Below are 54,421 nucleotides of genomic sequence, written 5' to 3' on the forward strand. Positions count from 1 at the left end.
GGCTTCCAGATGATGGGCGACTGGGCCAAGGGCGAGTTCATCGCCGCCAAGAAGGTGCCGGGCAAAGACTTCATCTGCATGCGCTTCCCGGGCACGCAGGGCATGGTCAGCTTCAACTCCGACCAGTTCGCCATGTTCAAGGTGGGTGCCGACAAGTCAGCGGCCCAATCGAAGATGGCTGCGGCGGTGATGAATGCTTCGTTCCAGTCGGCCTTCAACGTCGTCAAGGGCTCGGTGCCGGCACGCACCGACGTGTCTGACGCAGCCTTCGATGATTGCGGCAAGAAGGGCATCAAAGACCTGGCTGAAGCCAACACCAAGGGCACGCTGGTGGGTTCGATGGCTCACGGCCACTCGGTTCCAGCCAACATCAAGAACGCCTTCTACGACGTGATCACACGCCAGTTCAACGGCCAGATCGACAGCAAGACGGCTGTGAAGGAAATGGTGGCTGCCGTCGGCAACTGAGCCTCGCGCGTCCACACAACGGTTCCCCCAGACCGTTGTGTGGCGCTTTTTTTTCAACCTCATTTGATCTCTCGCGTCCCGACTGAATGAAAGCTCCCTTCATCGCCAAGGCCGTGCTCTCGCCCAGCATGCTGCTGATGGGCGTATGCGTGTACGGCTACATCGCCTTCACGGCCTACCTCTCGTTCACCGCCTCCACCATGATGCCGGTGATGACCTACTCGGGCGGCGAGGCCTATGTGCGCCTGATGGGCCTGAACAACTGGGCGCTGTCGGTCAAGAACCTCGGCATCTTTGCCACCCTCTACATCGTGCTGTGCGCGGTGCTGGGCCTGGGCCTGGCGGTGTTGATCGACCAGAAGATCCGCGCCGAAGGCGTCTTCCGCTCGATCTTTCTCTACCCCATGGCCTTGTCGTTCATCGTCACCGGCACCGCCTGGAAGTGGTTGATGGATCCGAGCATCGGCCTGGAGCGAACCATGCACGCCATCGGCTGGGAGAGCTTTGCCTTCGGCTGGGTGAAAGACAGCGACCTCGCCATCTACTGCGTGGTGATCGCCGCGGTGTGGCAAACCACCGGCTTCGTGATGGTGCTGTTTCTCGCGGGCTTGCGCGGCGTGGACAGCGAGGTGGTGAACGCCGCCCGGCTCGACGGCGCGCGCCCCTGGCGCATCTACCAACGGGTGATCTTTCCGCAGCTGGGTGCGAGCTTCGTCTCGGCCTTCGTGATCCTGGCGCACATGGCAATCAAGTCCTATGACCTGGTGATCGCGCTCACCAATGGGGGGCCGGGTCGCGCCAGTTGGCTGCCTTCTCTCTTCATGTACCAGTACACCTTCACCCGCAACGAGATGGCAGTGGGTGCCGCAAGCGCGGTGCTGATGCTGATCGCCATCGCCATCGTGGTGGTGCCCTACGTGCTGCGCGAGACGCGCAACGGAGGCGTGCATGGCTGAGCGCACTGTCGCGCGTACTGCGTCTCGCGTGCTGCTGTACACGGCGCTCGTGTTCTTCGCGCTCGTATTTGCGATGCCGCTGTACGTGATGCTCGTTAACTCGGTCAAGCCGCTCGACGAGATCCGCGGCGGCGACCTGATGGCCTGGCCGCAAGCCTTCACGCTGCAACCCTGGCATGACGCCTGGAGCCTCGCGCAAATCGGCGTGCAGGCCACCGGCCTCAAGCCCTATTTCATCAACAGCTTCCAGATGGCGCTGCCGGGGGTGTTCATCTCCACCGTGATGGGCGCTTTCAACGGCTACGTGCTCACGCAGTTTCGCTTTCGAGGCGCGCACCTCGTGTTTGCGCTGCTGATGTTCTCGGTGTTCATCCCGTTCCAGATTGTGCTGATCCCGATGGCGCGAACCTTGGGCCTGTTGCACCTGGCCGGCACCGTGCCGGGCCTGGTGCTGGTGCACGTGGTCTACGGCATCGGTTTCACCACGCTCTTCTTTCGCAACTACTACGCGGCGTTTCCTGTCGAGCTGGTGCGCTCGGCGCGCATGGATGGTGCGGGCTTCTTCCGCCTCTTCTGGCGGCTACTGCTGCCCAACAGCGGGCCGATCATCGTCGTCTCCATCATTTGGCAGTTCACCAACATCTGGAACGACTTTCTGTTCGGCGTCTCGTTCAGTGACTACAGCAGCTTCCCGGTCACGGTGGCGCTCAACAACCTGGTGAATTCGAGCACCGGGGTGAAGGAATACAACGTGCACTTCGCCGCAGCGTTCATTGCCGGCGCGCCCACGCTGGCCGTGTACTTGCTCTCGGGAAAATATTTCGTGCGCGGCCTGATGGCTGGCTCTGTCAAAGGCTAAGGAACCTCATTTGGCCCCCACGTCGCTTCGCTCCTGCCCCCAAGGGGGTCGCTCGGCCGCCTTGAGGCGGCTCGGCGCCGGCCGAACTTCTGCAATGACCTATCGGTAACTTCAAAAATGGCAGACCTGGCCCTGCGCGGCATTCACAAACTCTTCGGCACCGTGCGCGTGCTGCACGAGATCGACATCCACCTGCCTGACGGCGAATTCCTGGTGCTGGTGGGCCCCTCGGGCTGCGGCAAGAGCACGCTGATGAACCTCATCGCAGGGCTGGATGAGCCCAGCGGCGGGCAGATCGTGCTCGGCGGCAAAGACATCACCTCCACCGCATCGGCCGACCGAAACATCTCGATGGTGTTCCAGTCGTACGCGCTCTACCCCAACATGACGGTGGGTGCCAACATTGCCTTCCCGCTCGAGATGCGCGGCGTGCCCAAGGCCGAGCGCGACAAGACCGTGCAGAGCGTGGCGGCAATGCTGCAGATCGGCCACCTGCTCGACCGCAAACCGCGCCAGCTTTCAGGCGGCCAACGCCAGCGCGTGGCGATCGGGCGCGCACTGGCACGCCAGCCGAAGCTCTTCCTCTTCGACGAGCCGCTGTCCAACCTCGACGCCAAGTTGCGGGTGGACATGCGCGCCGAGATCAAGCGTCTGCATCTGCGCACGGGCGTGACCACCATCTACGTGACGCACGACCAGGTTGAGGCCATGACGCTGGGCACCCGCATCGCGGTGCTCAGCGAAGGCCGCATCCAGCAGCTCGCCACGCCGCTCGAGATCTACACGCGGCCGGCCAACCGCTTCGTGGCCGAGTTCATCGGCTCACCCTCGATCAACATGTTTGAGGCCACGCGCGAGGCGTCGGGTGCGCTGCGTCTGCCCGACGGCGTGGTGGTGGGCCACATGGCGCAAGGGCCGCTAGGCGCCGTGCACGTGGGCGTGCGGCCCGAAGATCTGGAGATCCGTGACGACGGCCAACTGTCAGGCCGCATATCGCTGGTCGAGCCCACCGGGCCCGAGACCTACGCGCTGGTCGACCTGGGCCACACCGAAATCACAGTGCGCATGAGCGGGCTGCCCAATGTGGAGCGTGGCGCCGCGGTGCGGGTGCATGTGCCGCCGGGTTCTCTGCACGTGTTCGCAGCGGTTGGCGGCCAGCGGCTCAACTGAAAGGAGCACCGCATGGGTTGGGGTTTCATCAGGGCCAACAACATTGCCACGCGCGTGATCCCGGCGCTGCGCATGCTGCCAGGGCAAGAGCTGGTGGGAGTGGTCTCGCGCGACGAGCAGCGCGCGCGCCAGTTCGCCGCCGAGCAGGGCCTGACGCAGTCACACACGGCCCTCGCCCACTTTCTGGCCGAGGGCCGGCTCTATGCCGTCTACATCAGCTCGACCAACGAACAACATTCCCTGGGTGCCGGTGATGTGCGCCCGAGTGGTCGCGTGCCGCGCCACGAAAGACAGGTGGGCCTGTGCCAGCACGGCGCGATCGAACTCGATCACAGCCATGGCCAGGCCATCGCCTGACGACCCTTTCATGCGCCCACCTCTGCCCAACGTTCGCAGCCCGGCGTTTCTGCTGGGCCACATCCGCCACACGCTGTCCTTTTACGAGGGTCGCTGCCTCGATGCGAGCGGCGGCTTCTTCCATTTCTTCAAAGACGATGGCACGGTCTACGACCGGCAGACGCGCCATCTTGTCAGCAGCACGCGCTTCGTCTTCAACCACGCCATGGCCTTCCGGCGCTTCGGTGATGCCAAGTACCTTGAAGGCGCGCGCCACGGGCTGCGCTTCTTGCAGCAAGCGCATGCGCAGCCGCAAGGGGGCTACGCGTGGCAACTGGCCTGGGACGGCCAGCACGCCACGGTGCAAGACGGCACCCACCACTGCTATGGCCTGGCCTTCGTGCTGCTGGCCCATGCCCACGCGCTGATGGCCGGCGTCGAAGAAGCACGTGCCGGCGTGGCCGCCACCTTCGACCTGATGGAACACCATTTCTGGCAGCCCACACACGGCCTTTATGCCGACGAAGCGACCGCCGATTGGCAGCTCGGCGGCTACCGCGGCCAGAACGCCAACATGCACAGCTGCGAAGCCATGATCGCGGCCTACGATGCAACGAAAGAGCAGCGCTACCTGCAACGTGCGCTGTTGCTCGCCGAGGCCATCACGCAGCGCCAGGCCGCACGCGCACACACGACCCTGGGCGACCTGGTGTGGGAGCACTACCGTGCCGACTGGTCGGTCGACTGGGACTACAACCGCCACGACCAAACCAACATCTTTCGCCCTTGGGGCTTCCAGACCGGCCACCTCACCGAGTGGGCCAAGCTGCTGCTGCAACTCGAAGCGCACCTGCCACCTGATCAGCGCCCGGCTTGGTTGCTGCCCACGGCCCAGCGCTTCTTCGACACTGCCATGCGCCTGGGCTGGGATGCGACGCACGGCGGACTCGTCTACGGCTTCGCGCCCGACGGCCAGGTGTGCGATGACCACAAGTACTTCTGGGTGCAAGCCGAAAGCCTGGCCGCCGCCGCGTTGCTGGCGCTGCGCACCGGTGATGAGGCGTACTGGGCCTGGTACGAGCGCCTGTGGGCCTACAGCTGGGCTCACATGATCGACCATGAGCACGGTGCCTGGTACCGCATACGCACACCCGACAACCGCCCCTGCTCCGACGAGAAAAGCCCGGCCGGCAAGACCGACTACCACACCATGGGCGCCTGCTACGACGTGCTGCGCGGCCTGGGCGCCTGAAAGCTCGTGAGAAAATCGGCCGCCCCTCGCCGTAGTTCAATGGACAGAACGGCCGCCTCCTAAGCGGCAAATACAGGTTCGATTCCTGTCGGCGGGACCAAGCAGAAAGCCAGAACAAGCCAATAAAGAACGAAGGCCCCAGGAGAATCAAAGCTCAGGGGCCTTTTTTGTTCCCACTCGTTCCGGGGACTACCTCTTGAAGCCGGGGGTAACTGGGGGCAACATCCGGGGTAGGCGAGTTACCCCCGACTGGAGTTACCCCATGGCCCTCACAGACACTGCGATTCGCAAGGCCAAGCCGGGCGAAAGGCCCGTGCGCATGTTCGACGAGCGAGGCCTCTACCTCGAAGTCGCGCCCAACGGCGGCAAGTGGTGGCGCTTTAAGTTCAGGTTCGACGGCAAAGAGAAGTTGCTTTCGATGGGCACCTTCCCCGACACCAGCCTCAAGAAGGCCCGCGAACGGCGCGACGCGGCCCGAGAACAACTGGCCGAGGGCATCGACCCGAGCGAGGCGCGAAAGGCGTCTAAAGCGGCCAAACGTGCCGAAGCACTCAGCACCCTTGAAGCTGTCGCGCGGGCGTGGCTGGCCCACCGTGCCGACGCCTGGGCGGAGCAGACGCAGAAGGTGATCCTCGCTTCGTTGGAAAACGATGTATTTCCGGCGTTAGGCGCGCGCCCCATCGCCGAAGTTCAGCCAGCCGAGATTCGCGAGTTGGTGAAAAGCATTGAGGCGCGCGGCGCTAGCGAGACGGCAGGCAGGGTATTTCAGCGGCTGCGCTCGATCTTTCGCTATGCCATCGCGCACGATCTGAGCGGCACCGACCCGACCTACCCGCTGAAACCCGCCGAAATCTTCAAGCCTCGCAAAGTGGCACACCGTGCGGCGCTCTCTGAACGCGATGTGCGAGCCTTCCTGCAACGGCTCAAGGGCTATGAAGGCGACCCTACAACAGCGGCAGCGCTATCGCTATTGATGCTCACTGCCGTGCGCCCTGGTGAGCTGCGCGGTGCACGCTGGGATGAGATCGACATGGAGCGGGCTTTGTGGCGCGTGCCAGCGGAGCGCATGAAGATGAAGACCGAACACACGGTGCCGCTGGCAGCCCAAGCCTTAGGCGTGTTGCACGGCATGAAGGCCTTGAGCGGAGAAGACGCTTTGGTGTTCCCTTCGCCTTTCTACCCTGGCAAGCCACTGAGCGACGGCACGTTGAACAGCGCCTTGGCCCGCATGGGCTACAAGGGAATCGCTACTGCGCACGGGTTCCGCACGCTGTTCTCTACCTGCGCCAATGAAGCCGGCTGGAATCGTGACCACATCGAAAAGCAACTGGCTCACGAAGACCGCGACGATGTACGCGGCGCCTACAACCGGGCGCAATGGCTCAGCGAGCGGGCAAAGATGATGCAGTGGTGGGCTGACCGCATCGACGGGCTGCGCAAAGGGGCGGAATTGATTCCGTTTAAGACGGCATAGCGGCGCGCCGAGCCTTCAGAATCAAGATCGCTGCGCCTAGCCCGAGGCTGATCCCCGAGGGCGAAAACCGGGTTCCCTTGCCCGGCTGGCGTGGCACCCTGACAAGGACCGCGCATAAAGGGGTATGGCGTGCTCGAAGTCCAGGAAGTGGGGCTAAAGGCCCACGTAACAGGTGAACTTAAACGTCTGCTTGATGGAAATCCATTCGCCTCAAGAATGGCATTGCACTTGGGTTCAGCCCTCCATCTTCGAATGACGGATTGGGGGGACGAAAGCGAAGGCAGCAGATACGACCCCGTCTACCACCTGTACCTATTGCTAGCTGGCGGGTGGACGCTTGACCCTGAATGGGTCTCAAAACCCGACGGTACATGGCAGGACGACAGTGGCGAAATTCTGCCTGCTGACGTGCCGCACCAGCTAACGCCGGCCGAGCACTTGGCGGCACATGGCCTATGGCTTGTTAGAGGTGAGTTCTCATCCGTTGGCTCAATTCCATCGGAACCAATGGGAGAGCAGGGATGGACTCGCGAGGAAGTTCTTCAGCACCGATCTACGTGCATCGCCCTTGCCTATCAAGCACTCGCCTTTGCGCAAAAAATGCTCCTGGGTGACGAGCTTAGTAGAGATGAGATTGCCAAAGCAGTCCGCGCGGCAACTGCACGCAAAGCTGCCGATGCACTGCACGACCAACCGGGCGGTTCTCGCGAGAAGCGCGAAACAATTCGCACGGCCTGGCTGTCGGGAAAATATCGCAGTCGAGACATATGCGCAGAGCAAGAGTGCGCCGCGTTAGACATGTCGTTCTCGACGGCTCGGAAAGCGCTAATTGGGACGCCAGAGCCACTTAGCCGCAGCAAGTAGCGGCTAGCCGCTGCTCGCATAGAGGGTTCTGTCAACAGGGCTGCAGTTGTCGAATCGCCTTCAGTTCCTGGATCGGCCGGGGACGCCCACGAAAGGCGAGTATGGCGACAGACACGATTCGACAGACCCAATCCGACAGGGCCCTCGCAAGGCGGCGACAGGTTGAACAACTCGTTCAACTTTCGCGCTCCAGCATCTACGCAGCAGTGAAAGCGGGCACCTTCCCGGCCCCCGTGCGGATAGGCGCGCGTGCGGTAGCTTGGCGCGTGTCGGAAGTCGAGCAGTGGCTAGAAGCGCGGCCCCTGGCTAGCGCGTCGGCTTGAGCAAGGGGAACAGCCATGGAAGAAAAAAAGGCCACCCCGAACAACGAAGCGGCCCCCAATGAATTGCAGCCGAAGTCTAAGCCCGCCGACAACAGCGAGAGCGCGTCGGCGCAGCGGCGGCGCGTGCTCGATGCCTTGCGCAGCGGCCCCAAAAGCACGATTCAACTGCGGCGCGACTGGGACATTCTTTCGCCAGCGGCCCGCGTATTGGAATTGAAGCGGCGCGGCTCCGACATCCTCACTCAGTGGGTGCATCACGCCACCGACTGCGGCAAGCTGCACCGTGTGGCGCTCTACGTGCTGCTGGGCGAGACAGGCGGGCAAGCATGACGGCGGCCGCATGGCTAGACCGGCTTCAGTGCCTTGCAGCGCGCTTTCCCGAGCACGGCATCGGCGCCGACTTGGTGGGGCTCGCCATGGTCGATCTGTGGGGCCTGTATCTGTTCCTGAGTCGCCTGGCTGATGGGGCCTGAACGTGACGCGCGGCAAGTTCAAGCGCAACAGCGACAAGCGCGACGGCAAGGGGTTCGTGGCCCTGCCCCTCGTTGTTCTCAATAGCCCCGGCTATCGGCTCGCCAGCCACCCCGCGCGGGCGCTATTGATCGATATAGCCATGCAGTACACCGGGCACAACAACGGCAAGCTGACCGCGTGCGCCAAGTACCTCAACGCGAAAGGCTGGCGCAGCAATGACACCATCGTTCGGGCACGGCGCGAGTTGCTCGAATGTGGCCTGTTGATCGAGACGCGCAAGGGCGCGCGGCCCAACAAGGCAGCATGGTTCGCACTCGCCTGGTTCGACCTCGACCCGGTGCAAGGGCTAGACATCGACGCCAAGCTGTACCGGCGCGGCGACTACATGACGCCAACCAAGGGCACCGATCAAAACGCAACCCTTGCACCGTGTGGCGGTGTAGCGAAGGGCCGCATTGCACCGGCTGGCGGTGCAAGGGCTTCAATCGCTGCACCGTCTCGCGGTGCTATCCACGCCACATTGACCCCCTCGCCTATACCGTCTCGCGGTGCGTATCTAGAAATACCATCTGCCCAGGCAATGGCGACGGCCGGCGACTGACCAAGGTGTCGATCCGTCCACTATCTCTTCGGGGAGGCCCCTGCGCTGCTTCGCATCGCTTGAATGACCCCTTCTTGAAGCGGGACGAGGGGATCGCAGTCCCGCTCGTGTTCAGTCTTCATTTCCTTCAGCACGTCGAGGCTCCCCATTTCGAACTTCGCCTTCAACGCGGTCAAGCGTGCGCTCTTTATAGATTCAGCCGTCTGCTTGCTATCGAAACTCGGACTCTCTGCGCCACTGGACAGCAGCAGCATTCCGGCGAGCGTCCATCCGCGAGAAATGTTCTCGAAATTCTCCGCCGCATTGGGCCTTCCTTGCTGAGCGCTAATGCCTGACACGAAGTCAAAAAAGGCAGCACACGTCACTAGCCTTTGCCCGGTTACGAAGTCGCCCGGCTTGCTATCCGTGAATGTGTCAGCGGCCATGCCCGGCAATACCACGCACAAGGCCAGCGCCCCAAATAGCATCGTTTTCATTGGCGGACCCGAATTGATGAGCTTGAATTGTGCTGATGATTTCGTTTTCTGTGGGAGCTAAAGAGTGGCTAAAGGTGGCATGAGAATCGGCGCGGGCAGACCCGCCCAACGCGCCAAGGCGGAACACTTCACGCGGCTGGACGTTCGGCATTGGCAACGCCAAGGTGTTCTGCGGCCCGGCGCATCTGGCGCTTGGGTCTGGCGCAATTCAGAAACCGGCGAACGCACCGCCAGCATCGGCTATCGGGTAGAGGCTGAAGCTGTGTGGATCAACTACTCGATTGACGACAAGCCTTCGAGCCAGCGAGTGAGCATTGACCGAACGGCTTGCACCTACGGCGGCAAGCGCTCATGGTTCGTCTGCCCCATACGCGGCGAGCGCGTTGCGGTGCTGTACCTAAGGGCTGGGCGCTTCGCGTGCAGGCACTGCCAACGTCTGGCCTATGCGAGCCAGTCAGACGACTTCATCAATCGCACCTGGCGGCGTCAGCGACAGATTGAGGCGAAGCTGGGTGACCAATTGCAACGACCCAAGGGCATGCACAGGGCCACGCACGAGAGCTTGCTGTCAATCATTTGGGACTGCGAATCTCAACGGGAAGAGGCTTTGGCTTGCTATTTGGAGGTGCTCACACGCCGGCACCCATTGCTCTTCCAAGGTCTGAAGTATTGACCTTCGGGGAGGGCCGGAACGGCCAGGACGGCGCGCCCGTTTCGGTAGAGTCACTGCATGTGCTCCAACTACCGCCCTGTTACCAGCATTGATCGCCTGCTAACGTTCTTTGGCGCGGAGCGTGACAAAGACACCCCGCCAGCGGACGTGTACCCCACCGGGCTGGCGCCCTTCATTCGGCTGGCCACCGAGGGGCAGGAAGGCGGCACGCCAAACGTAATCGTGGACGATGGTCATTTCGGCTTGTTGCCCGGCTTTGCTGCCGAGTTGGCGTATGGGCGGCGCACCTACAACGCTCGCACCGAGACGGTGGCTAAGCTGCCCAGCTTCCGGCACGCCTGGGCCAAGGGCCAGAGGTGCGTCATCCCGGCCGAGTACATATTCGAGCCTTGCTGGGAAACAGGGCGGGCCGTGCGATGGCGCATCAGCCAGCCAGGCGACGTGCCCATGGGTATTGCGGGCATTTACACCGAATGGGTTGCGCCCGACGGACGCAAGGCTTTCAGCTTTGCCATGCTCACCGTCAATGCCGATGGGCACCCGGTGATGCAGCGCTTTCACAAGCCCGACGACGAAAGGCGCATGGTGGTGGTTCTTGCCCCGGCTGACTACGGCCCGTGGCTCTCGTGCCCTGTGCCCGAGGCGTCCAGGTTCTTCAGGCAATGGACCGGCCCGCTCGATGCCGTGCCCGATGCGCGCGCCAGTGCGCCACGCGCCGTCAGTGGCAAGGTGATGAAACCGCCGCCACCGCCCGAAGGGGGCCAGTTGTTTTGATCGGAGTCACCTTCACTGCAACAAGATCGCACACGGGGTAGGTTTGGGGGTATCTGCTGAAACCAACTCACCAATTCCTCAGTAAGCGTGCGGGTTAGCGCGGCTTCTTCGATTCCTGTCGGCGGGACCAACCTTTTCAGCAACAGTCAGGCCCGTCGGTCAGAACTTCTCCCATTCATCGCCGGCTTCAGCCGTCGCTGCTGTGGCCTCGGCGGGCGCCGCCTTCACCGAGCTTGTCGAGGCGGGTCGCTGGGCTTGCTTGACAGCCGGCTTGAGCGCCGGCTTGCTTACCGGCGGCTTTGGCTGCGGCTTGCTGGCCATGCGGGCTGGAGCGATTGCGCTCCTGGTCTCGCCGTGGCTGAGTGTGAACACGCTCACCGCTGCGACGAGCTTGGCGGCCTGCTGGCTCAGGCTGTCTGCGGCGGCTGAGCTCTCTTCGACCAAAGCCGCATTCTGCTGCGTCACCTGGTCAAGCTGGTTCACCGCATCACCCACTTGGCTGATGCCCTGCGTCTGCTCCTGTGTGGCCGAACTGATCTCGCCAATCAGGTCGTTTACACGTTTGACCTGAGCCACGATGTCGCTCATCGTGCGCCCGGCCTCGCCAACTTGTTGGCTGCCGGCTTCGACCTTTTCCACACTCTCGATGATCAGTCCCTTGATCTCCTTGGCGGCAGCCGCCGAGCGCTGGGCCAGGCTTCTGACTTCGCTGGCCACCACGGCAAACCCGCGGCCCTGCTCGCCAGCGCGTGCCGCTTCCACCGCGGCGTTGAGCGCCAGGATGTTGGTCTGGAACGCGATGCCGTCGATCACGCCGATGATGTCAACAATCTTCTTGCTGGAAGCCGTGATGGCTTCCATCGTGCCAACGACCTGCCCCACCACAGCGCCGCCTTGTGCCGCTGCAGCGCTGGCCGAGCTGGCCAGCTGGGTCGCATGGCGCGCGGTGTCGGCGTTGTTCTTCACGGTCGACGTGAGCTGCTCCATCGACGATGCGGTCTCTTCGAGGTTGGCGGCTTGTTCCTCGGTGCGCTGGCTCAAGTCGGCGTTGCCGGTTGCGATCTGGCTCGATCCGGTGGCGATGCTTTCGCTGCTTTGACGCACCTGGCCGACGATCTGGGCGAGGCTGTCGCGCATGGCTTTCATCCCGGCCAGCATGCTCGACTCATCGCCTACGCGAAGCTGCACATCGACGGCAAGGTTGCCTGCGGCAATCTCGCGGGCCACGCTGGAAGCGTAGTCGGGCTCACCGCCGAGCTGGCGGGTGATCGTGCGCGTCAGCCACCAGGCGACTCCTGCACCCACGAACAGCCCGGCCAGACCGAGGGCGAGCATCAGCGTGCGCGCGGTTTCGATGTCTTGCTTGATTTCAGCGCCACTGACATCGACGCGCTTCTTCTGCAACGCAGTCAATTCTGTGATGCGCACCTGCAGCACATCAAGCGCAGGCAGCGTTTCAGCAAACATCAGCTTTGTCGCATCGTCGCGTTTGGCATCTTCCACCAGCTTGTCGACTTTGCCGAATGACGTGACGTAGCCGGCTCGCATGTCTTTGATAGTCGCAAGCAGCGCTTTGCCCTCGGCCGAAGTCACCATTTTCTCCAACAGCGCCATCGACTCGTTGATCTTTTTCTTGTTTTCAGCGATGCGCTGACGGATCTTGTCGACTTCAGCCTTGTCGGTGACGAGAAGCAGTTCCAGCGTGCGGCGCGCGTTGGCCCGCATGCTGACGTTGATGGTGGCGGCAGCATCTGCCTTGACCCAATCCTGGGTGATGATCTTGTGGCTGGATTCGCCCACGCTGTTGAAACGCATGATCGCCATGGCGATCACGACCCCCATCAGCATCAGCACGGCGGCGAATCCGAGGCCGAGTCGGGTGCCGAGCTTCATGTTCTTAAGGGTATTCATTGACGTGTGTTCCAGGTGGGTTTGGCTGGCAGGATGCCGCGCCCCAGGTCAGTGACGACGCAGGCATGCACCGTTATCGGCCGACAACTGTGAATCTGGAGGTACACCGATCCTCTCGATTGACGTGCGCCTGCTGAGAATTGCTTCAACGCTTCGCGACAACCCCAAGCGCGTTGCCGAGACCCCCTCAACCCAGTAGTCCCAGTAGTTCCAAGCCCCTCAGCCAGAGGATAGAAACAAACTGATACAAGCCAGAAAATGCGGGCATGAGCCGTCATCAACCCGCATTCAAAGCCACCCAAGTGTTCGACTGGGCGAACGAGCCCTCAGACGAGCGCCCCACCGACTTCGGCAGCTCCACCGGGTTCTCGGCCTTGTCGGGTTTCGCCTCCTTGCAGGCAGCCCCCAACCAGGCGCGCCGCCGCCGGCAGCGCAGGGCAGGCTGGGCCAAGCTGATCGTCACCACGCTCTTGATCCTGGTGTCGAGCACCGTGGCCTTGATGACCCTGGCAGACCACCTGCGCGGCTGAGGGCGCCATACCCCGGCCACGTCTTGACATGGGGTCGGGCATGACCATCCACGGGGCTCCGGTACTCCGGGAATAGGCTGTACCTCGCGGGCAACAGCGACTAGATTGGGCTTTGCGCATTCGCGCAATTCCTTGCTGTCTCGGAGGACTGTGTATGGCCTGGCACACAACCACGGCGAAGTCGAAGCGCCTCATCTGGCGCATCTCCGACCGTGCGCCCTTGGGTGAATGGGTAGACCCCAATATTCCCGTGGAGCCCCCCAAAAAGAACCTGCCGGAAGTGAGCCACGGCAGCTGGACGCGCTCGTCCTTTGACCTGCTGAATGGCATCGACGTGAACGACGACCCGACCACCGTGCCAGACGATCTGTTCGACGAGTTCTTTCGGCCCGTCACCGACAAGCCGCCGCCGCTGCGCGAGTAGCGCTACACGACAGCGTTCAGCATCGCACGGCAGGTGGCCATTTGAGCTCCCCGAGCAAGGTGGCACTTGGGCCACTCGCGTGCCACCCACTTCATGGCATCAACTGCTTTGCCACCAGCGGCAGGCCAGCACGTTGCCATGCGTCTATGCCACCGCTGAGGTAGCGCGCGTTCACGCCCAAGGCACGCAGGCGAAGCGCCGTGGCGCGCCCCACTTCATGCCCGTAGACGCAGTAGACGAGCACGGCTTGATCAGGCGAGAGCTCGTGCGCCCACTCGCTGACGCGCGCGGGGTCGCGCCAGCTTGCGGCAGGCAGCATGGTGGGCGCAGCGTTGAACACGGCATCACGGCGCACATCGACCCGCTGCACCTCACCGGCTTCGGCCGGTGCCGTGCCCCACGGTCCACTGGCTGCGTGCACGACGTCTTGGTAACGCTGATAGACGGGTGCCCAGTCGAGGCTCGCGAGAAACGCACTCGCCTCTGCGGGCATCTGCAGCGCCAGAACCTGCGAGTTGGGGTCGCTCATGGCGACACCGCTGACCCAACGGTTCACCAGCTGGCCCTGGCTGGGCGCGAAGACCAGCTCAACCTGGCCGGCCGCGCCTCGTGAACTGTCGGCCAGCTGCAAGAACTGGCGTCGCCACGACTCAACGCTGCCGAAGCTGGCCGACAAAGCCAGCGCCATCGGCAAAGGAGGTTCTGTGTGGGAAGGGGATGTGCTCATGGTGGCTCCTCTCAAGGAAACAATCGTCAACGAAACATCTTCACAAAAGCGGTCGACCCAAGGTGACCGCCAAGCCGATCAGTGCGCATGCGCCGAGCAGTGGCAATACCCCCAGCTTGAAACGAAAAAGCGCGACGGCAGCAGCCACCGCAACCGCGGCCGACACCCCATCGAAGCGACCACCAAAGCCCTGCGGCCACAGCACGTGGTACGCAAAGAACAAGGACAGGTTCAAGATGACGCCCACCACCGCGGCGGTGATGCCGGTCAGCGGTGCGGTGAACTTGAGGTTGCCGTGCGTTGACTCAACCACGGGCCCGCCTGCCAGAATGAAAATGAACGAAGGCAAAAAGGTGAACCAGGTGACCACAGTCGCCGCCACCGCGCCCGCCACAAACAAGGCTTCGGGCCCGAACACCTGCTTCACCCAGCCCCCCACAAACCCGACGAAGGCCACCACCATGATGAGTGGCCCCGGCGTGGTTTCGCCCAGCGCCAGGCCGTCGATCATCTGTGCGCCGCTCAGCCAATGGTGCTGCTCCACCGCACCCTGGTAAACGTAAGGCAGCACGGCGTAAGCACCGCCAAAAGTGAGCATGGCGGCCTTGGTGAAGAACCAGCCCATCTGGGTGAGCGTGCCTGCTAGCCCGTAGCAGGCCGCGAGTGCCGCCATGCTGCCGCCCCACAGCAACAAGCCTGTGCCCACGACCTTCGCGAGCCGCATGCGCCGGAACAACGCGTGCGGTGGTGTGGGCGTGTCGTCGTCGATGAGCGCGAGGCCATAGCCTTGCTTCGCCGTGCCGTGCCCGCCGCCTACCTGGAAGACTTGAGGCGCGTATTGGCCGCCGAAGTGCCCTATCAGCGCCGCGGCGAGCACGATGGCGGGGAACGGCGCGTCGAACGCAAAAATGGCAATGAACGACAAAGCCGCAATGCCCCACAGCCAGCGGTTCTTCAAGGCGCGAGTGCCAATGCGGTGGGCCGCATGCAGCACCAACGCGGTCACGGCAGGCTTGATGCCGTAGAACAGGCCCGCCACCACTGGCACCTGACCATAGGCCACATAGACCCATGACAACGCCACCAGAATGAACAGCGATGGCAGCACGAAGAGCGCGCCCGCCACGATGCCACCCACGCTTCGGTGCATCAGCCAGCCGATGTAAGTGGCGAGTTGCTGCGCCTCGGGGCCGGGCAGCACCATGCAGTAGTTGAGCGCGTGCAGGAAGCGCTTCTCGCTGATCCAGCGTCGGCGCTCCACCAGCTCGGTGTGCATGATGGCAATCTGCCCAGCCGGCCCGCCGAAGCTGATGAAACCAAGCTTCAGCCAGAACCAGAACGCCTGGGCCAGCGAGATGGGGTCGGGTCGCTGCGGCGGCGGTGTCGTCATTTGGCAAGGCCTTTCTGGGCCACGTAAAACGCGTCGAATACACCGCTGGCAGCCGCAAGCAGTTGGTCGTCGTCGGTGTGCAGGTCACGCAGACCACTGAGGATGGTTTCGAGCCCGGCCGCTTCGGGTACCGGTATGCCGCCCACGTCGAGGTAGTGCACCGCTTGCGCCACGCGGCGCAGGCGCTCGTCGCCGTCGAAGCCGAAGCTGAGGGCCATCACCTCGAAGGTGACGAGTGCGCCGACGTGCGAGAACGCGGCGCCGTCGAAATCAAAACCCAACACGCCACGCGGCGGCTTGAGCGGCTCTTGCAACCACACGATCTGCGCGTCGGCGTCGATGAAGCGGCGCACGAACCAGGCGCAGGCCAAACGATCGACCCAAGGGCGTGCCCTTGTGGCCCAGCGCTTGCCGACATAACGCGCGCGATCGAGCCGCCGCACGTCGCCTGCCGCTTGCTGCGGCTCGCCCGCAGAGAAGCGCACATCCAGATCGCGCCGCACGCTGGCCAGAAACAGCTGCGCCTGATCGAGCGATAGGCCGGGAAAGTAATCGGTGCGCTGAACCGCGGCGAGCGCGTCGACCAACGATCGCAAGCGGCGGCGCGCCTCGGTTTCGGTCAGGGTGGACAACTCGGTGCGCAGTGCCTCGCCCGTCTGGCGCCAGGCCGTGTAGGCGTCGTCGCGAGAGAACTGCGTCATCAGCTCCTCGTGCTGAGCTGCATCGCGCGTGGCCAGCTCGAACACCGATGCCGTGCCGCCATGCTCCAGCACCTCTTGCGCGATTTGCTCGAAAGCTGTTGCGTGCTCCGCCGGCAGCACATAGGCCCCGTCTCGCAATGAGGCACACCCCAAAGCCTTCAGGGCACGCCAGATGCGCAGGCGCACGGCGCCGGGTTGGGTGGGTAAGGTGACAAGAAGCAGCGACCACATGTATGAAGTATATGCATCTTTCTGTGAAACATATACTTCTTTTATCTGAAACGACAGAGTGCGTGATCAGGCCGCGCGGTGCAGCTTCACGGCCGGGAAATCAACCGGCACTTGCAGGGCCACATTCACATAGTTGGTGAAGATGTTCAAGGCCACGTGGGCCACGATCTCCACCACCTGCTCGTCGCTGAAGCCCACCTCGTGCAGCGCCGGCACGTCGGCATCATCGATGTGCCCGCGGTTGTTGACGAGCTTGAGCGCGAAGCGCAATGCCGCCGCTGCCTGCGGGTCACTCGCCTCGCCCATTTGCGCGGCCGCCATGTCTTCGGCCGAGGCACCCGCCTTGCGGCCCAGCACCATGTGCACAGCCAGGCAGTACTCGCAGGCGTTGCGCTCGGCCACCGCCACCGCGATCTTCTCGCCCAGCGTGCGGCCCAGCGAGCCCTTGCCGAGGGCAGCGAACGAGCCCGACATGCTCTGCAGTGCTGCCGGCGAATGCGCCATGGCCTTGAACATGTTGGGCGTGGCGCCAAAGGCCTGTTGGATCTGGAGCAGCAGCACCTGGCTGTCTGCAGAAGCAGTGGTGGCATCGAGAAGTGGAACGCGGGGCATGGTGATCTCCTGGAGACGTGATTGAAGAAAATCTGATGGGACGAAAGCTGATTGACGAGAAGGTGGCGGCGCAGGCCTAGTACTGCCCGTCGCGCACGTACGGGTAGCTCCACAGAATGGTTTGCAGCAGCACCGCCTTGACCCACGCGGCGTGCATCTTTTCCACCTCGGCAGCCGTTGCTCCCTTCTTCGCGAGAAAGGGCTTGAGCGTGGTGGTGACGGGCACGGTCAGCGCCGAGAGGTAGCGAAAGTTGACGCGCGGCACGCTGTCGGCATGGTCGGTGCTGTTCTTCTTGGGTGAGGTGTGGCGCAGGCCGATCTCGTATTGGTAGTCGAGCCAGGCTTGATCGTGCTTGGCGTCGGCAGTGTCCAGAATCCACTGGCCGAAGCGCTTGCGCACGGCACCAAGATAGGCCCCATCGGGGGCGCCGGTCTTGTTGTTCTTGAACGAGACCACGAGCTCTGGCGTCGATGCCACGAAGCCGTACCAGACATCAAGAATCGCGTCGGTCTGGTCGGCCAGAATGGCCTTGCTCTGGCGCAGGTAGCGTGCGTCTTCTTCAGTGAACAGCAGCACCTTCTTCAGCGACTCCACCTCTTTCAAGGTGTAGGGCGCCGTGGCCAGCGACTTCTGGCCGTAGGTGTAGCCGGGAATTGGCGCAGCGGTCTGGCCCGCAGCCACCAGCGGCAGCAGCGCCACGAGCGTGGTCGCGAGCATCGGTTTGAATGTCATGAGGTCTCCTTCTGGGGTTGACTGCCGCCGCGGCTGGGCAGCAGCACACCGCCAGTGTTGAGGAGAAGCTCGTACCTTTGGTCAATTTTCATCCACAATAGATGTCAATTCGTCCAATGGTGAGCCCGTACATGACCGCAAGCGTCGATCGCCTCTCATCCCTGCTGGAGCGCTTTCGGGTGCGCGCGCATCTCTTTCATGCTGGCCCGCTGTGCGGTGTCACGCACTACGCGGCCCTGCCCGGCCGTGGCTTTCTGCATGTGCTGCGGCAAGGCGAAATGGCGCTCACCCACAAGCCCCGCAGTGGGGTGCCTAAGCGCATTCACGTGAGAGAACCGAGCCTGCTTTTCTACCCGCGCCCGCTGGAGCATGACTTCCATTGCGCACCCGAGGAAGGCAGTGACTTCACCTGCGCGGCAGTCGAGTTCGAAGGCGGCGCCAACCACCCTTTGGCGCGCGCGCTGCCGCCGGTGGTGGTGCTGCCGCTGGCCGAGGTGGCGAGCCTGGAGCACACGCTGGCGCTCCTGTTTGCCGAGACCGAGCAGGTGCGCTGCGGCCACCGCTTGCTGGCCAACCGCTTGTTCGAGGTGCTGCTGCTGCAGCTGCTGCGCTGGCTGCTAGATCACCCGGAGCGCAGCGGCATGCCCGCCGGCTTGTTGACCGGCTTGTCGCACCCTCAGCTGGCCAAGGCGCTGGTGGCCCTGCACGAGCGGCCGGGCGACGACTGGACCTTGCCCATGATGGCTGAGCAAGCCGGCATGTCGCGCAGCGCCTTTGCGGCGGCCTTCAAGGCCCACGTGGGCGAGGGGCCGGCCGAGTACCTGGCGCACTGGCGGCTGGCCATCGCGCAAACACAGCTGCGCGGGGGGGCGTCGCTCAAGTCGGTGGCGCAGTCGCTGGGCTACAGCAGCGCATCGGCCTTGTCGCGCGTGTTCGCGCAGAAGGTGGGTGCGTCGCCGCGCGAGTGGCTGAAGTCATCGGGCTGAGCATGGCAGGGCGCCGCCTGAGTGGTGTTCATGCGGGAGGAAGTTCTTGGTCGAGCAGTTGGGTGCGGCGCACGATGGTTCCCGGCAGCAAGAGGCCACCCGGTGCGACCACCGCATTGGCGCCGATGCGAGAGCCGTCGCCGACCAGCGCGCCGAACTTGTCGCAGCCTGTGGTGTGCAGCGCCGAGCCCACGCGCACTTGCACCTGCTTGTCAGCGCGCTCATTGCGGTAGTTGCAGACGATGCTGCCGGCTTCGAGGTTCACGCCCTCGCCCAGCACCGAGTCGCCCACGAAGTTGAAGTGCGCGAGCTTGCTGCCTGCAAACACGAACGACGATTTCAGCTCGGCGCCCGGGCCGAAGATGCAGCGCTCGGCCACCCAGCAGCCACCGCGCAGGTAGGCGCCCGCGGCCACGAAACCCTCGGCACCCACGATCAGCGGGCCCTTGAGCACCGCACCACTCTCGACGGTGGCGCTGCGGTGCACCGCCACGTCGCCTGTGATGCCGTACGCCTGTGGGTCTAGCGCGGCGAGCAGCGCTTGCACGATCTGCGTCGACTGCTGGCACAGCTGCCAAGGCTCGAGCGCAGCCCATCGTGCGAGCGGCGAGCCAGCGAAGGCTGCCACGTAAAGGGACTTGTCAACGATCACGGGTAGGGCGCCCCGTTTTTATGGGTGAACACCCACCCGCCGTCGGCCATCGTGGCCATCAGGTCGTCATCGGGGTAGCTGCCTTCGTCGCCCGGCGTTCTGTCGCCCACTTCGAGGTACACCACGTCGTCTGCGGTCTCGTTGACCAGCTGGTGCGCGTTGCCGGTGCCTGCCTTGAAGCCAGCGCACATGCCTGGTGACAGGGGCGTGGCCCCTTCATCAGTGTGCAGCGTTGGGTGGCCTTGCAGGATGTAGATGAATTCGTCTTGCTTGGTGTGCGCATGCCGCAGTGCCGATATCGCCTGCGGCGCCAGCCGGGTGAGGTTGACGCCGAAGTTCTTCAACCCGAAGGGGTCGCCGAGCGTGCGCTTCACACGGCCCGACATGCGCGATGCAAAGGGCTCGGGGTAGTTCGACGGCTTGGTGCGTGGCGGAGTTTCAACCGCGATGAGCGCAACGGGGTTGCGATGTGACATGGGCAGCTCCTGGGGTGCTGCCAGCATCGTACGACCAGCGAACGTGGAAGGCAGCCTTCAGGGCCTCCGGTCGGCAACGCACTTTCCGTTCGCACTGAGCCTGTCGAAGTGCCTGCACCGAGGTGCAGGCTGGCTACTTCTTGCGCTTCAGCGTGGCCAGGTAGGCAATCACGTCGGCGCGCGCTGCGGCGTCGGCCAGGCGGTAGCCCATGGCTTGGCCCGGCACCAAGGCCTCGGGGTTGGCGAGCCAGCGCTCCAGCGTCTTCTCATTCCAGGTGATGCGGCTGCCCTTGAGAGCGGATGAGTAGGTGAACTCCACCACGCTGCCGGCGCGACGACCCACCACGCCAGCGTGGCGCGGGCCCACTTCGTCGGTGTCGACGGCGTGACAACCTCCGCAGGTGTCTGCGTAGGTTTGCGCACCGCGCACGGGGTCACCGGCGGCTTGCGACGGGGCTGCCGCCAGCAACGCCACAGCGCACAGCAGCGCATGGATCAAGCCTAGCTGGCTCATGAAAGTCTCCTGTGGTTCTGGCGTCACTGGAGACTTTTACGCAGCGGCGCTGCGTTCGGATGCGCCTTCAGAAGCGGTACAGCACCCCGAACGAGACCAAAAATGGCAACTGCGTCACGATCTTGCGCGATGAGTAGTCAGCGCTGTAGCTGTAGCCCGAGACGTTCTTGCGCGCATAGGCGTTGATCACTTCACCGTAGACACGAAAGCGCGGCGAAAGGATGAAATCGCCCCGCAGGTCTAGCCGGTGGTAGGCCGGCAGGCGCTCAGAGTTGAGCCCGCCGTAAAGCGGCTGCACGCGGCCATCGGGGTAGGTGCTGGTGCCGATGATGGGCGTGTTGGGCGCGCCCGTGTGGTAGCTCCAGCGGCCACCGAACTGCCAGCGGTCAGACAGCTTGTATTGGCTCACCAGGCTCAAGATCAACGGTTGGTCGAAGCTGAACGGGAAGTCTTGGCCGGTCTGGTCGTTGTGCCGGCGCGCACGCGAGAGGCTCAGCGACAGCCAGCCTGAAAGGCGGCCTGACAAGCGGGAAGTGGAAGCGCCTTCTTTCGCCGCATCTTTCTTCAGCAGCAGCTCTAGCCCATGGGCCTGGCCGCTCGCGCCGTTGACGTAGTTGAGCGCCGGGTCGGCGACTACGAAGTCGGTGAACTTCTTTTCATAGGCTTCAACGCGCCACGACCAGCCACCGCCCCACTGCTGCGACACGCCGAGCACGCTGTGCGTGGCGCGCAGGTGCCACAGGCCGGTGTTGCCCAGGCCGTCGAGCACTTGCTCGCCATCAGGGAACTGGTTGTGGCGGCCCCAGGCGGCGGTGAACAAGAGGCTGGGCGACCATTGCCACTCCACGCCGAGGCGCGGCTCGGTGTAGCGGCGGTGCAGGTAGTTGTCGTGCGTGAAGTGCACACCCCCGGTGAAGGCCCACTCGGGCGCCATCTGCCAGCGGTCTTTGGCATAGAGGTTGGTCACACTGGCATCGATGCGGCCAGTGACACGCTTGCGGTCAGCGCTGGTGTAGTCGCAGGCGGGGTCAAACTCGGTGCAGCGAGCGTCTTGCACGTCAATGTCGTAGCGGGCGCGCACCGCTTCGAGCGAGCCACCGAGTGCTGCTTGGTGGTCAGCACCGGGCTTGAACTTGAACTGCTCGCGCAGGAAGCCGGTGTGCGAGCGGGCGGTGGCCTTGAGTGCCGTGCCGACGAGGCTGGTGTTGACATCAAGGGTGTGGCCGAGCGCGAGCTTGTTGCTGGTGCTGGGGCCAAAGTCGGCGTCCCACACCACGGCCTGCGTGCCGTACGAGGTGTCGATGGCGCTGTCGCCGGCCAGCACCGGCTGCTGGGTGCCCAGGCCTGAGCTGGCCGGGATCTTGAAGTCAAGGTGGTCCGACGCGCCGGTGGCATGAAAGCTCAGGCTGTGGCCGGGCGTGAGGTTCCAGATGTACTTGCCCTGGTAGTCGGAATAGCGCGGCACGGTCACGATCACGCCCGAGTCTTCGTCTTCAACGGTGTCGATCAGCAGGTCGAGGTAGCTGCGCTTCACTGCGAAGTAGAACGACTGCTTGTCATTGACCGGTCCTTCGACCAAAAAGTCAGCGCCTAACAGGCTGACGTTGAGTGTGCCGCCCAGCTTGTCGGTGCGGGGCGGGCGCAGCGTCACGTCGAGCACGGCGCCAATCGCATCGGCGTACTCGGGGCCGAAGGCGGCGCTATAGAGCTCGAACTTGTCGACCAGGTCGCTGTGCACCACGCTCACCAGGCCGCCCACGTGAAAGAGGTAGCCCACGGGCAGGAAGTCGATGTAGTAGGCGTTGTCGTCGGGGCGCGAGCCGCGCACTGCGGGGGCGCTGCTGCTGTCGTCGGCCACCGCCACGCCGGGCAGGGCTTGCAGCGCCTTCATGGGGTCACCGCCGGTGCCGGGCACGCTGCGCAGCTCGTCGCCGGTGAGCACGCTGCGGCTGGCGGGCGTGGGCGCTTCGCGTCGCCCGGTGACGATCACCGGCGGCAGCGTGCCGCCAGTGGGCTGGCTGGCGGCAGCTGCCGGGGTCGCGGCGGCGTCAGCGGTGGCGGGCTGTGCGTGGGCCGCCGCGCACAGCAGCAGCGCACATGGCCATGCTGCGCTTTTCCATCGCCGCGTCATTCAGGCTTCGCAGCCGCTTGCAGGGCGCGACGGCGGCGCCGCACGGCGAGAAACGGCTCGGTCAGCATGAAGGCGGCGGCCACGGCGTAAGAGCCCCACACATAAAGGCCGTAGCCGCCCATGGCGAAGAAGTCGGCGGCACTGTTCCAGATCATGCTTTTGCTCCTGTTCGTGCGAGCTGGGCCACCCAGTCGGCCTGCCGCTCGCGCTCGAGGATGATGGCGCGCGTACGTGTAAACACGACGGCGAAGGCATAGCTCCAAAAGGCCAGGGTCATGAGCAGCATGGCGGTGAGCATGGTGCTCGCCATCTTGGGTGCGGCCGTGGCGCTGATGGTGGCGCCCTGGTGCAGCGTGTTCCACCAGTAGACCGAGAAATAGATGATGGGCACGTTGACGGCCCCGATGAGGGCTACCAGGGCGCCGGCGTTGTCTGCGCGGCGTGTGTCGTCGATGGCTTCCACCAGCGCGATGTAGCCGAGGTAGAGAAACAGCAGGATCAGCTCAGAGGTGAGCCGCGCGTCCCACACCCACCAGGTGCCCCAGGTGGGCTTGCCCCAGAACGAGCCCGTCCAGAGCGCGACGAAGGTGAACATGGCGCCGGTGGGCGCAATGGCGCGCGCCACCATTGAGGCAAGCCGCGCCTTGAAGGCCCAGCCCACGCCGGCCCACATGGCCATCACCACGTACAGCACCATCGACATCCAGGCGGCAGGCACGTGAATGAAGATGATGCGATAGGCGTCGCCCTGCGTGGCATCGGTGGGCGCAACGAAGAAGCCCATGTACAGGCCGATGGCCGCGAGCCCGATGGCCACAGCCCAGAACAGCGGCGTGAGCGTGCCGGCCAGGCCGTAGAAGCGCGACGGTGCCGCAAAGGTGAAGAAGCTCATGCGTGCAGAAGACGCGGGGGAAGCGGGTGAATTCATGGTCGTCTTGTATCCCTCATTCAGTCGAGATGCGCAGTGCCGCGGCCGTGGCCCAGGGCGCAAGTAGGGTCGTCACGATGAGCAGTGCGCCCAGCAAAGAATAGTGGCCCTGCGCCGAGATGCCCGACTCGACCGCGCCCACCGCGCCGGTGCCGAAAATCAGCGCCGGTATGCACAGCGGCAAGATCAGCAAGATGAGCAGCACGCCCGCGCTGCGCAGGCCCAGCGTGAGCGCGGCGCCCACGCCACCGAGCAGGCTCAGGATAGGCGTGCCCAGCAGCAGGCCGAAGGTGAGCGCCGCGATGGCCTCGCCGTGCATGCCGAACATCAGGCCGAACAACGGTGCAGCGACGATCAGCGGCAGGCCGGTGAGCAGCCAGTGCGCGAGCGCCTTGGCCGCGGCGATGGTGACGGCCGATTCACCGCAGAGCAGCATCTGCTCCAGCGAGCCGTCGGCGTGGTCGGCGGCGTAGAGCTGGGTCACCGACAACATCGCCGCGAGCAGCGCGCACACCCAGACCACGCCGGGGGCGATCTGCCGCAGCATGGCGGGCTCGGGGCTCACGCCGAGCGGGAAGAGGCTCACGGCGACGGTAAAGAAAGCAATGGGCAGCAGGGCCTCGATGCGGCGGCGCGCGGCCAGGCGCAAGTCGCGAGACAGCACGGCGGTGAATGCACTCATGCCGCCACCTCGTCCAGCTGCACAACCACCGGCTCGGGCTGATCGAGCGTCAAGGCTTGATGGCTGGTGAGCACCACGCTGCCGCCGCGCCGCGCGTGCTCGGTGAGCAGCGCGTTGAGCCTGGCGATGCCTTCTGTGTCGAGCGCATCGAAGGGCTCGTCGAGGATCCACACCGAAGGCTGTGTGTCGAGCGCGAGCCGCGACAAAGCCACGCGGCGGCGCTGGCCCTGCGACAAGGTGCGCACCGGCTCGGCGCGGCGGCTGGCCATGCCGAACAGTTGCAGCGCGTCGACCAGCGCTGCGACGCTGTCGCTGCGGCCATGCAGCCGCGCCAGGAAGCGCAGCGACTCCAGCACCGTGAGGTCTTCTTTCAGCGCGTTGGCGTGGGCGATGTACACGAGCTGCTGCGGCGCGCCACCCCAGGCCACGTGGCCCGCTTCGGGCGTTGACAGCCCAGCCAGCAAACGCAGCAGGCTCGTCTTGCCGCGGCCGTTGGCCCCACGCAGCCACACCACTTGGCCTGCCTTCACCTCGAATTGCAAGCCCTTGAACAAGATGCGGTCGCCACGGCGGCAGGCCAGATCGACGGCAGCGAGTGAAGGCAACGTGGTGTTCAACACAGTACGCGAGGGGCTACGAAGCCCCGCATTGTCTGTCAGCGCAGTACCATGACCCACACTCCCCGAGACCCCCATGAACAAAGACCTGCTTTCGGCTGCCGGTGCCATCACAGCCGCCCTCATCACCAACCCCTCGCCCGGCGTTTCGCGCTCCAAGCTGAGCGACGTGGGCACCTTGTTCGCTTCCGTCTACCTTGAGCTTGAGAAGTCGCAAAGCGTGGTCGACAAGCTGCGTGCGCAGACTGCGGCAAACCCAGCGGATTGACGAGCGAACGAGCATCCGTTCAGCCTGAGGGTTCGAAGGCCCGCGCAAGGCTTCGATACCTCAGCCCGAGCGGTGGATTCTGAGCATGCAATACACCGTCGCAGTCCGCGCGCTGTGCGAGTTCACAGCGAAGGTGGGTGACCTCGACCTGCGCTTCACGCCCTCGCCCTCGGCGCAAGACGGCCAAATAGGCCACGCCGTGGTGGCCGCGCGCCGCAAAGGCGCTCACTACGAGTCGGAGCTGAGCCTCGAAGGCGAGCACAAACACCTGCGAGTGCGCGGCCGGGCCGACGGCTATGACGCCACGCAAAACCGGCTGGAAGAGGTCAAGACCTTTCGCGGCGACCTGGCCCGCCAGCCCGCCAACCACCGCGCGCTGCACTGGGCGCAAGCCAAGGTCTACGGCTGGCTGTTGTGCCAGAAGCTCGCACTCGCCGAGATGCAGATTGCACTCGTCTACTTCGACATCGGCAACCAGCACGAAACGGTGCTGTGCGAGACGCACACCGCCACCGAGCTGCAAGCCCACTTCGAGCTGCAGTGCGAGCGCTTTCTGCAATGGGCCGAGCAAGAGCTGGCGCACCGAGCGCAGCGCGACACGGCCTTGGCGGCGCTGCGCTTTCCGCATGAATCGTTTCGCACCGGTCAGCGCGAGCTGGCCGAAGCCGTCTACAAATCGGCCCAGCACGGCCGCTGCCTGATGGCCCAAGCACCCACCGGCATCGGCAAGACAGTGGGCACGCTGTTCCCGCTGCTGAAGGCCGCGCCGGCGCAGGCGCTCGACAAGGTGTTTTTCCTCACCGCCAAGGGCTCGGGCCGCCAGCTGGCACTCGACGCCGCCGAGCGCATACAGGCCGGGCAAGGCACGCTGCGCGAGGCCGGTCAACGCACGCTGCGCGTGCTGGAGCTGGTGGCGCGCGACAAGGCCTGCGAGCACCCCGACAAGGCCTGCCACGGCGACTCGTGCCCGCTGGCCCAAGGCTTTTACGACCGGCTGCCCGCCGCACGCGAGGCTGCGCTGCACGTGCCCCTGCTAGCCAAGGCCACGCTGCGCGAGGTGGCGCTGGCGCACCAGGTTTGCCCCTACTACCTGAGCCAAGAGCTGGCGCGCTGGTGCGACGTGATCGTGGGCGACTACAACTACTACTTCGACATCAGCGCGATGCTGCACAGCCTCACGCAAGCCCATCAGTGGCGCGTGAGTGTGCTGGTCGACGAAGCGCACAACCTGGTGGAGCGCGCCCGCAAGATGTATTCGGCCGAGCTCGACTCGCTGAGTTTCAAGGCCCTGCGCAAGACGGCGCCGGCGGCGCTCAAGTCGCCACTGGCCAGGCTCAACCGCGCCTGGAACGCCTTGCACAAATCGCAGACCGAGCTCTACCAGGTGCATGCGGCGGTGCCCGAAGCCTTCAGCAGTGCCCTGCAGACGGCCACCAGCGCGATCACCGACTACCTGGCCGAGCACCCCACGGCCGTCGACGGCGCGCTGCAAGCCTTCTACTTCGATGCATTGCATTTCTCTCGCGTGCTGGAGCTGTTCGATGGCCATTCGCTGTTCGACGTGACCCTCAACGGGCACAGCACCACGCTGTGCCTGCGCAACGTGGTGCCGGCGCCGCACCTGAAGCCGCGCCTGGAAGCCGCCCGCTCGGTGGCGCTGTTCTCGGCCACGCTGAGCCCGCAGCGCTTCTACGCCGACACCCTGGGCCTGCCCGACGACACGCTCTGGATCGACGTGCCCACGCCCTTCACGCCAGAGCAGCTGAAGGTGCGGCTGGTCGATCACATCTCCACTCGCTACCAGCACCGCGACGCTTCGCTCGCGCCCATTGCCGAGCTGATGGCGCGCCAGTACGGTGAACAACCCGGCAACTACCTCGCCTTCTTCAGCAGCTACGACTACCTGCAGAAGGCGGTCGCGCTGTTTCGCGAGCATGCACCGCGTGTGCCAGTGTGGGAGCAGTCGCGCCGCATGGGCGAAGCCGAGCGCGAGCAGTTTCTGGCGCGCTTCACGGCCAGCAGCGAGGGCATAGGCTTCGCCGTGCTGGGCGGCTCGTTTGCCGAAGGCATAGACCTGCCGGGGCGGCGACTCATAGGCGCCTTCATCGCCACGCTGGGCCTGCCCCAACTCAACCCGGTGAACGAGCAGATGAAGCAGCGCCTGGGCGAGCGCTTCGGCGAGGGCTGCGCCTACGACTACGCCTACCTCTACCCCGGCATCCAAAAGGTAGTGCAAGCCGCGGGCCGGGTGATACGCACCCCAGACGACCGCGGCGTGGTGTGCCTCATCGACGACCGTTTTGCCCAGGCCAAGGTGCGCCGGCTGCTGCCGCTCTGGTGGCGCATGTCGACAACAAGCACCGAAGCACCCCTCAACTCCACCATGTAACTGTTTGCACATCCGTTATGGTGGGGCGTACATCGTGCAGCCCACTCCCCCTGGAAGGATCTCTGTGGTCTCGCTTTTCGCTTTCGTGGTCACCGCCTACGGCATGAACCCCTATCTGGTGGCCAGCTTCAACTCGGGGCTGGCGTGTGAAACGGCCAAGTCGGCCATCATTTCGGCAGCACTGGAGCAGAGTGTCGCGGGCACCAGCACCTACGCCCTGGCACCCAAGACCATGAAGTGCATTGCCACGCCGGGCCTGCTGGCCGGCGGCACCCACCCACCCGAGGCTGTCACTCCGCACAAGGCGCCTGCGCCGCCGGCCAAACGCCCGCAGAAGAAGTGAGCTTTCTCTCGCCTGCCCCGGAAGGCTGGCTGCGCCAGCGCCTGCAGGCGTTCGGGCCTTTCATCGTGGTGCTGGGTTTGGTGGCCCTGATGTGGGCGCTGGTGCTGGTGTCGTCGGCTGTCCAGCAAGAGCGCATTGCCAACGACGCCCAACAGCAGCTGCGGCTCATCAACAACGCGGTGGTGCAGCAAACGCGCGGGCTGCTTCAGCGTGTGGAGGGCGAGCTGCAGGTGCTGGACCACTGGGTGCAGTCGCACCCACAGAACGACCCGCGGCAAGACATGGCGCTGGCCGAGCTGATCTCGCAGCTGGATGCTGGAACGAACGGTCTCGTCAGCCTGGGCTTTGCATCTCACACCGGGCATGCCATCGCCACACCCCAGGCGCAAGACTGGCACGCCGACATGCCGGCCGTCATCTGGCCACTGCTGGGCAGCACGCACATTGGCGCGCCCCTGCGCAACGCCGTAGGGCAGCCGTGGCGCTGGCCGGTCTCGCGCCGGCTCACCCGGCCCACCGGCGACGTGGCGGGCGTGGTCGCGTGGATCGACCTGGCCCGCCTGAGCACCCTGCACGAGAGCCTGCGCGACAAGCCCGCCGGGGCCATCACCCTCACCCGCTCAGATGCCACGCTGATCGTGCGCACGCCCGTCATCGACAAGCTGATCGGCCGCAACCTGCGGCAAAGCGGGCCCACCCCACTGATGCCCGCAAGTGCGTCCCAGGGCTTCTTTGCCTATGACGGCTCGCTCACCGACGGGCAACCCGGCCGCGTGGTCAGCTACGAGCGCCTCGGCAACTACCCGGTGACGGTGCTGGTGTCACAGGGGGTCAACGACGCCATGGCCACCTTCAATTCCAGGCGTCGCATTCTCATCATCGCGTTGAGCCTGATCTCGCTGTGCGCCTTCGCGTTCTCGGTGGCGCTGGCGCGCAGCCAGCGCGCGAGCCGCCGCAGCCAGGCCGAGATCCTGGCCCTGAGCGACGCCTTTCCGCTGGGCTTCTTTCGCACCGACATGACGGGCCAGGTGACCTACGCCAACGACGCCTACTTCCAGAAGATGGGCTTCGCGCGCGAGCGCATGGCCTGGGGCTGGATCGAAGGGGTCGACGCCAGCCGCCAGCCCGAACTGAAAGAGGTGTGGTGCAAGGCTGTGGCCGAGGGCCGCCCACTCAAGAACACACTGCGCATTCGCCGCGCCACCGACGGGCGAGAGGTGGTGATGTCGGTGCGCACTGCCGCTCTGCGCGTTGACGGCAAACTGGTCGGGCAGGTGGGCTCGATGGAAGACATCACCGACCGCATCCAGCAGCAAAAAGCCCAGCGCATGCTCACCGCCATCTTCGAGAAGAGCACCGACGTGGTGGCGCAAATTTCGCCCGACGGGCACATGGTGTACCTCAACCCGGCCGGACGCGCCCGCCTGGACCTGGGGCCACACGACCCGCTCGACCAGCTTCACTTCGAAGACTTCACGCCGCCAGGCCGGGCCGCCCAGGTTCGCGACGTCATCATCCCTGCGGCGCTGGGCAACGACGTGTGGGTGGGCGAGACCTCGGTGCTCGACAGCCAGAAGCGCGAGATCGCGATGAGCGAAATGCTCATCGTCCACCGCGACGACGAGGGGCAGATTGAAGCTTTCTCGGCCGTGATGCGCGACATCACGCAGGAGCAGCAGGCCCGTGACGAGTTGCAGCGCAGCCAATCGATACTCAACGTGGTGGCCGCCACCCTCCCCGTGCTGGTGGCTGTCGTAGACGACCAGCAGCGCTACCTCTTCACCAATGACGCCTTCGACCGCTCGGTGGGCCGCCTGCACGATGGGCCGACGGGCCAGCATGCGCGCGAGGTGATCAGCGAGGCCGAGTACGCGATACGGCTCCCCCACATCAAGACCGCGCTCGCCGGCGAGCGGGTGATGTTCGAAACAGAACGCAACGGGCGTGAGGGCATGCAGTTCTTCGAAACGACCTACATCCCGTTTGTGGGCACCGACGGCAAGGTGGCGGGCTTCGTCGCGCTCTCGCAAGACATCACGACGCACCGCCTGGAGCAGCTGAAGCTGCTCGACGCCTCGCAAACCGACGCGCTCACGGGCGTGCTCAACCGCGCCGGCTTTGACTTGCGCATGCAAGAAGCGCTAGACCGCGCCCAGCGCGAGAAGCACGTGCTGGCGCTGTTGTGCCTGGACCTCGACGGCTTCAAACCCGTCAACGACGCGCATGGCCATGCGGCTGGCGACGCGGTGCTCACCGCGGTGGCGAGACGCCTGCAGCGCTTGCTTCGGCCGTCAGACGTGCTCGCCCGCGTGGGTGGCGACGAGTTTGCGGTGGTGCTGCACGACGTAAAAGACCCCGCCGCGGCGCAGGCCGTGGCACGCAAGATCGTGAACCGGCTGGGTGAACCGTTCCAGATCGACGACAAAACAGTGCACATCGGCAGCAGCGTGGGCGTGGCCCTCACGGCCAACGGGCAAGATTCGGTTCAGGCGCTGATGCAGCGAGCCGATGCGGCGCTGTACCAGGCCAAGCGGGCTGGGCGAGGCCGTTTCGAGATGGCCGACGACGCCCTGCCAAGTCCTTCACATCAGTCGGCAGGGTAAACGACGCCTTACAAGCGCGAGAAAAAGCCTTGAAACTTAACCTTGCTTAGCCTCTCCAAGTGGGGTCGCAGTTTTATACTGGAATCGCGTGAAATCTTCGTATCAGGTAGGAAGTAGGTCGTATATGGGCGCCAAACTCAAAGTTGCTGGCTGGGTCACATTGGGTGCCGTTGCCGGCGCTCTTGCCACCATGCAGATGCAGGCCACGGCCAGCAACCCCACCAGCCCGCTGCCCTATGAAGAGCTGCAGCAGCTTGCCAAGGTATTCGACGTCATCAAGAACACCTACGTCGACCCGGTCGACGAAAAGAAACTCATCACCGACGCCATCGGCGGCATGGTCAACGGGCTTGACCCCCATTCACAGTACTTCGACAAGAAGGGCGTGAAGGAATTCAGTGAGGGCATCACTGGCAAATTCATCGGCGTGGGCATCGAGATCGGCATGGAAGACGGCCTGGTCAAGGTGCAAACCCCGATCGAAGGCTCACCCGCCTTCCGCGCCGGCATCAAGAGCGGTGACCTCATCACCAAGATCGACGACACCGCCGTCAGGGGCCTCACCATGGACCAGGCGGTCAAGCGCATGCGCGGCGAGCGCAACACCAAGGTCGAGCTGACCCTCTATCGCAAGAGCGAGACCCGCACCTTCCCGGTGACCATCGTGCGCGAAGAAATCCGCACCCAGAGCGTTCGCGCCAAGGTGGTCGAGCCCGGTTATGCCTGGCTGCGCGTGAGCCAATTCCAGGAGCGCACGGTAGAAGACTTCGCCAAGAAGATCGAAGACCTCTACAAGCAAGACCCCAACCTCAAGGGCCTGGTACTCGACCTGCGCAACGACCCGGGCGGTGCACTTGAAGCCTCCATCGCCCTTTCGGCCGCCTTTTTGCCGAAAGATGCGCTGGTCGTCTCCATCAAGGGCCAGGCCTCAAAGTCTGAGTCGAAGGCACGTCCGTTCGACTACACCCGTGACGGCAACGACCCCCTGCGCAAGCTGCCCGAGGCCGTGAAGAAAGTACCGTTGATCGTGCTGGTGAATGAAGGCTCGGCCTCGGCCAGCGAAATCGTGGCCGGCGCTCTGCAAGACCACCAGCGCGCCATCATCATGGGCGCACAAACCTTCGGCAAGGGCTCGGTGCAAAGCGCCATTTGCCTGAACGAGCGCGTGCGCATCGATGTCTGCCCGAGCGCAGCCATCAAGATCACCACCGCACGCTACTACACGCCGAGCGGGCGCTCCATCCAGGCCAAGGGCATCGTGCCCGACGTGATGCTCGACGAAACCGCCGAAGGCAACGTGTTCGCCGCCCTGCGCATGCGCGAAGCAGACCTCGACAAGCACCTGCAAAGCGGCCAAGGCGCCGAGGTGAAAGACGAGGTTCGCGAAAAGGCACGCGAAGAAGCTCGCAAGAAACTCGAAATGGAAGCCGCCAAGACCACGGCAGCCCCGAAGCCTTTGCCCGAGTTCGGCAGTGCCGACGACTTCCAGCTCGCCCAGGCCATCAACCGCCTGAAGGGCAAGCCGGTGCTGATCTCCAAGACAGCCGTCGAACGCAAGCCGGAAACCACGACGAACTGATCGGCTTCGCGCCCAACCCCAAACGCCCGCCTAACCAGCGGGCGTTTGTCATTGTGTTTGTATGCTCACCCCATGAACGACCAACAGCTGCTGCGCTACTCGCGCCACATCCTGCTCGACGAGCTGGGCATCGAGGGCCAGCAGCGCTTGCTGGCTTCGCATGCGCTGGTGATCGGTGCGGGTGGCCTGGGCTCGCCGGTGGCGCTGTACCTGGGCACGGCCGGCGTGGGCCGCATCACCCTCGTCGACCACGACACAGTCGACCTCACCAACCTGCAGCGGCAGATCGCGCACGACATGGCGCGCATCGGCCAGCCCAAGGTCAGCTCGGCGGCACAGGCCATTGCCGAGATGAACCCCGAGATCACCGTGGTCGCGCTTCAAGAGCGAGCCGATGCCGCTCGGCTCGACACCTTGGTGGCCAGCGCCGACGTGGTCATCGACTGCAGCGACAACTTCGCCACCCGGCATGCCGTCAACGCCGCCTGCGTGCAACACCGCAAGCCGCTGGTCTCGGGTGCGGCCATAGGCTTCGACGCGCAGATCTCGGTCTACGACACCCGCCAGCCGAGCGCACCCTGCTACGCCTGCCTGTTCCCGCCGGAGGCCGATTTCGAAGAGGCTCGCTGCGCCACCATGGGTGTGTTTGCGCCGCTGGTGGGCATCATCGGCAGCATGCAGGCGGCCGAGGCGCTGAAGCTGCTGGCGGGCGTGGGCTCGTCGCTCGCAGGCCGCTTGCAGATGCTCGATGCGCGCAGCATGGAGTGGACCGAAATACGCACTGCGCGCAGCGTCAATTGCAGCGTGTGCCACTCGCCACCGCGTTAAGCTGCGCGCCATGGACAAGCGTACCGATCTCACCGCCCGCAACTTCCCGCCCGCCAAGAAAGAAGCCGAAGCCCAAGGCCCGACTCCGTCGCTCTACGACGGGCCTGAGAGCGCCTACAAGCTGGCCTTTCTCGACTCCAAATTTCTGCTGAGCGACGAGCTGCGCCCCGTGCGCATGCAGCTCGAGCTGCTCAAGCCCGAACTGGTGCAAACCGAGCTGGGCATAGAGTCGACCATCGTGATCTTTGGCAGCGCACGCATCGTGCCGCCCGACGTGGCCCAGCGCCTGCTCACCGATGCCCAAGCCGCCAACGACGAAACCGCCCTGCGCATTGCGCAAACGCACGTAAAAATGTCGCGCTTCTACGAAGAGGCCCGCCGCTTCGGTGCACTGGTCACTGAAAAGTCTCGCCAGCTCACCACACCGATCTACGTGGTGACCGGCGGCGGCCCCGGCATCATGGAAGCTGGCAACCGCGGCGCACATGAGGTGGGTGGCAAAAGCATAGGCCTGAACATCGTGTTGCCCCACGAGCAAGCGCCCAACCCTTACATCACGCCGGAGCTGTGCTTCCAGTTCCACTACTTCGGCTTGCGCAAGATGCACTTCCTGATGCGCTCCATCGGGCTGCTCTGCTTCCCCGGCGGCTTCGGCACGCTCGACGAGATGTTCGAAGTGCTCACGCTCATCCAAACCGGCAAGTGCCGTCGTCGGCCCATCATGCTGTTCGGCCGCGAGTTCTGGACTCAACTCATCAACTTCGATCTGCTGGTCGAGACCGGCATGATCAGCCCGCTCGACCTGCAGCTCTTCCGCTTCGTTGAATCGGCCGAAGAGGCCTGGGCCATTCTGGAGGCCGAGTACGGCTTCGACCTGCCGGCCACCGAGTTGGGCGACCTCGGCAATTTCGACACCGAGGACTGAGCCATGACCGCCGCCGCTCCGCGCAAACCCATCAGCATCATCGGCGCGCCCACCGACATCGGCGCCGGCACTCGCGGCTCCAGCATGGGCCCCGAGGCCTTGCGCGTGGCCAACATCGTGCCGGTGCTCATGGGCCACGGGCTCGAGGTAGCCGACCGCGGCAACCTGAGCGGCCCCGCCAACCCCTGGCTGCCCCCCGTCGATGGCTACCGCCACCTCGATGAGGTGGTGGCCTGGAACCGGCTGGTGCACGACGCGGTGCATGCCGAGCTGTCACTCAACCGCATGCCCATACTGCTGGGCGGCGACCACTGCCTGGGGCTGGGCTCGATCAGTGCGGTGGCGCGCCACTGCCGCGAAACCAACAAGAAGCTGCGCATCTTGTGGCTCGACGCGCATGCCGACTTCAACACCAACGTGCTCACACCCAGCGGCAACATCCACGGCATGCCGGTGGCCTGCCTGTGCGGCAGCGGCCCGCAAGAGCTGATCGAGATCGGCGGCCACGTGCCGGCCATCAGCCCCAAGTGGATACGCCAGATCGGCATCCGCAGCGTCGACGAAGGCGAGAAGCGTTTCGTGCACGAGATGGGCCTCGAAGTCTTCGACATGCGCTACATCGACGAAATGGGCATGCGCCACGCGATGGAGTTGGCCCTGGCGACCATGAGCGCCAACACCCACTTGCACGTGAGCTTCGACGTCGACTTCCTAGACCCGCCCATCGCCCCCGGCGTAGGCACCACCGTGATGGGCGGCCCCACCTACCGTGAGGCTCAACTCTGCATGGAGATGATTGCCGACACCGGCCGCCTGGCCTCGCTCGACGTGATGGAACTCAACCCCGCGCTCGACGTGCGCAACGCCACCGCCGAGCTGGCCGTCGACCTGATCGAGAGCCTGTTCGGCAAGAGCACCTTGATGCGCAAGTGAGCGGGCCGCTCAGGCCCACGCCTCAGAACCGGTAACCCACGGCCAGCAGGCCGCCGACCGGCGAGCGCTCACGCACGAAGGGGCTGTCTTTCGCATCGCCCTGCAACGAGGTGGCGTTGACCCCCAGCGTGGCGGCCCACTCGCGGGTGATGATGTACGTGAGCGACATGCCCAGGCGCACATCGCGCACGCCCGCGCCAGCCTCGTACACGCCGTAACCGCTGGCGCTGGCTTGCTCTGGCGTGATGCCGAAGTAGTCGTGCATGTAGTCGCGGTTGGCGTAGGTAGCCGACAGGCTCGCGCCCAGGCGCCAGCGCGGCGCCACCATCACGCCGTAGTGGGTGCCCAGGTCGAACAAAAAGCCTTTGCGCTCGTGCCCGGCGCCATAGCGCAGCGAGCTGCTGAGCGACAGCTCGGGCGACAGACGGGCGTTGAAGAACAGGCCCGCCTCGGCGCGCGTCGGGATGTCGCCCAGGCCGCGCAAGGCGTCAGAGCGGTGTTCTTTGCGACCCAGGTCAGGGGTCAGGCGCAGGCCGTATTGGAAGCGCGGGTCTGACGAAAAGCGGTAGCCCACGCCATTGCCCACACCCGCAAACCAGCCGTTGGCCCAGCGGTAGTCGATGGTGGGCAAGAGCAGGTAGCGACGCTCGTCGGAGCCCAGGTACTTGTGGCCCGCGATCGCCGCCAGGCCGACGCGCCCACTGCCCTGGCCTTCGGGCTCGCCCTCCAGGCGCACCGCGTCGAACGACTGCGCCGAAGCCGCTGCGGCCCACAGCATTCCTACTGCGGCCATGGCCTTGAACACGAAACCCTGCATGTGCAGCTCCTGCAAAGAAGAAATGAATCGCTGCACTCTAGGTGGCGCTTGTAAAGAACGTGTGAAGCAACCGCACTTCACGCCGCCAGCAGCGACACCACCACCCACCAGACAAAGAGGCCCAGCATGAGCAACCATGCCACCACGATCAGCGCCGCCCCCCACCACAGGCGCGACAGCTTGTCTTTCGACACCTCGGCCTCGCGCATCAACGCTTCCCACAGTGGCTTGGGCGTAAGCCGCGTCACCAGCGCTATGCCCAGCGGCACGATCACCAGGTCATCAAGCTGGCCGAGCACGGGAATGAAATCGGGGATCAAGTCGATCGGGCTCAGCACATAGCCCAGCACCACTATGGCGACGAGCTTGGCGCTGCGCCGCGTCTGCGGGTGCCGAAATAGCTTCCACAGCGCGATCAGGTAGGTGACGAACCGGGCGGCGTTGGCCGCGCGCACCAGCTTGCCGACTTTGAAGGTCATGGGGCGTTCCTGCGGGCCGGCAGCAAGGCCACGCCCACGCTCGTGATGCGGCCCTCATGCATGGCGTGAATCTCAAAGTGCGCGCCGTGCCACTCCAGCCCGTCTCTCACACCGTGGCCACGCGCCAGCACACCGGTCATCCAGTCGCACAAGGTGGGGGCTGCATTCGAGGGCAGTGGCAGCTTGAAGAACTCGAACACATCGGCCAAGGGCAGTGAGGCATCGAGCGTGAGCCGGCCCACCACCGGCCCCTGGCCGGGCGCCGGCTCTTGCAGTGGCTCGATCACGCCCAGCCGCCGGGCCGCCCAGGCGAGCGTGGTGCCTTGCATCAGCAGCGAGGCCAGCACCACCGCAAACGCCACGTTGAAGAAGCGATAGCTGTCGGGCATTTGTGCGAGCAAGGGGAACAAGGCCAGCACGATGGGCACCGCCCCGCGCAGGCCGACCCAGCCGATGAAGAAACTCTCTCTCGACCTGAAACGCAGCGGCCAAAGACACAGCCACACCGCCAACGGCCGCGCCACGAGCATTAACGTGGCGGCCACTGCCACGGTGGGCCACAACGCCGCGAGCAATTGGTGCGGCGACACCAGCACGCCCAGCAACAAGAACATGGCGGCCTGCGCCATCCAGGCAAAACCATCAAGCGCCGACGAGGCCGCATGGGCTGCGTCGGCGGCCCGCTCCCGCACATACAACCCGAAGAGATAGACCGCGAGAAAGCCCGAGCCTTCGACCAGGCCCGCCGCCGCGAACACCACCACGCCGCCCGACACGATGATCATCGACAGCAAGCCGCTGTGCGCCGCCGCGAGCGAGAGCTTGCCGGTGACTCGCCTCAGCAACCAGGCCACGCCGGCCCCGCCCAGCAGCCCGCATGCCGCACCAAACCCCGCCTGGCGCACGAGCAAGAGCAGCACCTCGGCCGGCCCGGCTTGCGCTTTGATCACCTCGATCAAGGCCAGCACCAGAAACACCGCCATCGGGTCGTTGAGGCCTGACTCCATTTCGAGCGTGGCCGACACCCGCTCCTTGAGTTGCACGCCGCTCTGGCGCAGCAGCGAGAACACGGCCGCCGCATCGGTTGAGCCGACGATGGCCCCCAACAGCAGTCCATAGCGCCAATCGACCTGCATCACCAGCATGGCCACTGCCCCCACGATGGCCGCGGTGATCAGCACCCCCACCGTGGCCAGCATCAGCGCCGGTCGCAAGCCGGTGCGGAAGGTTTTCATGGGCGTGCTCACGCCGCCTTCGAGCAAGATGACGGCAAGCGCCAGGTTGCCGACCCAGGCCGCCAGCAGCGAGTTGTCGAAGCGCACACCGCCCGGGCCATCCACACCGACCAGCATGCCGGCCACCAGAAACACCAGCAGGAAGGGCAGCCCCAGGCGCGCCGAAATCACGCCGGCCACGAGGCTCACGAACACAAGCAGGCCGCCGGCCAGCAGCAACAGGTTGAAGGTATGCATACGCGGCTGACGGTAGCAGAGCGAGCCCGCCACGACGCCGCGACACCCTTGGCTCCCTAAGGGTGGGGGTGCAGCACCGCGCCTGCTGTTTTATAAGCATATGCATGACATCTGCCGTTGCAATCTGCATGCCCCGGTGGGCCGCGTCGGTCACCGCCGTGCTCGTCGGTTGCAGCCTGATCGCACTCTCGGCCTGCAGCAGCTACTCTCACACCAACCAGGCACTTCCGCCAGCGCGGGACGAAGGGGTGGCGCCCATCGCCGCAAGCCCGACACGTGCCACCTTCTCGGTCGGTGGCGAGCGCGGCAACCCGCGCGTGCTGATGTTCCTCGCCCTGTCGGGCGGCGGCTCGCGCGCCTCGTATTTCTCGGCCGCCACCATGCTGAGGCTGCAAACGCTGTACCCCGACGTAGACCTGTTGAACGAAGTCGACGTGATGTCGTCGGTGTCGGGTGGCTCGGTCACGGCAGCCCTGTATGCCGCCACGCGCGACACGCACCTCGTGTCGAGCAGCCTGGCTGCCGCACTGCCCACTGCCATTGCAGGCACGCCGCTCGCCGCGCGCATCAAAGTCGACACGCACGCTCAAGAGCTGCGCTGCAGTGCGCCCTTGAAGCCCGATGAGGTCGCCGCGTTGGCCCAGCAATTGCCCACCTTGCAGCCCGAGCTGCGCCGGCTCGACTACCTGTGTCGCCAGGCCCCGCTGAGCCACTTGCGTGACTGGGACGGCCCCTCGGTGCTGGCCCTCACCAGCCGCAACTACCTCACGCGCTGGTTTGGCAACTGGTTCTGGCCGGCCAACATCGTTCGCTACTGGTTCACCGCCTACGACCGCGGCGACATCATGGCGCAGACCCTGGCCGACAACCTCTACGGCACACGATTGATTGGCGCCGACCTGAGCCTGGGCCAGCTCAACCCCACGCGCCCTTACCTGCTGATCAACGCCACCACCGCGGCCGACCAAGACGCGCCCGGCATCAACGCCGCCGACGAGTACGCCTTCGGCAGTGTGTTCACCTTCACCGAGCAAGACTTTCACGACCGCATCAACTCCGACATCAACCGCTACTCGCTGGCGCGCGCGGTGATGGCCTCTTCGGCATTCCCGCTGATCTTCCCCAACCAGACGCTGCAAGACCACCGCGCGAGCGCCTTGCAAACCTATTGCCAGGACGACCGCTACGGCGAGCTCAAGTGCACCGACAAGCAGTACCTGCATGTGTTCGACGGCGGCAACTCCGACAACCTGGGCCTGAAGTCGATCAAGCGCGCGCTGTTTCACATGGAGGCCGAGGGCCGGCTCACGCACGACCGCATCATCGTGCTGCTGGTCGATGCCTTCACCCGGCCGCGCGGCGCGAGCCGCCTCAACCCCGACCCGCGCGGCACCGTGGGCCTGCTGCTCGACGCCAACCTGAGCGACGCAGTCGACTCGCTGCTGCAAAACAACCGCGCCAAGCTGCTGGGCGAGTTCGACTCGGCGCGCCTGCGCTGGAGCGATGGCGATTGCAAACCCGAGTCACGCGAGCTGCCGAGCACGCTGTGCCAGGCCTTGAAAGCGCACGAGCCGCAGCACCTCGACCTCACCCAGCGGCTGGTCTTCTATCACGTGGGCTTTGACGATGTGGTGGCGCTAGACCCCAAAAACGCCGGCCTGAAGCGTCAGCTCGACCTGATCCCCACGTCGTTCAAGCTGGCACCGGCCGATGCGGGTCTGATCGACAAGGCCGTCGACGCCATCGTCACGCCCACCAACCCGTGCCTGCTGCAGATTCGCTCGCTGCTGCTGCCCGAGCAAGTGGCCCCCGAGGCAGTGACGGACGCGCGCAGGGTGTGCGCGGGCATTGAGGGCAAGCGGCCTTCGCTGCCACCATCGCCCTAGCTCACGGAGACGAGCGGCGCTTCGCTGCGTTGCTTGTAGAAGCGCAGGATCACCTCATTGAAGTCGCCCAGCAGCCACTGCGCCACCCAGTTGGCGTACAGGTTGAACTGGGTCGAGATGCGGTAGTTGACACGCATGTGCAGCAGCGTGCCCGTGCCTTGCGGCTCCAGCGTGTAGGTGGTGTCCAGCAGATCGAAGTAGTGACCGCCGATCATGACGTGGTCATCGAGCGAGCCAGGTGGGAAGGAATCGGGCGTGAAGCGATAGGCCCAACGGACGCGTCGTGGTGGCTGCCAGTCGGCATCGGCCACATGGCCATCGAAATGCACGTTGCGTGTCCAGGTCATGGACCGCACGCGACCTTCGGGCACCTGCCGTGTCACGCCCGACACGGGCATGGGCGCACCGATGCGAAAGGCCCAGGCGTCACCCACTTCGTCGGCGCGGATGTGGGTGGCGGCATTGAGATGACGCCAGATCACCTCGGGCGCCGCCTGAATGAGCGCAGAGCGCTCGACTGAGTGTTGCGCCACCGGCGTGGGCAGCTGCTCGCCCAACGCCGCGAGCACCAGCGGCACGACACCCAGGCAGCAGGCCACCTGCCTGGGCCAGTGCGTCAGGCGGCACACCAGCCCCATCACCAGGCCACCGATGCCACCCATCACCGCAAACATCGGCACGATGACGATGGCGCAGATAACGCCTTCGATCATGATGATCAAGGTGCCCACGACGAAGAGCAGGGTCGCCACGAAGGGGGCGTAGAAGTAGTAGCCCCAGCTGCGCCGGCGTTGTCGCTCGGCGAGATAGACCGTCACCGCGCCGATGGCCAGCGGCGCACAGAAGATGAAGGCCCCCGCCATCGCCGACCAGGCACCGCCCGGTCGGCCCGAGAACGCCAGGCGCAGCAGCACGCCGAACAAGGCACCAAAGGCGATGGGATAGCGGGCGAGGAAGGGCAGCACGCGCTCGCGCAGCCTGGGCGGTTCGGTCAGGGCCGCCGCCGGTGGGGTGTAGTGCTCGTCGAGAGGTTCATTCATGGGCGCTGCTCGTTCAAGGCGCGGGCAAAGCGCGCCGCGGTAGGCCGGATCAGAGGCCGGTACAGCCAGCGCAGCAACCAACCCGGCACGCCCTGGCCACGTTCTTCGAAGGCGACGCGCGCGCGGTCGTGCGCCATGAAGCGCGGGCCGATAGGACGGTCGTCTGCGCGGGTGCACCGAAACTCAATGCGGTCGAGATGCTTGATGCTTTTGTAGCCGTAGTGCGCCGGGGCGACCAGGCGCAGCGGCGCGCCGTGCGCCACGGGCAGCGGCTGGCCGTCGAGGTGATCGGCCAACAACACGCTCTCGGCCAGCATGTCGGCCAGGGGCAGGCTGGTGCGGTAACCGTCTTGCGCGCGCAAGACGACAAAGACGGCATCGGCCTCTGGCCCGACCCTCGGCAGTACGAGCTGGTGATAGAAGTCGCTGAAGCGCACGCCGCCCCACAGCAGCGAGCGGCGCGTCCAGGTGGTGACGCAATGGAAATCGGCACGCATCTCGGTGCGCGGCAAGCCTGCCCACTCGTGTTCCAGCGTGAGCGGCGACCGCACGTCGCCGCCTACGCGCAACTGGATGCGGTCGGTCACCGACGGAAAGCGCTCTGCAAACTGCGTGAGGCCGAAGCGCGGGAAGTCTTCGCGCTCACGCTGGCCCGGCGGCAAGCGGGTCTTGCTCATGACAGGCGTACAGAGTGGCGAGCACGCATTGTTGACGCGGGCAGCACCTCGCGCCCGCCATGCCGGCGCGCCTGTGCCGCCGGCTCGGCTGCAGCGCACCACAGCAGCAGGATGAGCGCCAGCACAGGCAGGTTTTTCACCAGCGGGCCGCAATGGTCGAGCGTGAGCTCGGGCATGTTGACGGCAGCGGTGACGGTGTAGCCGATCACGGCGGCGACCTGAAACGCTTGTAACCACGGCGTGACGCGGCGCAGGCTCAAGAGACCCAGGCTGATGTTGAGCGCGCACGAAAACACCAGCGCCACCACGCCCACCGGGCCTTCGAAGCCGCAGCGCGCCAGCAGCTGCAGCACGCCCGACTGCTGAGGCAGCAATGCGCTGATGAGCGCGGTGTAAAGCCACATGAACGCCAGCGACGCACGCGCCAGCATAGCCATCGCAGGGCTCAGGCTAACCCGCAGGTCGAGCAGCGGCTCGGGCGCGCTCACGGCCAGGCCCTGCGCCATGGGTGTGGGCACGCGGCCGAGCAGCATCGGGGTGGCGTTGGCAAGCGGCACGCTGCCGCGCTCAAGCATGCGGATGGTGTCGCGACAAAACACTTTTTGCGGCAGTGCCTCGGCCGCCCACGCCATGGTGCGCATCAGCGGCATCGGCATTGGCAGCCACAGCGCGTCGCCCAGGCCGAGTGCGCTGCGGTAGTGGGCGAGCATGGCGCGGTAGCTCAGCCTGTGCGGGCCGCCCAGCTCGTGAATGGCCTTGAGCTCACCTGGCCGCTCGACCAGCAAGGCGATGGCCTCGGCCAACTCGTACACATGGATCGGCTGCACCGCCTGCTCGCCGCGGCCGGGCAGCGAAATGACGGGCAAGCTTGCCAGCGTGGCAAACAACGCCGCGCTCTGGCTGCCGGGGCCGTAGATGAGCGAGGGGCGCAGCACGGCCCAGTCGAGCGGCAGCGTGGCGAGCGCGTCGTCGGCCAGCAGCTTGCTGCGCAGGTAGGGCGTGCTGAGGGTGTCGGCATCGCCGTGCACACCCAGCGCAGAGACTTGCACGATGCGGCCCACACCTGCCAGCGCCGCGCCGCGAAAGAGCTCGATGGGGCCTTCGGTGTGGACGCGCTCGAACGTCTGCTGGCGCGAGGCCATCAGAATGCCGATGCAGTTGACCACCGCGTCGACGCGCGCTGCGCGCAGCCGGTCGGCCCACTCTGCTGGCGGGCGGGCTTGCATGTAGTCGACAGGCATGGCGTGCCGCCCGTCTACCGCACCGCGCGCGCCTTCGATCACCGCATGCCCGCGCGAGCGCAGCGCATGCACCACCGCCTTGCCCACACAGCCGGTGGCACCGCAGACCAGAACTCTCATAGCACCCTCCTGTTCGACAACGGCCGAGGCACAGGGGTCAGCACCTCATGTGCGCCGTCTTCCAGCGCCTGAAGTTCAACTCGTGGCGGCAGCGCTGCCGGGACCGTCACGTTCCATACCCAACCGAAACGGCACAAGGCCATGAGCACCCACCAGCCCGGGTCGGGCTGGCCGGCATAGAGGCCCAAGCGAGCCGAACCCGGAAAAGCGTGGTGGTTGTTGTGCCAGCACTCGCCGAAGGTAATGAGGCCGAACCCCAGCACGTTGTGACCTTGCACACCCGCGCCATTCACATGCCAGCTGCGGTGGCCGCGGCGATGCGCAAAGTGCCCGATCGCCCAGTGGCCGGTGAGGCTCACTGCGACCCGCAGGCACACGCCCCACAACACCCAGCCCAAGCCACCCACCGCGGCAAAGGCAAGAACCCATGGCAGTTGCTGCAGCATCCAGTGGCGCTCGATGAACATCAACATGCGATCGCCACGCACTTCGGCGGGCAGCTCGAAACGCGGCGGGCGATCCAACTGCAGCTCGCAGTGCAGCTGCCACCAGGCGTCGCCCCAGAACGAGCAGCGGTGCGCAAAATAGTCGTGGCAGCGCGGCTGTCTTTGTGCCCAGTCGCGCATGTCGTGCGTCCGCATCATGCCGACCGGACCGGCCATGCCGACCAGCGTACCCAAGTAGACGAACAGACGCTCCATCCAAAGCGGGCAGTGGTAGCTGCGATGGATGAGTCGGCGGTGCATGCCCAGCGAATGGCCCAGGCACAAGGTCACCGCGCTGCCCGCCAGAAATACCAACAACCCGCTCCAGCTCCAGTAGAGCAGCGGTGCAGCGATGCCGCCCGCCGCCATCATGAACCACCACATCGACTTGACTGGCGTCCAACGCACCTTGCCCTCGAGTGCGCTGCAGCCTGGAAGCGCGACGATGGTGGGCACACCGTTGCGCATGATCAGCCCCTATCGGCAGCGCGATGGGTGGATACATCGCAGGTGCCCGCTTGGCAGTCGCGCATGCGCTCGGCCACGCGCCGGGCGCGATGCTCGCGCACTGCATCGATCAAAGGCGCGGCCAAGCGCGAGATGGGGCGGCGGTGTCTCGCAAAGAGGCGGTAGCCGGCATCGGACACCGCTCGCAGCGGCGCCCAGCCGGTGGGCTTCAACACCCAACCCAGGCCCGCCGCCTCGTAGGCCATGCGCAGCACCTGCACGCCGCGTATCACCTGCCCATCGGCGCGCTGCGCATGGATTTCGGCGTTCATCTCGGCCAGCGTGGCGCCGTAAGGCGCGGGGTCGAAGCCCGGCGCGCTGATGTCGATGAAGCGCAACATGCCCTCGGCGTTGCGCGAGCGCAGGTGGTCCATTTCCAGCGAGCACACGCTGCAGCTCGCGTCGTAGAGCAAGGTCAGCGGGTAGAGGGTGCTCATGGTTCTCTCCAGTTATTTCAGTCAAAACAGAAATATCAGCTTAAAAAAAGGCGCACTTCATGGCCCCAGCAAATGTGCAGGCGTGATCTCGGAAGCGGGGCCGGCATCAACATCACGCCCCAGCAGTTTCTTGACCTTGGCGCCCAGCTTGAGCACCTTGCCGAGGGTGTCGGTGTCCAGCCGCAGCATCTCGTCGCTCCAGGCGGTGAGCGTCTGCAAAAACTCTAGCGTCTCGCGCATGCGCAGCTTGGCTTCGGTGGGGTCGCGGCTGATGGTGGGGTCGGCCAGCAGCTCGGTCAGCACGTCGATGGTGGGCGCAATTTCGCGGCGTTGGCGCTCGCGAACAATGGTGCGAAACAATTCCCACACATGGGTGGAGGTTTCGAAATGGTCGCGCCTGTCACCGGCAATGTGCACCAGCCGCACCAGGTTCCAGCCCTGCAGCTCGCGAATGCTGTTGCTCACGTTGGAGCGGGCCACGCCCAGGGTGTCGGTGATCTCTTCGGCCTGCATGGGCCGGCCGGTGATGTAGAGCAGCGCATGGATCTGCGCCACGGTGCGGTTGACACCCCAGCGGGTGCCCATTTCGCCCCAATGCAGGACGAAGCGCGAGAGGGTGGGTGAGAGGTCCATGGCTGCACTCTAGGTCTGGCGAATATTTCTGTCAATACAGAAATTGCGAACACAAAGCTCAACGCGCTGGCGACCGAAACGCTCCCGGTCAATCCCGGTAAACGGGAATCCATGCCGCACCACGTTTGAGAGGCTGTGCGCTTTCGCCGGGATGGCAAAGCCCTCTGCGCCAACTGCATCACGGTCACCCCGCCTTCTTTCTCAAGTAAGGCAGCAACACACCGATACATCTGCCCATACCCCTTGGGCATTTGCCTTTGCCTGCAGGGAAAGAAGGCTGTGGTTTCACCTGCTGTTCTGCGGAGCAGCTGTGAGCCCACTGCGCAAGATGACAACGATGTACGAACCGAGAGCCACCACCATGAAGGGCTTCACGCTGATTGAGCTGACCGTTGCGCTGAGCATCATGACCATCTTGGTCGCGGTGATGCTGCCGCGCTTCGTGCAGCTGCAGCGCGCGGCCCGCATCGGTAACCTGAAAGGCCTGCACGGCTCGGTCTCGGTGGCGACCACACTGATACATGCCAGCTTGCAAACACAAGGTGGTCAACGCGACACACGCGCCTGCACCGGCGGCGGCCTGGCAGACAACCAATTCACCGGGCCCGGCACGGTATGCACGCAGGCTGGGTTGGTGCACACGCTCAACGGCTACCCCGCCTCGACCCCGCTGGGCACGCCCGGCGTGGTGGCGGTGGCCGGCATCGACAAGGCCTTCAACCCGACCGATGCGCAACTCAAGGCCGATGGCTACCGCGTGAGCGTGGCCAGCGGCGTGACCACCTTCGCCCGCGCCGACGCCACAGCGCCCGGCGAATGCAGCTTCACCTACACCCAAGCCTCGGACGCTAGAACGGCAGCGTCTATTTCAACCCCCGTGACAACCGGATGCTGAGCCGTTGCATCCACTCTTTCGCTCTGCCTTTGTTTAGGAGATTCTCATGAAAACGCAACGTGGTTTTACCTTGATCGAACTGGTGGTGGTCATCATCATCCTCGGCGTGTTGGCTGCCGTGGCCGTGCCGAAGTTCAGTGACATGTCCATACAAGCACACAACGCCGCCGCCAAGGGCGTGGCCGGTGCGATCTCGTCGGGCTCGTCGATCAACTACGCCAACCGCCAAGTCGGCACCGTCGGTGCCGTGGTGCTGAACCAAGCCAACGTCTGCACGGCCGCCCTGCTGGGCAACTTCGTCCAGGGCGTGACGCTGGTGGCCGGCGCCCCCGCCAAGGATGAAGAATTCCGCATCCAGGCATCGACCACCCCGGGTGCCAATGCCAACTGCAACGCCGCCACCGCAGCCGCCACGGCGACCTGCGCTGTGCTGCCGCGCGGCACCGGTGTCACTGCGCCAGACGTGACGGTCTTCTGCGCTCGTTGATGGCCCCGAGCCACCGGGTCTCCTGACCCGGTGCCGGGACACCCCATGCGAACGCAACGCGGCTTCACGCTGGCCGAGCTGGTCATCGTGATCATCCTGATCGGCATCCTGGGTGCCGTAGCGGTGCCGCGCCTGTTGGACATGGACGGGCTCGCCGCCCGCGGCACGCGAGACTTCGTGAGCAGCGCCCTGCGCTACGCGCAGAAGTCGTCGGTTGCGATGCGGCGCAACGTGTGCGTCGCGGTGTCGGCCACGCAAGTGACCATGACCTATGCGAGCACCAGCGGTGCATCGCAGGCCTGCTCGGCTGGCAACACCATTGCCAACCCGGGCAACGGCCTGGCCTTCGGCGACATCAGCAATGCGCTGCCGGCAAAAGGGCCGGTGAGCACGCCCGCCAATGTGATCTTCGACGGGCAAGGCCGACCCTTGTCTGCACCCTCGACGCCGCTGCCTGCGGCCATGACGATCTCGGTGACTGGCTATGCCACACCCATCACCATCGAACCCGAAACCGGCACGGTGCACTGACGGCCACGCCGTCGCCGCGCGCCAACGAGGCCTGAGCCTCGTCGAGATCGTGATCGCCATCATGATCATCAGCGTGGCCGTGACGGGTGTGCTGATGGTGTTCAACAACAGCGTGCGCAACAGTGCCGACCCGCTGGTGCGCAAGCAGGCGGTGGCCATCGCCGAGTCGATGCTCAACGAAGTGATGGCCCAGGCTTTCACCTACTGCGACCCGCAAGACCCCGCCAACGATGCCCCCACACCGCCGGCCAGCACGGCCGCTTGTACTGGTGGCACCGCAGGGTCACAAGACAAAGGTGGCGGTGCGCTGGGGCCCCAGCCCGGCAGCGAAGGCCGCTTCAACCCCACCGACCCGCTGGACAACGTGGCCGACTACAACGGCTACACCATGAACAGCGGCATCTATGGGTTGGACAACGGCGCCACGCCAGTCGCCGCGCTGTCGGCCTACGCGGCCAGCGTCACCGTGACCCGCGCCGGCGCCTTGTTCAGCCTGCCCAACGACGCCGTGCTGCGCGTGGTGGTGCAGGTCACCGGCAAGGGCGAGACCATCACCCTCACCGGCTACCGCTTCCGCTACGCGCCCAACAGCACCGGCTGACAACATGGCGCACACCCCCGCACCCCGTCGCCAACGCGGCTTCACGTTGATCGAAGCCATCATCGTGATCATGCTCACCGGCATCGTGGGCGCGATGATCGCCGTGTTCATCCAGGCGCCCGTCAACGCCTACCTCGATCAGGGTCGCCGCGGCGAGCTGACCGACGCCGCCGACGTGGCCTTGCGCCGCATCGCGCGAGACCTGCAAACCGCCTTGCCCAACAGCGTGCGGGTGAACGCGGCGGGTACCTACATCGAGTTCTTGCCGGTGCTGGCCGCCGGGCGCTACCGCGCCAGCCCCAACAATGCCGGCGTGGGCGATGCGCTCGACTTCAGCTCACCCACCGACGCCAGCTTCGAGGTGCTCGGGCCACCGGTCAACGTGGCGGCGGGCAACCAGTTGGTGATCTACAACCTGGGCCTCACCGGTGCCGACGCGTACGCCGGCACCAGCCGCCGCGCACTCACCAGCACCGGCAACGGCCTCGCAAGCCTCAGCTATGTGGTGGGGGCAGCCCAGTTCCCCTATGCGTCGCCCAACAAGCGCTTTCACGTCGTCAACCGGCCGGTGACATATGTGTGCGCACCAGCCGCTGCCGGTGCAGGCACGCTGCGCCGCTACGCCGGCTACCCGATACAGGCGGCGCAACCGGCGAACGTGGCCGCAGCCCCGCTGAGCGGGCTGGTCGGCGCCAACAATGCGCTGCTCACCGGCTCGGTGGCCGCCTGTTCGTTCACCTACAACACCGCCTCGGCACGCAACGCCGTGGTCACGCTGCGGCTCACACTCACCCGCAGCGGTGAAAGCATCACGCTCCTGCAGCAAGTGCATGTGGAGGCTTCGCCGTGAGGCGCAGCGCCCCTCGCCCGCGCGGCTTCGCCATGGTGGCGGCGATCATCTTGCTCGTGATCCTCGGGCTGCTGGGCGGGCTGATCGTGTCGCTCTCCACCAGCCAGCAGATCAGTGCGGTGCGCGACCTGCTCGGCTCGCGTGCCTACTACGCGGCGCGTGCCGGCATCGAGTGGGGCACCTACCAGGCCGTGCAAGCCAGCAGCTGCCCCCTTACCGCGCCGCTGCCTGCGGCGGTGGCCGCCACCGGCTTCTCGGTGCAAGTCACCTGCGCGCTGAGTGGCCCATACGACGAAGCCGGCGTGGCGGTCACGCTGTATCAGATCACCGCCACCGCGACCACCGGCACGCTGGGCACTCACACCTACGTCGAGCGGCAGCTTCAAGCCGTGGTGAGCAAACCATGATGCACACCCTCTTTCGCGCCGCGCTGATGCTCGCCCTGTGGGCGGGCGCCGCGCCTGCCTTCGCCACGGCGTATGTCTTCCCCGGCACCTTGCCGGCCGGCTGCAGCGGCAGCGGCCCCAGCTACACCTGCGGTTCATTGACACTGGGCAACTCCGACACCATTGCCATCGGCGCACCGCGGCCTGCCACCATCACCGTCAACGGCAACCTCGATGTCGGGCGCGCACTCATCAACGCGAGCGGGCTGGCCAGCAACCTCACGGTGACCGTGACGGGCACCTTGTCGGTGGGCAACCAAGGGCAGATCAACGGCAGCGTGAGCGCCGCGTCCATGACCAACCCGGGCGGCCGCGCCAACATCGGCGGCTCGCTCACCACCAGTGGGAGCCTGTCGCTGGGCAACTCGTCCACGATTGCCCAATGCGTGCGAAGCAGCGGTGCGGCCACGATCACCCTCGGCAACGGCACCACCGCAGGGGGGGTGTGCTGTGGCGCGCTCGGCTCATGCACCAGCAGCTGCGTCGTCAACAACACTGGCGCCGCCATGCCAGCGCTGTGCGCCAGCCCACCCCCTTCTGCCAGCACCGCGGGCCAATTCAACGCCTTCGACACCGCCACCGCGGCCGGCAGCGTCACGGGTGTCATACACACCAAGGTCGCCGGCGCGGCGTTCAACCTCGCCGTGGCCGCGATCAACACAGCCGGCACGGGGCTGGCCACGGCGTTTGCAGGCAGCGTGAAGGTCGAGCTGCTCGACAGCAGCAACAACAGCGCAGCGCTGGTCAGCGGCACCGGCTGCCGGTCGAGCTGGGCCTTGGCCGCTGGCACCGCCTCGAGCACGCTCACGCTGGCCGCGAGCGACCAGGGCCGCAAGAACATCGCGCTGACCATCACCAATTCATGGCGAGATGCCCGCGTGCGCGTGAGCTACCCGGCCACGGGCACGCCCACCGTGGTGAGCTGTAGCACCGACAACTTTGCGATACGCCCGGCGAGCTTCGCCAGCTTCAGCGCCACCGACGCCAACTACCAGACCGCAGGCACCACGCGCACGCTCGCCAACATGGCACTCACCGGCGGCAATGTGCACAAGGCCGGCCAGCCTTTCACCGTGCGTGCCACTGCAGTGAACGGCGCGGGCTCGCCCGCCACCACCAGCAACTACACCGGCACGCCCACGGCCTTCATCAGCGCGTGCGCCGGCGCTGCCTGCGGGGGCACGCTGGGCACGCTGACGCTGAGCCCCGCGGCCACGGCGGGGGTGATCAACACCACGGCGAGCTACACCGAGGCGGGCGCCATCAGTTTGCAGCTGGTGGACAGCAGCTTCGCCAATGTCGACGCGGCCGATGGCTCGACCACCGCCGAGAAGAACATCAGCTCGCCCGCACTGGCGATAGGCCGCTTCGTGCCGGACCACTTCGAGATGGTCGTCGCGGGCACAGGCCCCACGCTGCGCACCTTCAACAGCAGCACCTGCAGCCCGCGCAGCTTCACCTATCTCGGCCAGCCCTTCGGCTATGCCACCGTGCCGCAAGCCACCGTGTACGCCCGCAATGCAGCGGGCAACACGACCGCCAACTACCCCGACACCAGGCTGAATGCCTTGGTGCGCAACCAGGCCTACGCACTGCTGCCCCCCGGCGCGCTCATCACCAGCGCCACCACCTTGCCCGTGCTGGTGGCCAACGGTGATGGCACGGCCACGCTCACCACCCAAGCCACTGATCGCCTGACGATCACCCGACCCACGACCACGCCTCTGGCCCCTTTCAATGCCGACATCAGCCTCACCTGGAGCGTGAGCGACAACTCGGCGACCGGCACGGGCAACGGCCCCATCACGATGACCGCGCCGCTCAGCATGCCCAGCATTCCCTTCGACATGGGCAATGAGTTTCGCTTCGGGGTGCTCAAGATGGGCAGCGGCTATGGCAGCGAACTGATCAGCCTCGGGGTGCCGGTCGAGCTGCAGTACTGGAACGGCAACGCGTTCATCACCAACGCAAACGATCAATGCACGACGCTCGCGACAAGCGCGCTGGCCTTGGGCAATTTCCGCAGCAACCTGGCTGCTTGCGAGACGGCGCCCGGTGCGGCGACGGTCACGTTCACCGCGGGCCGTGGATTGCTCCGCATGCTGGCGCCTGGAAGCGGCAACGCGGGCAGCGTGGACGGCACGATCAACCTGGCAGCAGTGGCAGCAGGCAACCAGTGCAGCGCGGTGGGCGCTCCAGCAACACCGGCCACCACGGTGAACATGCCCTGGTTGCAAGGGCGTTTGGGGGCGGCGGGCACGTACAACGTGAACCCAAGCGCGAGGTTCAGCTTCGGGCAGTACCGGTCGCCATTGATTCACTTGCGTGAGGTGTATTGACGGGCGGCGAGGCGTGTCTGGTGTTGCGGGTGTTCATCTCCCCCTTCGGACGAGCTGAACCGCCAGGCGCACCCTGTCCTGAGCTTGTCGAAGGGTCAGGCTGAGCGGGTGGAGGCCAGGGTGGCACTCACGATCCACCCTTCCACCGAATCCACCCCCTCCGGCATCCCAAACCCAGCCTGCCCACTCGCCCACCCCGCCTGCATCAGGCACAACACCGCATCCAGCAAATCACCAGAAGCATCTGCTACCAACGCATCCCGCTGCGCATGGGTCAGCCGCAAACGCAAGCCCAGCCGCAGGCTGCGCCCCTGCTCCAGCCCCTCGACCACATCCTTGCGCGCAATCAAGCGCTCCGGCGTGTGCTTGGCCTTGTCGTCGCTCTTGTACGACCTGTGCCCGATCAGCTCGCGCGCCAGCAAACCGGGGTAGCCTTCCAGCGCCACGCGCTCACCATCACCCGCATGCAAGCCAGGCATATGCACGCCCGCCTCCAGCAGCAAGGGCACCCCCGCATGCATCATGAAGGCCACTGGCGGGTTGACCCATTTCATCGACGGTGACGACCCCGCGGGCCCATCACAAGCACGGTGCGCAAACTTGGCGCCTACCGGTCGCGCGTCGCAAAAGGCCGCAAAGGTGTCGCGTATCTCTTCACGCGACAAGGCCGTGTAGTGCTGCATCAAGGGCAGCCACTCACGCGGCCAACCCAGCGCCTCGACCAGCTCGCGCGGCAAGCCAAAGGGGAAGTCGCACGCCGCTAACCATGGCCCCGGCATACGCAGCCAAGTTGAGAGACTGTCGAAGGTCTCGTGCAACTCGGTGCGCGCCAGCCGCAGCACGCCCCGCTCCATCGCACCCAGCGCCACCGTGATCGGCTTGCGCCGGGTCGGGCGGCTGGTGAAGTCGATGCCGGCCAGCAACACGGGTCAGCCCAGCGCAAGACCGGCCACGCCCAGCGCGATGCAGGCCGCACCGGCAAGACGCAAGCCCCGCTCGCCCTCGCCCAGCAGCTTGCCACCCAGCAAGGCCGCAAACAACATCGACACCTCGCGCGCAGGCGCCACGTGCGACAGCGGCGCCAGGCGCACGGCATAGAGCACGAGCACGTAGGCCATCGGGCTGATGGTCGAGATCAACAACGCGTGCTTCCACTGCGCACGGCAGACTGCAGCAAAACGCACACGGTTTCGCAGCGCCACAGGCAGCACGAAGGGTATGCGCACCAAATTGCCGAGGTACCCAATGAGCAAGGGCGACACCAACCACACCTTCACCGCGTAGCCGTCGATCAACGTGTAGCCCGCGATCGTGAGGCCCGTGAGCGAGCCCCAGGCCAGGCCGGCACGCACGCGCGCGCGCTGTGCGGGGTCGTGCGCCTTGGCCCACAGCCCAGGCCCCCCGGCGATCAGGAACACGCCACCCGTGACCGCCAACACGCCCAAGCCGCTCAGCCATGTCATCGACTCGCCCAGCAGCAGCAGCGCGCCGACAGCGGCCACCAGCGGCCCAGTGCCGCGGGCCACCGGGTACACCACCGTGAGGTCGCTCACCGCGTAACCGCGAAGCAGCGCGTGGAAGTACACGAGATTGGTGATGCCGCTGGCGACGATGAGGCTCCACTGCACCCACCCCCAGCGCGGCAGCTCGTTCCAGCCCGCCCACAGGCCCACTGGCGCCCACACGAGGGCGTGCAGGGCATAGACCAGGAGCATGAAGTGGCCGTCACCGCTCGCCTTCTTGGCGACCACGTTCCAGCCGGCATGCAGCAGCGCGGCGACCAGCACGAGGCCCAGCGCCAGGGCAGACATCAGCCCTGCCCGATCAGACCGACGGTCGACTACCGGGCTTCGCGTCTTGAATGTAGAGCGGGCCGGAGATGCGCTCCGACGCTTCCATCGTGGCAGCCTTCACGTTGTTGCGGCGCCAGGCCCAGGTCTTGAACGCCTGCGGCCAGATGCTGATGCACGAGCAGTAGTAGATGAACTTGAAGCCCAGCAAGCGCGGCCACACCGGCGTGTCGCGGAACAGGTCACCCGCCAGGATGGACAGCAGTGCCTCTTGCATGCGCCACACGTTGCGCGGCTGCATGAAGATCTTGCGTATGCCCGGCGAGGTGATGCGGTAGATGAACCACGAGAACATCTTCGGGCCATGCACCATCACCTGCTCGAAGCGCTTGAATTGCTTCTCTGCGGCCTTGGCCTCACCCTTGAGCCAGAAATCAATGGCCTTGGCGCTTTCGAAGGCGCTGTTCATCGCCAGGTACACGCCCGACGAGAACATCGGGTCGACGAAGGCATAGGCGTCGCCAATCATCACGAAGCGGTCGCCGCGGCAGTACTTGGAGTCGTAGGCGTAGTTGCCGGTGGTGGTGGCCGGCTCCAGCAAGGTGGCGTCTTTCAGGCGCTCGGCCAGCTTGGGCGCGAGCGCAATGGTTTGCATCAAGAAGTCATCAAGGCTCGCGCCCTTGCGGTTGTCTTTGAAATAGCCGGGGTGCGACACCGCGCCCACGCTGGTGGTGCCGTCGAGCAGCGGGATGTACCAGAACCAGCCGTGGTCAAACCAAAACAGCGTGATGCTGCCTTCGTGCTTGCCGGGCGTGCGCTGCGCATTGGCGAAGTGGCCGAACAAGGCAGCGCTGGCGTGCTTGGGGTTGCGCTTCTTCACATCGAACTGGTTCGACAGCAAGGTGTCGCGCCCGCTCGCATCCACCACAAAGCGCGGCCGCCAAATGGTCTCAGCGCCGTCTTCACCCGTTACCTTGACGGTGGAGCGGCCCTCACCGGTCTTGCCCGCATCCATGTCGACATGCTTGACACGCTGGCCTTCGAAGGTGCGTGCGCCCAGCTTGGCGGCGTGGCGGAACAAGAGCTCGTCTAATTCGGCGCGGCGCACGTGCACGGCGTAGGGAAATGACTTGTCCATCGCCTCGGCGAAGAGGAAGCGGCTGGTGTGCTCATGCCAGGGCGAGACGAACTCGGCACCGTGCTTGATGATGCCGATGCGCTCGACCTCGGCGCGCACACCCAGGCGGTCGAACAGCGGCATGTTCATCGGCAGCAACGACTCGCCGATGTGAAACCGCGGGTGGTGAACTTTCTCGAACAGCACCACGTCATGGCCCATCTCGGCCAGAAGCGCGGCCATGGTCGACCCACCCGGGCCACCGCCGATGACCACAACGTCGGGGGTGTTGCCTGCAAACTGCTGCGGTGCCATGGGGGTGATTTCCTGTCGGGGGAGCGGGGTGGGGGTCAACATCGGGGGGCCTTCTGAGGCAACTCTGAACGAGCCTGCAAGTCTACCGAGAGTCGCCCGTGCGCTTCCGTGCCGAGATCACGAAACACGCGTGCCCGCGATACATTGCGGCTCATGAATCCAGTACTGGTGGAAGTGACCCGCGGCAGCCATGTGGAATCGCGCCATGCCGGCGCAGTGGCGGTGGTCGACGCCGCAGGCGGTGTCTTGACGCACATCGGCGACATTGACCGCCCCGTGTTCCCGCGCTCGGCCATCAAGCTGCTGCAGGCCCTGCCGCTGGTGACCAGCGGTGCGGCCGATCAGCTGGGCCTGAGCGATGCCGAGTTGGCCCTGGCCTGTGCTTCGCACAATGGCGAACCGCAGCACGTGCAAACCGCCGCTGCCATGCTGGCCAAGGCCGG

At 65.3% G+C, this 54,421-nt stretch carries 58 protein-coding genes, 1 tRNA gene and 1 pseudogene (1 of these 60 cut by a window edge); 33 read left to right on the plus strand and 27 right to left on the minus strand.

What is annotated here, in order from left to right; translation table 11 throughout:
- From AC30QB_RS15525 to AC30QB_RS15580, 12 genes and pseudogenes are all read left to right on the plus strand, one after another.
- Positions 1–468: pseudogene (locus AC30QB_RS15525) on the plus strand (sugar ABC transporter substrate-binding protein); the annotation flags it as partial.
- 86 nt (positions 469–554) lie between these two features.
- A complete protein-coding gene (locus AC30QB_RS15530; protein ID WP_489547146.1) occupies positions 555–1,424 on the plus strand; it encodes a carbohydrate ABC transporter permease in 870 nt (289 codons plus the stop codon).
- Positions 1,417–2,283 (plus strand): carbohydrate ABC transporter permease, encoded by an 867-nt coding sequence (locus AC30QB_RS15535; RefSeq protein WP_489547147.1) that lies wholly within the window; start codon positions 1,417–1,419, stop codon positions 2,281–2,283. Before AC30QB_RS15530 ends, AC30QB_RS15535 begins: the two co-directional genes overlap by 8 nt.
- A 117-nt stretch (positions 2,284–2,400) precedes the next feature.
- A complete protein-coding gene (locus tag AC30QB_RS15540; protein ID WP_489547148.1) occupies positions 2,401–3,453 on the plus strand; it encodes an ABC transporter ATP-binding protein in 1,053 nt (350 codons plus the stop codon).
- A gap of 12 nt (positions 3,454–3,465) precedes the next feature.
- Entirely contained in the window at positions 3,466–3,810 is a 345-nt protein-coding gene (locus AC30QB_RS15545) for a Gfo/Idh/MocA family oxidoreductase (protein ID WP_489547149.1), read from the plus strand.
- Positions 3,811–3,820: 10 nt separating this feature from the next.
- Positions 3,821–5,041, plus strand: a complete 1,221-nt coding sequence (locus AC30QB_RS15550) for an AGE family epimerase/isomerase (protein WP_489547150.1) — start codon at positions 3,821–3,823, stop codon at positions 5,039–5,041.
- Between the two features lie 25 nt (positions 5,042–5,066).
- Positions 5,067–5,141, plus strand: a tRNA-Arg gene (locus AC30QB_RS15555).
- 162 nt (positions 5,142–5,303) lie between these two features.
- A complete protein-coding gene (locus tag AC30QB_RS15560; RefSeq protein WP_489547151.1) occupies positions 5,304–6,515 on the plus strand; it encodes a tyrosine-type recombinase/integrase in 1,212 nt (403 codons plus the stop codon).
- A 965-nt stretch (positions 6,516–7,480) separates the two neighbouring features.
- Positions 7,481–7,702: a helix-turn-helix transcriptional regulator gene (locus AC30QB_RS15565; RefSeq protein ID WP_489547152.1), complete on the plus strand. Its 222-nt coding sequence runs from the start codon at positions 7,481–7,483 to the stop codon at positions 7,700–7,702.
- A gap of 15 nt (positions 7,703–7,717) precedes the next feature.
- Positions 7,718–8,032, plus strand: coding sequence for a helix-turn-helix domain-containing protein (locus AC30QB_RS15570; RefSeq protein WP_489547153.1), 315 nt, complete (start codon positions 7,718–7,720; stop codon positions 8,030–8,032).
- A complete protein-coding gene (locus AC30QB_RS15575; RefSeq protein WP_489547154.1) occupies positions 8,029–8,175 on the plus strand; it encodes a hypothetical protein in 147 nt (48 codons plus the stop codon). Before AC30QB_RS15570 ends, AC30QB_RS15575 begins: the two co-directional genes overlap by 4 nt.
- A gap of 2 nt (positions 8,176–8,177) precedes the next feature.
- Positions 8,178–8,777 carry a hypothetical protein gene (locus AC30QB_RS15580; RefSeq protein ID WP_489547155.1) on the plus strand — a complete coding sequence of 200 codons (600 nt, stop codon included), beginning with the start codon at positions 8,178–8,180 and terminating at the stop codon, positions 8,775–8,777.
- Positions 8,778–8,797: 20 nt separating this feature from the next.
- Here AC30QB_RS15580 and AC30QB_RS15585 read toward each other — a convergent pair whose 3' ends face one another.
- On the minus strand, positions 8,798–9,253 hold the full coding sequence (locus AC30QB_RS15585) for a hypothetical protein (RefSeq protein ID WP_489547156.1): 456 nt from the start codon (positions 9,251–9,253) through the stop codon (positions 8,798–8,800).
- A gap of 730 nt (positions 9,254–9,983) precedes the next feature.
- Between AC30QB_RS15585 and AC30QB_RS15590 the strand changes: the two genes are divergently transcribed.
- Positions 9,984–10,700: an SOS response-associated peptidase gene (locus AC30QB_RS15590; protein ID WP_489547157.1), complete on the plus strand. Its 717-nt coding sequence runs from the start codon at positions 9,984–9,986 to the stop codon at positions 10,698–10,700.
- Positions 10,701–10,859: 159 nt separating this feature from the next.
- On the opposite strand, the gene AC30QB_RS15595 is transcribed toward AC30QB_RS15590, so the two are convergent.
- Positions 10,860–12,611, minus strand: coding sequence for a methyl-accepting chemotaxis protein (locus tag AC30QB_RS15595; RefSeq protein ID WP_489547158.1), 1,752 nt, complete (start codon positions 12,609–12,611; stop codon positions 10,860–10,862).
- 266 nt (positions 12,612–12,877) lie between these two features.
- On the opposite strand from AC30QB_RS15595, the gene AC30QB_RS15600 reads away from it, so the two are divergent.
- Both AC30QB_RS15600 and AC30QB_RS15605 read left to right on the plus strand, forming a co-directional pair.
- Positions 12,878–13,141 carry a hypothetical protein gene (locus tag AC30QB_RS15600; RefSeq protein WP_489547159.1) on the plus strand — a complete coding sequence of 88 codons (264 nt, stop codon included), beginning with the start codon at positions 12,878–12,880 and terminating at the stop codon, positions 13,139–13,141.
- A 154-nt stretch (positions 13,142–13,295) separates the two neighbouring features.
- Positions 13,296–13,565, plus strand: coding sequence for a hypothetical protein (locus tag AC30QB_RS15605; protein WP_489547160.1), 270 nt, complete (start codon positions 13,296–13,298; stop codon positions 13,563–13,565).
- Positions 13,566–13,656: 91 nt separating this feature from the next.
- On the opposite strand, the gene AC30QB_RS15610 is transcribed toward AC30QB_RS15605, so the two are convergent.
- From AC30QB_RS15610 to AC30QB_RS15630, 5 genes are all read right to left on the minus strand, one after another.
- The gene (locus tag AC30QB_RS15610) at positions 13,657–14,292 is read right to left on the minus strand and encodes a rhodanese-like domain-containing protein (RefSeq protein ID WP_489547161.1); all 636 of its coding nucleotides are present in this window, start codon (positions 14,290–14,292) and stop codon (positions 13,657–13,659) included.
- 40 nt (positions 14,293–14,332) lie between these two features.
- The gene (chrA, locus tag AC30QB_RS15615; RefSeq protein ID WP_489547162.1) at positions 14,333–15,682 is read right to left on the minus strand and encodes a chromate efflux transporter; all 1,350 of its coding nucleotides are present in this window, start codon (positions 15,680–15,682) and stop codon (positions 14,333–14,335) included.
- Complete coding sequence (locus AC30QB_RS15620) at positions 15,679–16,614, minus strand: chromate resistance protein ChrB domain-containing protein (protein ID WP_489547163.1); 936 nt, start codon at positions 16,612–16,614, stop codon at positions 15,679–15,681. Before AC30QB_RS15620 ends, chrA begins: the two co-directional genes overlap by 4 nt.
- Before the next feature lie 66 nt (positions 16,615–16,680).
- A complete protein-coding gene (locus tag AC30QB_RS15625) occupies positions 16,681–17,226 on the minus strand; it encodes a carboxymuconolactone decarboxylase family protein (RefSeq protein ID WP_489547164.1) in 546 nt (181 codons plus the stop codon).
- Between the two features lie 76 nt (positions 17,227–17,302).
- On the minus strand, positions 17,303–17,959 hold the full coding sequence (locus tag AC30QB_RS15630) for a protoglobin domain-containing protein (protein ID WP_489547165.1): 657 nt from the start codon (positions 17,957–17,959) through the stop codon (positions 17,303–17,305).
- Positions 17,960–18,090: 131 nt separating this feature from the next.
- Between AC30QB_RS15630 and AC30QB_RS15635 the strand changes: the two genes are divergently transcribed.
- Positions 18,091–18,945: an AraC family transcriptional regulator gene (locus AC30QB_RS15635; protein WP_489547166.1), complete on the plus strand. Its 855-nt coding sequence runs from the start codon at positions 18,091–18,093 to the stop codon at positions 18,943–18,945.
- Positions 18,946–18,973: 28 nt separating this feature from the next.
- Here the strand turns inward: AC30QB_RS15635 and AC30QB_RS15640 are convergent, their stop codons facing one another.
- The 8 genes from AC30QB_RS15640 to ccmA all read right to left on the minus strand — a co-directional run bounded on the left by AC30QB_RS15640 (position 18,974) and on the right by ccmA (position 24,948).
- Positions 18,974–19,597, minus strand: a complete 624-nt coding sequence (locus AC30QB_RS15640; RefSeq protein WP_489547167.1) for an LbetaH domain-containing protein — start codon at positions 19,595–19,597, stop codon at positions 18,974–18,976.
- Entirely contained in the window at positions 19,594–20,073 is a 480-nt protein-coding gene (locus AC30QB_RS15645) for a cupin domain-containing protein (RefSeq protein WP_489547168.1), read from the minus strand. Before AC30QB_RS15645 ends, AC30QB_RS15640 begins: the two co-directional genes overlap by 4 nt.
- Before the next feature lie 133 nt (positions 20,074–20,206).
- Positions 20,207–20,587, minus strand: a complete 381-nt coding sequence (locus tag AC30QB_RS15650; protein ID WP_489547169.1) for a c-type cytochrome — start codon at positions 20,585–20,587, stop codon at positions 20,207–20,209.
- 67 nt (positions 20,588–20,654) lie between these two features.
- Complete coding sequence (locus AC30QB_RS15655) at positions 20,655–22,718, minus strand: TonB-dependent receptor plug domain-containing protein (RefSeq protein ID WP_489547170.1); 2,064 nt, start codon at positions 22,716–22,718, stop codon at positions 20,655–20,657.
- The gene (gene ccmD, locus AC30QB_RS15660; protein WP_489547171.1) at positions 22,715–22,873 is read right to left on the minus strand and encodes a heme exporter protein CcmD; all 159 of its coding nucleotides are present in this window, start codon (positions 22,871–22,873) and stop codon (positions 22,715–22,717) included. Before ccmD ends, AC30QB_RS15655 begins: the two co-directional genes overlap by 4 nt.
- Positions 22,870–23,646 carry a heme ABC transporter permease CcmC gene (ccmC, locus tag AC30QB_RS15665; RefSeq protein WP_489547172.1) on the minus strand — a complete coding sequence of 259 codons (777 nt, stop codon included), beginning with the start codon at positions 23,644–23,646 and terminating at the stop codon, positions 22,870–22,872. Before ccmC ends, ccmD begins: the two co-directional genes overlap by 4 nt.
- 16 nt (positions 23,647–23,662) lie before the next feature.
- Positions 23,663–24,328: a heme exporter protein CcmB gene (gene ccmB, locus AC30QB_RS15670; protein ID WP_489547173.1), complete on the minus strand. Its 666-nt coding sequence runs from the start codon at positions 24,326–24,328 to the stop codon at positions 23,663–23,665.
- Positions 24,325–24,948 carry a cytochrome c biogenesis heme-transporting ATPase CcmA gene (gene ccmA, locus AC30QB_RS15675; protein WP_489547174.1) on the minus strand — a complete coding sequence of 208 codons (624 nt, stop codon included), beginning with the start codon at positions 24,946–24,948 and terminating at the stop codon, positions 24,325–24,327. Before ccmA ends, ccmB begins: the two co-directional genes overlap by 4 nt.
- A gap of 73 nt (positions 24,949–25,021) precedes the next feature.
- On the opposite strand from ccmA, the gene AC30QB_RS15680 reads away from it, so the two are divergent.
- The 8 genes from AC30QB_RS15680 (at position 25,022) to rocF (ending at position 34,813) form a co-directional block, all read left to right on the plus strand.
- Entirely contained in the window at positions 25,022–25,213 is a 192-nt protein-coding gene (locus tag AC30QB_RS15680) for a hypothetical protein (RefSeq protein ID WP_489547175.1), read from the plus strand.
- Positions 25,214–25,298: 85 nt separating this feature from the next.
- A complete protein-coding gene (locus tag AC30QB_RS15685; RefSeq protein WP_489547176.1) occupies positions 25,299–27,602 on the plus strand; it encodes an ATP-dependent DNA helicase in 2,304 nt (767 codons plus the stop codon).
- Between the two features lie 64 nt (positions 27,603–27,666).
- Positions 27,667–27,945, plus strand: coding sequence for a hypothetical protein (locus AC30QB_RS15690; RefSeq protein ID WP_489547177.1), 279 nt, complete (start codon positions 27,667–27,669; stop codon positions 27,943–27,945).
- Positions 27,942–30,548 (plus strand): diguanylate cyclase domain-containing protein, encoded by a 2,607-nt coding sequence (locus tag AC30QB_RS15695; RefSeq protein WP_489547178.1) that lies wholly within the window; start codon positions 27,942–27,944, stop codon positions 30,546–30,548. Before AC30QB_RS15690 ends, AC30QB_RS15695 begins: the two co-directional genes overlap by 4 nt.
- Before the next feature lie 124 nt (positions 30,549–30,672).
- A complete protein-coding gene (locus AC30QB_RS15700; protein WP_489547179.1) occupies positions 30,673–32,127 on the plus strand; it encodes a S41 family peptidase in 1,455 nt (484 codons plus the stop codon).
- 72 nt (positions 32,128–32,199) lie between these two features.
- Entirely contained in the window at positions 32,200–32,955 is a 756-nt protein-coding gene (locus AC30QB_RS15705) for a HesA/MoeB/ThiF family protein (RefSeq protein WP_489547180.1), read from the plus strand.
- A 10-nt stretch (positions 32,956–32,965) separates the two neighbouring features.
- Positions 32,966–33,880, plus strand: coding sequence for an LOG family protein (locus AC30QB_RS15710; RefSeq protein WP_489547181.1), 915 nt, complete (start codon positions 32,966–32,968; stop codon positions 33,878–33,880).
- 3 nt (positions 33,881–33,883) lie between these two features.
- Positions 33,884–34,813 (plus strand): arginase, encoded by a 930-nt coding sequence (gene rocF, locus AC30QB_RS15715; protein ID WP_489547182.1) that lies wholly within the window; start codon positions 33,884–33,886, stop codon positions 34,811–34,813.
- Between the two features lie 22 nt (positions 34,814–34,835).
- On the opposite strand, the gene AC30QB_RS15720 is transcribed toward rocF, so the two are convergent.
- The 3 genes from AC30QB_RS15720 to AC30QB_RS15730 form a co-directional block, all read right to left on the minus strand.
- Positions 34,836–35,630, minus strand: coding sequence for a MipA/OmpV family protein (locus AC30QB_RS15720; protein WP_489547183.1), 795 nt, complete (start codon positions 35,628–35,630; stop codon positions 34,836–34,838).
- Positions 35,631–35,707: 77 nt separating this feature from the next.
- Positions 35,708–36,109, minus strand: a complete 402-nt coding sequence (locus AC30QB_RS15725) for a YkvA family protein (RefSeq protein WP_489547184.1) — start codon at positions 36,107–36,109, stop codon at positions 35,708–35,710.
- Positions 36,106–37,581, minus strand: a complete 1,476-nt coding sequence (locus AC30QB_RS15730) for a potassium/proton antiporter (RefSeq protein ID WP_489547185.1) — start codon at positions 37,579–37,581, stop codon at positions 36,106–36,108. Before AC30QB_RS15730 ends, AC30QB_RS15725 begins: the two co-directional genes overlap by 4 nt.
- 104 nt (positions 37,582–37,685) lie before the next feature.
- Between AC30QB_RS15730 and AC30QB_RS15735 the strand changes: the two genes are divergently transcribed.
- Positions 37,686–39,467: a patatin-like phospholipase family protein gene (locus tag AC30QB_RS15735; protein ID WP_489547186.1), complete on the plus strand. Its 1,782-nt coding sequence runs from the start codon at positions 37,686–37,688 to the stop codon at positions 39,465–39,467.
- Here the strand turns inward: AC30QB_RS15735 and AC30QB_RS15740 are convergent.
- The 6 genes from AC30QB_RS15740 to AC30QB_RS15765 are packed head-to-tail and all read right to left on the minus strand — an operon-like array spanning position 39,464 to position 44,607.
- Positions 39,464–40,507: an SRPBCC family protein gene (locus AC30QB_RS15740; protein ID WP_489547187.1), complete on the minus strand. Its 1,044-nt coding sequence runs from the start codon at positions 40,505–40,507 to the stop codon at positions 39,464–39,466. The two genes, AC30QB_RS15735 and AC30QB_RS15740, sit on opposite strands and share 4 nt — an antisense overlap.
- Positions 40,504–41,184 (minus strand): molybdopterin-dependent oxidoreductase, encoded by a 681-nt coding sequence (locus AC30QB_RS15745; RefSeq protein WP_489547188.1) that lies wholly within the window; start codon positions 41,182–41,184, stop codon positions 40,504–40,506. The genes AC30QB_RS15740 and AC30QB_RS15745 overlap by 4 nt, the downstream gene beginning before the upstream one ends.
- The gene (locus AC30QB_RS15750; RefSeq protein ID WP_489547189.1) at positions 41,181–42,545 is read right to left on the minus strand and encodes an SDR family oxidoreductase; all 1,365 of its coding nucleotides are present in this window, start codon (positions 42,543–42,545) and stop codon (positions 41,181–41,183) included. Before AC30QB_RS15750 ends, AC30QB_RS15745 begins: the two co-directional genes overlap by 4 nt.
- The gene (locus AC30QB_RS15755) at positions 42,542–43,498 is read right to left on the minus strand and encodes an acyl-CoA desaturase (RefSeq protein ID WP_489547190.1); all 957 of its coding nucleotides are present in this window, start codon (positions 43,496–43,498) and stop codon (positions 42,542–42,544) included. The genes AC30QB_RS15750 and AC30QB_RS15755 overlap by 4 nt, the downstream gene beginning before the upstream one ends.
- Before the next feature lie 2 nt (positions 43,499–43,500).
- Entirely contained in the window at positions 43,501–43,974 is a 474-nt protein-coding gene (locus AC30QB_RS15760; protein WP_489547191.1) for a thiol-disulfide oxidoreductase DCC family protein, read from the minus strand.
- A gap of 57 nt (positions 43,975–44,031) precedes the next feature.
- Positions 44,032–44,607 (minus strand): GbsR/MarR family transcriptional regulator, encoded by a 576-nt coding sequence (locus AC30QB_RS15765; RefSeq protein ID WP_489547192.1) that lies wholly within the window; start codon positions 44,605–44,607, stop codon positions 44,032–44,034.
- A gap of 337 nt (positions 44,608–44,944) precedes the next feature.
- Between AC30QB_RS15765 and AC30QB_RS15770 the strand changes: the two genes are divergently transcribed.
- The 7 genes from AC30QB_RS15770 to AC30QB_RS15800 are packed head-to-tail and all read left to right on the plus strand — an operon-like array spanning position 44,945 to position 50,756.
- Entirely contained in the window at positions 44,945–45,502 is a 558-nt protein-coding gene (locus AC30QB_RS15770; protein ID WP_489547193.1) for a type II secretion system protein, read from the plus strand.
- A 46-nt stretch (positions 45,503–45,548) separates the two neighbouring features.
- Entirely contained in the window at positions 45,549–45,989 is a 441-nt protein-coding gene (locus tag AC30QB_RS15775; protein ID WP_489547194.1) for a type II secretion system protein, read from the plus strand.
- 45 nt (positions 45,990–46,034) lie between these two features.
- On the plus strand, positions 46,035–46,520 hold the full coding sequence (locus AC30QB_RS15780) for a prepilin-type N-terminal cleavage/methylation domain-containing protein (protein ID WP_489547195.1): 486 nt from the start codon (positions 46,035–46,037) through the stop codon (positions 46,518–46,520).
- On the plus strand, positions 46,474–47,121 hold the full coding sequence (locus AC30QB_RS15785; protein WP_489547196.1) for a prepilin-type N-terminal cleavage/methylation domain-containing protein: 648 nt from the start codon (positions 46,474–46,476) through the stop codon (positions 47,119–47,121). Before AC30QB_RS15780 ends, AC30QB_RS15785 begins: the two co-directional genes overlap by 47 nt.
- 4 nt (positions 47,122–47,125) lie before the next feature.
- Complete coding sequence (locus AC30QB_RS15790; protein WP_489547197.1) at positions 47,126–47,971, plus strand: prepilin-type N-terminal cleavage/methylation domain-containing protein; 846 nt, start codon at positions 47,126–47,128, stop codon at positions 47,969–47,971.
- Entirely contained in the window at positions 47,968–48,378 is a 411-nt protein-coding gene (locus AC30QB_RS15795) for a hypothetical protein (RefSeq protein WP_489547198.1), read from the plus strand. The genes AC30QB_RS15790 and AC30QB_RS15795 overlap by 4 nt, the downstream gene beginning before the upstream one ends.
- Complete coding sequence (locus AC30QB_RS15800; RefSeq protein ID WP_489547199.1) at positions 48,375–50,756, plus strand: DUF8470 domain-containing protein; 2,382 nt, start codon at positions 48,375–48,377, stop codon at positions 50,754–50,756. Before AC30QB_RS15795 ends, AC30QB_RS15800 begins: the two co-directional genes overlap by 4 nt.
- A 95-nt stretch (positions 50,757–50,851) precedes the next feature.
- Here AC30QB_RS15800 and AC30QB_RS15805 read toward each other — a convergent pair whose 3' ends face one another.
- From AC30QB_RS15805 to AC30QB_RS15815, 3 genes are read right to left on the minus strand one after another with little or no spacing between them, the layout of a single operon-like run.
- Entirely contained in the window at positions 50,852–51,682 is an 831-nt protein-coding gene (locus tag AC30QB_RS15805) for a DUF429 domain-containing protein (RefSeq protein ID WP_489547200.1), read from the minus strand.
- A gap of 3 nt (positions 51,683–51,685) precedes the next feature.
- On the minus strand, positions 51,686–52,567 hold the full coding sequence (locus tag AC30QB_RS15810; RefSeq protein WP_489547201.1) for an EamA family transporter: 882 nt from the start codon (positions 52,565–52,567) through the stop codon (positions 51,686–51,688).
- Positions 52,568–52,580: 13 nt separating this feature from the next.
- Positions 52,581–53,978 carry an NAD(P)/FAD-dependent oxidoreductase gene (locus AC30QB_RS15815; RefSeq protein ID WP_489547202.1) on the minus strand — a complete coding sequence of 466 codons (1,398 nt, stop codon included), beginning with the start codon at positions 53,976–53,978 and terminating at the stop codon, positions 52,581–52,583.
- Positions 53,979–54,131: 153 nt separating this feature from the next.
- Between AC30QB_RS15815 and AC30QB_RS15820 the strand changes: the two genes are divergently transcribed.
- Positions 54,132–54,421, plus strand: partial view of an asparaginase gene (locus AC30QB_RS15820; protein WP_489547203.1) — the start only. Its footprint extends 739 nt past the window's final position; only the first 290 of its 1,029 coding nucleotides appear in the window; the start codon lies at positions 54,132–54,134; its stop codon lies off the right edge, out of view.

The sequence above is a fragment of the Rhizobacter sp. genome, from assembly GCF_046595475.1.
Lineage (GTDB): Bacteria > Pseudomonadota > Gammaproteobacteria > Burkholderiales > Burkholderiaceae_C > Rhizobacter.

What these genes read in the sequence shown, in the direction of transcription:
- AC30QB_RS15570 (WP_489547153.1), top strand. Translation starts at nt 7,718, where the DNA reads ATGGAAGAAAAAAAGGCCACCCCGAACAACGAAGCGGCCCCCAATGAA.
- AC30QB_RS15540 (WP_489547148.1), top strand. Translation starts at nt 2,401, where the DNA reads ATGGCAGACCTGGCCCTGCGCGGCATTCACAAACTCTTCGGCACCGTG.
- ccmC (WP_489547172.1), bottom strand. Translation starts at nt 23,646, where the DNA reads ATGAATTCACCCGCTTCCCCCGCGTCTTCTGCACGCATGAGCTTCTTC.
- AC30QB_RS15700 (WP_489547179.1), top strand. Translation starts at nt 30,673, where the DNA reads ATGGGCGCCAAACTCAAAGTTGCTGGCTGGGTCACATTGGGTGCCGTT.
- AC30QB_RS15785 (WP_489547196.1), top strand. Translation starts at nt 46,474, where the DNA reads ATGCCACACCCATCACCATCGAACCCGAAACCGGCACGGTGCACTGAC.
- AC30QB_RS15595 (WP_489547158.1), bottom strand. Translation starts at nt 12,611, where the DNA reads ATGAATACCCTTAAGAACATGAAGCTCGGCACCCGACTCGGCCTCGGA.
- AC30QB_RS15645 (WP_489547168.1), bottom strand. Translation starts at nt 20,073, where the DNA reads ATGTCACATCGCAACCCCGTTGCGCTCATCGCGGTTGAAACTCCGCCA.
- AC30QB_RS15680 (WP_489547175.1), top strand. Translation starts at nt 25,022, where the DNA reads ATGAACAAAGACCTGCTTTCGGCTGCCGGTGCCATCACAGCCGCCCTC.
- AC30QB_RS15575 (WP_489547154.1), top strand. Translation starts at nt 8,029, where the DNA reads ATGACGGCGGCCGCATGGCTAGACCGGCTTCAGTGCCTTGCAGCGCGC.
- AC30QB_RS15600 (WP_489547159.1), top strand. Translation starts at nt 12,878, where the DNA reads ATGAGCCGTCATCAACCCGCATTCAAAGCCACCCAAGTGTTCGACTGG.
- AC30QB_RS15760 (WP_489547191.1), bottom strand. Translation starts at nt 43,974, where the DNA reads ATGAGCACCCTCTACCCGCTGACCTTGCTCTACGACGCGAGCTGCAGC.
- AC30QB_RS15815 (WP_489547202.1), bottom strand. Translation starts at nt 53,978, where the DNA reads ATGGCACCGCAGCAGTTTGCAGGCAACACCCCCGACGTTGTGGTCATC.
- AC30QB_RS15605 (WP_489547160.1), top strand. Translation starts at nt 13,296, where the DNA reads ATGGCCTGGCACACAACCACGGCGAAGTCGAAGCGCCTCATCTGGCGC.
- AC30QB_RS15620 (WP_489547163.1), bottom strand. Translation starts at nt 16,614, where the DNA reads ATGTGGTCGCTGCTTCTTGTCACCTTACCCACCCAACCCGGCGCCGTG.
- AC30QB_RS15765 (WP_489547192.1), bottom strand. Translation starts at nt 44,607, where the DNA reads ATGGACCTCTCACCCACCCTCTCGCGCTTCGTCCTGCATTGGGGCGAA.
- AC30QB_RS15550 (WP_489547150.1), top strand. Translation starts at nt 3,821, where the DNA reads ATGCGCCCACCTCTGCCCAACGTTCGCAGCCCGGCGTTTCTGCTGGGC.
- AC30QB_RS15725 (WP_489547184.1), bottom strand. Translation starts at nt 36,109, where the DNA reads ATGACCTTCAAAGTCGGCAAGCTGGTGCGCGCGGCCAACGCCGCCCGG.
- AC30QB_RS15810 (WP_489547201.1), bottom strand. Translation starts at nt 52,567, where the DNA reads ATGTCTGCCCTGGCGCTGGGCCTCGTGCTGGTCGCCGCGCTGCTGCAT.
- AC30QB_RS15745 (WP_489547188.1), bottom strand. Translation starts at nt 41,184, where the DNA reads ATGAGCAAGACCCGCTTGCCGCCGGGCCAGCGTGAGCGCGAAGACTTC.
- AC30QB_RS15770 (WP_489547193.1), top strand. Translation starts at nt 44,945, where the DNA reads ATGTACGAACCGAGAGCCACCACCATGAAGGGCTTCACGCTGATTGAG.
- AC30QB_RS15625 (WP_489547164.1), bottom strand. Translation starts at nt 17,226, where the DNA reads ATGCCCCGCGTTCCACTTCTCGATGCCACCACTGCTTCTGCAGACAGC.
- AC30QB_RS15560 (WP_489547151.1), top strand. Translation starts at nt 5,304, where the DNA reads ATGGCCCTCACAGACACTGCGATTCGCAAGGCCAAGCCGGGCGAAAGG.
- AC30QB_RS15530 (WP_489547146.1), top strand. Translation starts at nt 555, where the DNA reads ATGAAAGCTCCCTTCATCGCCAAGGCCGTGCTCTCGCCCAGCATGCTG.
- AC30QB_RS15610 (WP_489547161.1), bottom strand. Translation starts at nt 14,292, where the DNA reads ATGAGCACATCCCCTTCCCACACAGAACCTCCTTTGCCGATGGCGCTG.
- AC30QB_RS15780 (WP_489547195.1), top strand. Translation starts at nt 46,035, where the DNA reads ATGCGAACGCAACGCGGCTTCACGCTGGCCGAGCTGGTCATCGTGATC.
- AC30QB_RS15790 (WP_489547197.1), top strand. Translation starts at nt 47,126, where the DNA reads ATGGCGCACACCCCCGCACCCCGTCGCCAACGCGGCTTCACGTTGATC.
- AC30QB_RS15755 (WP_489547190.1), bottom strand. Translation starts at nt 43,498, where the DNA reads ATGCGCAACGGTGTGCCCACCATCGTCGCGCTTCCAGGCTGCAGCGCA.
- AC30QB_RS15585 (WP_489547156.1), bottom strand. Translation starts at nt 9,253, where the DNA reads ATGAAAACGATGCTATTTGGGGCGCTGGCCTTGTGCGTGGTATTGCCG.
- ccmD (WP_489547171.1), bottom strand. Translation starts at nt 22,873, where the DNA reads ATGATCTGGAACAGTGCCGCCGACTTCTTCGCCATGGGCGGCTACGGC.
- AC30QB_RS15800 (WP_489547199.1), top strand. Translation starts at nt 48,375, where the DNA reads ATGATGCACACCCTCTTTCGCGCCGCGCTGATGCTCGCCCTGTGGGCG.
- AC30QB_RS15705 (WP_489547180.1), top strand. Translation starts at nt 32,200, where the DNA reads ATGAACGACCAACAGCTGCTGCGCTACTCGCGCCACATCCTGCTCGAC.
- AC30QB_RS15655 (WP_489547170.1), bottom strand. Translation starts at nt 22,718, where the DNA reads ATGACGCGGCGATGGAAAAGCGCAGCATGGCCATGTGCGCTGCTGCTG.
- AC30QB_RS15710 (WP_489547181.1), top strand. Translation starts at nt 32,966, where the DNA reads ATGGACAAGCGTACCGATCTCACCGCCCGCAACTTCCCGCCCGCCAAG.
- AC30QB_RS15750 (WP_489547189.1), bottom strand. Translation starts at nt 42,545, where the DNA reads ATGAGAGTTCTGGTCTGCGGTGCCACCGGCTGTGTGGGCAAGGCGGTG.
- AC30QB_RS15590 (WP_489547157.1), top strand. Translation starts at nt 9,984, where the DNA reads ATGTGCTCCAACTACCGCCCTGTTACCAGCATTGATCGCCTGCTAACG.
- AC30QB_RS15685 (WP_489547176.1), top strand. Translation starts at nt 25,299, where the DNA reads ATGCAATACACCGTCGCAGTCCGCGCGCTGTGCGAGTTCACAGCGAAG.
- AC30QB_RS15740 (WP_489547187.1), bottom strand. Translation starts at nt 40,507, where the DNA reads ATGAATGAACCTCTCGACGAGCACTACACCCCACCGGCGGCGGCCCTG.
- chrA (WP_489547162.1), bottom strand. Translation starts at nt 15,682, where the DNA reads ATGACGACACCGCCGCCGCAGCGACCCGACCCCATCTCGCTGGCCCAG.
- AC30QB_RS15720 (WP_489547183.1), bottom strand. Translation starts at nt 35,630, where the DNA reads ATGCAGGGTTTCGTGTTCAAGGCCATGGCCGCAGTAGGAATGCTGTGG.
- AC30QB_RS15735 (WP_489547186.1), top strand. Translation starts at nt 37,686, where the DNA reads ATGACATCTGCCGTTGCAATCTGCATGCCCCGGTGGGCCGCGTCGGTC.
- rocF (WP_489547182.1), top strand. Translation starts at nt 33,884, where the DNA reads ATGACCGCCGCCGCTCCGCGCAAACCCATCAGCATCATCGGCGCGCCC.
- AC30QB_RS15635 (WP_489547166.1), top strand. Translation starts at nt 18,091, where the DNA reads ATGACCGCAAGCGTCGATCGCCTCTCATCCCTGCTGGAGCGCTTTCGG.
- ccmB (WP_489547173.1), bottom strand. Translation starts at nt 24,328, where the DNA reads ATGAGTGCATTCACCGCCGTGCTGTCTCGCGACTTGCGCCTGGCCGCG.
- AC30QB_RS15730 (WP_489547185.1), bottom strand. Translation starts at nt 37,581, where the DNA reads ATGCATACCTTCAACCTGTTGCTGCTGGCCGGCGGCCTGCTTGTGTTC.
- AC30QB_RS15775 (WP_489547194.1), top strand. Translation starts at nt 45,549, where the DNA reads ATGAAAACGCAACGTGGTTTTACCTTGATCGAACTGGTGGTGGTCATC.
- AC30QB_RS15630 (WP_489547165.1), bottom strand. Translation starts at nt 17,959, where the DNA reads ATGACATTCAAACCGATGCTCGCGACCACGCTCGTGGCGCTGCTGCCG.
- AC30QB_RS15535 (WP_489547147.1), top strand. Translation starts at nt 1,417, where the DNA reads ATGGCTGAGCGCACTGTCGCGCGTACTGCGTCTCGCGTGCTGCTGTAC.
- AC30QB_RS15565 (WP_489547152.1), top strand. Translation starts at nt 7,481, where the DNA reads ATGGCGACAGACACGATTCGACAGACCCAATCCGACAGGGCCCTCGCA.
- AC30QB_RS15545 (WP_489547149.1), top strand. Translation starts at nt 3,466, where the DNA reads ATGGGTTGGGGTTTCATCAGGGCCAACAACATTGCCACGCGCGTGATC.
- AC30QB_RS15650 (WP_489547169.1), bottom strand. Translation starts at nt 20,587, where the DNA reads ATGAGCCAGCTAGGCTTGATCCATGCGCTGCTGTGCGCTGTGGCGTTG.